Below are 57,671 nucleotides of genomic sequence, written 5' to 3' on the forward strand. Positions count from 1 at the left end.
CTTCGGTCTTGCGTTTCCGACTCTATCAGACCGTTTCCGGTTCCGATTTCCTCGGTGCTTTCCAGGTTCCCGCTCTCGCGTTTCCCTTTCCGGCGCTCCCAACATTATCAGAAGTTTCGGGCCGGACTGACCGGCCATCTGTTTCCGATTTATCGGGAAGTAGCTTCTTCGAAATCAGGATTTCCAGAAGCAGACAGACACTCACCGCTGCCGAGCGGGATGAACCCGGCTCCAGGCAACTGTTCGAATCTACCTCCCCGCAGCGTCCGTGTCAACGGCTCCTGTGGGGCGAAGGAGACAGTAGCAGCTCGGTACGGTCCCCCGCACATCACGCAGCAGTAGGGACCGTGGCGCTGCGTTCGGCTGCCTCGACGTCGCCCGTGTCACCCGCACGCGCCGCTCGTCCGCCCAGGACAAAGACGTAGGCGAGGAAGGTCAGCTCCGCGACGATCCCGATGGCTATGCGGGCCCAGGTGGGCAGGCCCGAGGGTGTGACGAAGCCTTCTATGGCGCCCGAGATGAACAGGACCAGGGCGAGGCCTATCGCCATGCCCACAGCGGCTCGGCCCTCCTCCGCCAGGGCGGTGCGTCGGGAGCGGGGGCCCGGATCGATCAGGGTCCAGCCGAGACGCAGACCTGTGCCAGCGGCGACGAACACTGCGGTGAGTTCGAGGAGTCCGTGCGGAAGTACGAGGCCGAGGAAGGTGTCGAGGCGGCCGGCCGAGGACATCAGGCCGACGCCCACACCGAGGTTGAGCATGTTCTGGAACAGGATCCAGAGGACCGGGAGGCCCAGGAAGATGCCCAGGACCAGGCATGTTGCAGCGGCCTGTGCGTTGTTCGTCCAGACCTGGGCGGCGAAGGACGCGGCGGGATGACTGGAGTAGTACGTCTCGTACTGGCCGCCGGGGCGTGTGAGCTCGCGTAGTTCGCTGGGGGCCGCGATGGAGGACTGCACCTCGGGATGGGTGCCGATCCACCAGCCGAGGAGGGCTGCGACGACCGTGGACAGCAGCGCGGTGGGCACCCACCAGTGCCGCGATCGGTAGACCGCGGCGGGGAAGCCGTATGCGAGGAAGCGGGTGACATCGCGCCAAGAGGCGCGGCGGGTTCCTGTGACGGCACTACGCGCGCGTGCCACGAGTTGGCTGAGCCGGCCGGTGAGCTGGGGGTCGGGGGCGCTGGACTGGATCAGGGAGAGGTGAGTGGCGGTGCGCTGGTAGAGGGCGACGAGTTCGTCCGTCTCGGCGCCGTTGAGGCGGCGCTGGCGCCGGAGCAGGGCGTCGAGGCGGTCCCACTCGGCTCGGTGGGCGGTGACGAAGACGTCGAGGTCCATCGGTTTGCCTGCTCCTCGGCTGATCGTCGGCGGTCCGTCGTGGATGTCAGCTTGTCGTACTGCGGCGCGATGCGCCCTCAGCTTGGCAGACTGGTCGTTCACGTGGCAGGTCAGGGAAGGACGGCGGGCGTGAGTGAGCTGGTGACGGGCGAGGCGGTGGCGCTTGAATTGCGCCCCGCGAGGCTGCCCAGCAGGGCGTTGGCCGTGCTGGTCGATCTGATCGTGGCCGTGGTCGTGTACATCGCCGTGACCGTCGCGGTGGTGGCCGCTTCCGCGTCTTTGGACGACGCGGCCCAGATGGCACTGTCCATCGCCGCGTTCCTGCTCGTCCTGGTGGGCGGGCCGATCGCGGTCGAGACGCTCAGCCATGGTCGGTCCTTGGGGAAGCTCGCTGTGGGGCTCCGTGTGGTGCGGGACGACGGCGGGCCCATCCGGTTCCGGCATGCGCTGGTGCGGGGTGCGATCGGTGTGGTCGAGATTCTGATGACGTTCGGAGTCGTGGCGTGTATCGCCTCGCTTGTCTCGGCGCGTGGGCGTCGGCTCGGTGATGTGTTCGCGGGGACGCTGGTCGTGCGGGAGCGGATTCCCGTGGCACCCAGCGGATTCGTGCCGCCGCCTCCGCCCTGGCTGGCCGGCCGGTTCACCCCACTCGATCTGTCGGCGGTTCCCGATGGCCTGTGGCTTGCCATCCGTCAGTACCTGACGCGGATGCACCAGCTCGATCCGCAGGTCGGCTGGGCCATGGCGGAGCGGCTGGCGTCCGATCTCGCCGCGCGTACCGGGACTCCGGCGCCGCGGGACGTACCGCCCGGCGCGTATCTGGCGGCGGTGGTGCAGGAGCGGCAGGCCCGCGAGTCCCGGCGGGCCTTCGGCGGCGTTACTGCGGGGGCCGGGGCGTCTCCTGGCGTGGTGCCCGGGCCTGCGTTCGGGATGCAGGCCGGCTACCCCTACCCGGGGGCGCGGCCCGCGGATCCGTCCTCTCCTCAGCCGCCTGTCTCGATCGGCGTCGAGGCGACTCCGGTCGTGGAACGTCCTGGGGTCCAGGTCGAGGAGTCCTCCGACGGACCCCCGTCGGCGGTGCCGTCGGAGGGCAGGCCCGCCTCCGGGTTCGTCCCGCCGGCGTGATCCTGCATGTGCCCGCGGCCCCAGTGGTGTCGGGTGCGGGAGCGGGCATCCGCTGAGGCCGGTTCAGTCGAGCGGTGTTTCGGGGAACGTCGACGGCGGTGACTCGAGGTCCTCCAGCTCGATTCCGGGGGCTGCCAGGACCACGTCCCCGGCGATGTGCACGGTGTGCTGCTCGCCTGTGTCCAGCGCTGTGACCTGGTATTCCTCCACGGTCAGCGGGCCGTTGTCAGTGGCGTGTGCTTCTCTTTTCAGCAAGGTCCAGGACTGGTCCACGGTGCGCGGGGCGAGGACGGGTTCCGTGAAGGCCACGAGGCGTACGCGAGTTGCTGATGCGGAGGGGGTGAGGCGCAGGAGACGGGTGGTGGCGACGAGGAACGCCGGGGATGTGCCGGTGAAGGCGTGGGCGGGGACATTGCCTTCCGTGGCGTGGGCCCCGGTGGGGTCCGTGCGGACCCAGGTGACGCCGTCGAGCGCGGCACCGCGCACCTGCCAGCTCTCGGCGTGCAGTTCGAGACGGATGGGGCGACCGAGCTCGTCGAGGGTGAGGTCGACCGAGCCGCTGTGACCTCCCGCGGGGGTGGTCAGTTGAGAGACGTAGCGCCAGCCGGACGGGCCGGGGGCGCATTGGAAGTGTTCTTCCGCGAGGGGGGTGTGATCGTGCGGATCGTGGAGCGAATAACGGCCGCGGGGCATGGGTGTCCTGGGTTCTGACGGGCTGTCCGGCCTGACGGTCACACGGCGAGGGAGAAGGGCCGAAGAAGGGTCCACAAGGCCAAAGGGGCAGGCCCCCGACACGGGGGTGCGGGGGCCTGCCTCGGAGGTACTACTGCTGTGCCGTACGGCTCAGTAGCGGTAGTGGTCCGACTTGTACGGGCCGTCGACCTCGACGCCGATGTACGCCGCCTGCTCCGGGCGCAGCTGGGTGAGCTTCACGCCGAGCGCGTCCAGGTGGAGGCGGGCGACCTTCTCGTCGAGGTGCTTGGGCAGCACGTAGACGTCGGTCGGGTACTCGTCGGGCTTGGTGAACAGCTCGATCTGGGCCAGGGTCTGGTCCGCGAAGGAGTTGGACATCACGAACGACGGGTGACCGGTGGCGTTGCCCAGGTTCAGCAGACGGCCCTCGGACAGCACGATCAGCACCTTGCCATCGGGGAACTTCCAGGTGTGGACCTGCGGCTTGACCTCGTCCTTGACGATGCCGGGGATCTGGGCGAGGCCGGCCATGTCGATCTCGTTGTCGAAGTGACCGATGTTGCCGACGATCGCCTGGTGCTTCATCTTGGCCATGTCCGAGGCCATGATGATGTCCTTGTTGCCCGTCGTGGTGATAAAGATGTCGGCCGTCTCGACGACCTCGTCCAGCGTCGTGACCTGGTAGCCGTCCATCGCCGCCTGCAGAGCGCAGATCGGGTCGATCTCGGTGACGATGACACGGGCGCCCTGGCCGCGCAGCGACTCCGCGCAGCCCTTGCCCACATCGCCGTAGCCCAGGACGACCGCGGTCTTGCCGCCGATGAGGACGTCGGTGGCGCGGTTGATGCCGTCGATCAGGGAGTGCCGGCAGCCGTACTTGTTGTCGAACTTCGACTTGGTGACGGCGTCGTTCACGTTGATCGCCGGGAACAGGAGGACCCCGTCGCGCTGCATCTCGTACAGGCGGTGGACGCCGGTCGTGGTCTCCTCGGTCACGCCGCGGATCTCGGAGGCCAGCTGGGTCCACTTCTGCGAGCCGTCCGTGATGGTGCGGTGCAGGAGTTCGAGGACGCAGCGGTGCTCGTCGGACTCGGCGGTGTCCACGGAGGGAACCTTGCCGGCCTTCTCGTACTCGACGCCCTTGTGGACGAGGAGGGTGGCGTCACCGCCGTCGTCCAGGATCATGTTCGGGCCGCCGGTGGGGGTGTTCGGCCAGGTCAGGGCCTGCTCCGTGCACCACCAGTACTCCTCCAGGGTCTCGCCCTTCCAGGCGAAGACCGGGATCCCCTGCGGGTTCTCGGGCGTGCCGTTCGGGCCGACGGCGATGGCGGCGGCCGCGTGGTCCTGGGTGGAGAAGATGTTGCAGGACGCCCAGCGGACCTCGGCGCCCAGGGCGACGAGGGTCTCGATGAGGACGGCGGTCTGCACGGTCATGTGCAGGGAGCCGGTGACGCGGGCGCCGGCGAGCGGCTGCGTCTCGGCGTACTCCTTGCGGATCGACATCAGGCCGGGCATCTCGTGCTCGGCGAGGGTGATCTCCTTGCGGCCGAACTCGGCCAGGGAGAGGTCGGCGACCTTGAAGTCCTGTCGGTTGTCGACAGTCGTCATGTGGTGCTGCTCCTCGGGTTTGGGGCGCGGAAGTACTGCTGGTCTGCGCGGCGGCGGACACAGGGGTGCCCGAAGAGGACACAGGCATGCCCGGTGCGCGCAGCGCAGTCCGTCGGAGGCCCTCTCTCCCTCGGCCGGTCCGCGTGCGGACCGCCCGACCGCCATCAGCAGCGACGTCTGGCTCCGTCCCAAGCTACACCGGTCGGCCGGGGCACCCCAGTCCGCCTCCGAACACATCAGGCCGATCACGGGCTGTGGTCCGTCACGCGGGCCGCGTGTCGTCAGCCGTCCTGACAGGGTGCCGTGACGGTGGTGACAACCGGCGTACGAACCGGGAAACGGGCGGCAACGTGCGGTAACCGACCAGGTCATCCGGGGGCTTTTGCTCCTTGGGTGACCTGGGCAGGTGAGGGGAGACGTGAAGCGATCGGTCAGCTGATCGATCTTGCGGGACGTCCGGGACGGCGTTTCCGTGTGGCAAAGGCGTGAGGAGATCGATGTGACCAGTCCGGCCGGACCTCCCCCCACGGGCGGCGGCAGAGAGCAACAGCGGGTGAAGCTGCTGGCGGTGACCGCGTGCCCGACCGGCATCGCGCACACGTACATGGCCGCGGAGAAGCTCGCGCAGGCCGCCGCGAGCCGTGGCATCGACATGAAGGTGGAGACCCAGGGATCGATCGGGGCTGAAAACGTCCTGAATGACAACGATGTCAGCACTGCGGACGGCATCATCGTCGCCGCGGACAAGGACGTGGACCTGAGCCGTTTCGTGGGCAAGCGGGTTCTGACCGTGGGGGTGGCGGAGGGGATTCATCATCCTGAGCGGTTGATCGAGCGGGTGCGGTCGGCGCCGGTGCACACGCCGGGCGGTACCCCGGCCGCCTCCGTCTCGGGCGGCGGCAAGGAGCGGAGCGTCGGCTACAAGGCGCTGATGAACGGGGTCAGCTACATGATTCCGTTCGTGGTGGTCGGCGGCCTGCTGATCGCGATCTCGCTCTCGCTCGGCGGGCACACCGACCCGTCAGGCGGGCTGGTCATCCCGAAGGACTCCTTCTGGATGGACGTCAACAACATCGGCGTCATCGGCTTCACGCTGATGGTGCCGATCCTTTCCGGATACATCGCCTATGCCATCGGGGACCGCCCGGCCCTCGTCCCCGGCATGATCGGCGGCTGGATCGCGAACACGGGGTCGCTCTACGACTCGAAGGCGGGCGCCGGGTTCATCGGGGCGATCGTGACCGGGTTCCTCGCCGGGTATCTCGTGCTGTGGATCAAGAAGGTCAGGGTCCCGAAGTTCATGCAGCCGAACATGCCGATCATCGTGATCCCGATCGTGGCGACCACGGCGCTCGGGTTGTTCTTCGTCTACGTCATCGGGAAGCCGATCTCCTGGGTGTTCGAGCACCTCACCGACTGGCTCGGCGGGATGACCGGCACCAGCGCGATCCTGCTGGGGGCGATTCTGGGGCTCATGATCGCGTTCGACATGGGCGGCCCGGTCAACAAGACGGCGTTCCTGTTCGGCACGGGGCTGATCGCGACCGGCAACCAGACGGTCATGGGCATGTGCGCGGCCGCGATCCCCGTCATGCCGCTGGGGCAGGGCCTGGCCACGCTGATACGGAAGCGGCTCTACACCGAGCAGGAGCGGGAGACCGGGCTGGCCGCGCTGTTCATGGGCTGCTTCGGCATCTCCGAGGGCGCGATCCCGTTCGCGGCGGCGCGTCCGGCGCAGGTCATCCCGGCCAACATGCTCGGTGGCGCGGTGGCCGGCGCGGTCGCCGGTGTCGCCGGGGTCGAGGACGCGGTGCCGCACGGCGGGCCGATCGTGGCGGTGCTGGGTGCGGTGAGCGGGGTACCGGTGTTCTTCGTGGCCGTGCTGATCGGCACGGTGGTCACCGCGCTGACGACGGTCATGCTGGTCGACATCGGTGAGCGGCGGCGCAAGAGCGCGGCGCCGGTGGCCGGGCCGGGTGTGACCGGACCGGGTGTGGGCGAACCGCTCGAGCCCGAGCTGGTCGGCGTGGGCGCCGGTGCGGCGGCCGGTGGAGCCGCCGGTGCCCTGGTGGCACAGCGAATCGTCACTCCGCTGAGCACGCCCACACCCGTCACGGAGACGACACCGGCCAAGTCCCCGAAAACCATGGAGCCCGACGCGAGCGCGGACGCTGAAGCTACGGCGACCCGAGAAGCCGCCAGCGCCGTCGCGACCAAGCCCCCGAAAGCCGCGGAACCCGACTCCAGTGCCGAGGTGGGTGCGGAAGTCGACGTCGATGTGGCCGCCAGGACAGGCGGCGCCGGGGCCGAAGCCGGCAGCGTCCACGCGGCAGCAGCCGACGGAGGCGTCACGGCCGAGGCCCCTCGCGAGGTCCTCTCCGGCTATCTCACCGAACAGGCCGTGAAAGTCGGCCTCGATGCCCGGGACAAGGCGGCGGCCGTACGGGAGATGGCGGAGTTGCTCGCGCGGACCGGCAAGGTGGTGGACGTGGACGAGCTGGTCGCGACCGCCTTGCGGCGGGAGGAGCAGGGAACCACCGGACTCGGGGAGGAGATAGCGATCCCGCATGCCAAGACGGACGCCGTGACCGCGCCCGTCGTCGGGTTCGCACGGTCCGCCGAAGGCATCGAGTGGGGCTCCCTGGACGGTACGAAGGCCAGGCTGGTCTTCATGATCTCCGTGCCGGAGGCGGCCGCGGGCGACGAACACCTGCGCATCCTGGCTCTGTTGTCGCGCAGGCTGATGGATGCCGGGTTCCGGGAGCGGCTTCTCGCGGCGCCGGACAAGAGGGCTGTGCTGGACGTGCTGAGCGAGATCAGGTGAGCGAAGGGCCCGCGCCCCGGTGCGGGGACGCGGGCCCGTACGGCCGCTGGGGACCGGTGATCAGTGCTCGGCGGGGTGCTGTGCCGGTCCCCCGGGGGTCGCCTCGCGGTCGGGGCCCTTGCGGGCCTCGGCCTCGCTGTAGATGTCCGGTTCGAGGTAGATGACACGGGCGATCGGGACGGCCTCGCGGATGCGGGACTCGGCCGCGTTGATCGCGGAGGCGACTTCGCCGGCCGTGTCGTCGTGCTGGACGGCGATCTTGGCGGCGACCAGCAGTTCCTCGGGGCCGAGGTGGAGTGTGCGCATGTGGATGATGCCGGTGACGGTGTGGCCGTCGACGATCGCGGCCTCGATCTTCTGGACCGCCTCGAGGCCGGCGGCCTCGCCGAGCAGCAGGGACTTGGTCTCCACCGCCAGGACCAGGGCGATCAGGATGAGCAGGATGCCGATGCACAGGGTGCCGATGCCGTCCCAGACGCCGTCCCCGGTGAGCAGGGCCAGGCCGACGCCGCCGAGGGCGAGGACCAGGCCGACGAGCGCACCGAAGTCCTCCAGGAGTACGACCGGGAGCTCGGGTGCCTTGGCACGGCGCACGAACTCCTTCCAGGAGAGGTTGCCGCGCAGCGGGTTGGACTCCTTGATGGCCGTACGGAAGGAGAAGCCCTCGGCGATGATCGCGAAGACGAGGACGCCGACCGGCCAGTACCAGTGCTCGATCTCGTGCGGGTGCTTGATCTTCTCGTAGCCCTCGTAGACGGCGAACATGCCGCCGACCGAGAAGAGGACGATGGAGACCAGGAAGGCGTAGATGTAGCGCTCGCGGCCGTAGCCGAAGGGGTGTTGCGGGGTGGCCTCGCGCTGGGCCTTCTTGCCGCCGACGAGCAGCAGGAACTGGTTTCCGGAGTCGGCGAGCGAGTGCACGCCCTCGGCGAGCATCGAGGACGAGCCGCTGAACGCGAACGCCACGAACTTCGATGCCGCGATCGCGAGGTTGGCGCCGAGTGCCGCCACGATCGCCCTGGTTCCGCCTGACGCGCTCATCTGGTCGCGTTGTCCCTTCGCCTCAAGTGCCTCTACGCCGTCCAGGCTCTTTGCCCGTCCTTTGCCGGTGGGCCATTCTTGCAGCCCGCCCGGCACGGACGTCTCAGCCGTCCACAGGGCCGGTCATACGATCACACGTCTCAGTGGTCCATGTCGGTCACACGATCACGGTCGCCCGGAAGACCGTGCCCGCGCCCGACACCTCGGCCTTCTCGCCCGCCGGTACGAACACCGACTGGCCGGGGCTCAGTTCGTCTGCCCCGACTCGCACGGAACCTGCCGTGCAGAGCACAATCTGCAGGGTCGGACGGGTCAGGTCGTGCGGGGCGACGCCCTCGGGAAGGACATACCGGGACAGTCGGAACTCGTCGATGGGGGTCTCGTAGACCTCCTCGCCGTCGGGGGACGCCTCGGGGCGCAGTACGCCCGGGTCGGCGGCCTCGAAGCGGACGATGCGCAGGAGCTCGGGGACGTCGACGTGCTTGGGGGTCAGGCCGCAGCGCAGGACGTTGTCGGAGTTGGCCATGATCTCGACGCCGAGGCCGCTGAGGTAGGCGTGCGGGATGCCGGCGCCGAGGAACAGTGCCTCGCCGGGCTGGAGCCGGACGTGGTGGAGGAGCATCGCGGCGATGACGCCCGGGTCGCCCGGGTAGTGGTGGGCGATGGCGGCGTAGGGGGCGTGGTCGCCGCCGAGGCGGGCGCAGGCGGCCGCGGCCTCGGTGACCGTGTGGGCCATCTCCTCGCGGTCGGCGGTCAGGACGGCCGTCAGGACCTCGCGCAGGGCCGCCTCCTCGGGGCGGGCGTGCAGGAGGTCGACGTACGGCTTGAGGGAGTCGACGCCGAGCGCGTCGAGCAGCTCGGCCGCGCGCGCGGGTTCGCGGAAGCCGCACAGGCCGTCGAACTCGGTGAGCGCGCAGATCAGTTCGGGCTTGTGGTTGGCGTCCTTGTAGTTGCGGTGGCCCGCGTCCACGGGGATGCCGCGGCGCTCCTCGTCGTCGTAACCCTCCTTCGCCTGGGCGAGGTCGGGGTGCACCTGGAGGGAGAGCGGGGCGCCCGCGGCGAGGATCTTGAGCAGGAAGGGCAGGCGGGGGCCGAACTTGGCGACCGCCTCGGCGCCGAGCTCCTTCTCCGGGTCCGCGTCGATGACCTCGGCGAGGGTGCCCCGGCCGGTGCGTGAGGGGGCTCCCGGGTGGGCGCCCATCCACATCTCCGCCTGCGGTTCACCGGTCGGCCGGATGCCGAGGAGTTCGGGGATGGCGGTGGTGGATCCCCAGGCGTAGGGGCGGACGGTGTTCTCGAGGCGGTCCATCAGGCTCTTTCTCCACGTACGGCTTTCAGGGCGTCCCGGCAAACGTCAGGCCCCCGAGGCGAGCGCCAGGTAAACGGCGGCGAAATCCGTGACGGCGATCAGTTCCGCGAGGGTCTCGATCTCGCCCCCGGACTCCGGTTCCAGCTCGCTGATCGGCGTGTCGTGGCTCAGGGCCAGGTCACGGGCGGCCGGGGCGGCGCTGAGTCCGCCGATCGGACGGTCGCGAAGGAGCACCACGCGTGCGCGTAGGGCGGGGGACTCCTCGACACGGTCGCGGAAGAAGTCGTCGGGGTCGGCGCTGGCGGCCAGCGGTCCGGCGAGCAGCGTGCTGTGCGCGGCGAGGGCCTCGGGCAGTTCGCAGACCACGGACGGGCGGCCGGAGAGCTCGGCGAGGGCCGCGGCGAAACGACGGCCCGCCGGGCCTGCGGAAATGCCCTCGGTCCAGATCACCGGGAGCGCGTCGGCGAGTTCGGAGGCGAGGGTCTTGGCCGGGTTGCTGTAGGTCGCGATGGCGGGGCCGCAGCGCTCGGCGATGTGGTCGAGGCGACCTGCGATCTTCTCGAGGGTGTCGGGCGGGGCGGTGAGCAGGCCGGTGCGGTCGAGGATCGCGAGGAGCGGGGTGAGCAGGGCCCACAGGACGCCGGGGGCGGATGCGGTGAGGGATGTGTCCTGCTCGTACGGGGCGGTCGCCATGGGCACGAACAGGCCGTGGGCGCCCTCGACCGCCTCGAAGAGCGGGGTGCGGGCGGGGGCCACGGCGACGACCGTGCAACCGCGGCGGTATGCCTGGTCGGCGAGCAGGGACAGGCCCGGCTCGGTGCCGTCGGGCGTGGCGATCAGAAGGAGGTCGACCGATCCCGCCCAGCCGGGGAGTTCCCAGCGCAGGGCGCCCGCGGCGGGGGCGACGCCGGTGGGGGCGAGGCGGGTGACGGGGCTGCCGGCTCCGGCGAGCGTGCCGAGGAGGTCGGCAACGTGGGTGGCGGCGGCGCCGGGGCCCGCGATGAGGATCGCGCGCGGGCGGCCGTCGGGCTTGAGGTCGTTCACCCCGGCCTCGACGGCGAGCCGGGCCGCTGTGCGGACGCGGGCGCCGGCCTCCGCGGCGCCGCGGAGCAGGCCTCGGCGGTCGGCCTCCGAGAGGGCCTCGGGGGTGTCCAGCAGCGATTCGTCGAGCATGGGCGGCAGCCTCCGATCGCCGGGTCTCCGGGACGCCGGCTTGTCGCTTCACCGGGTGTCGTCGGTCGCGCGGGTCCGGGACACCGGGGTCGCTGTGGGTCGCTGTGTCGTTGTCGCTCACGGCAGCGGGGACGCTGTCCCGCCTACGGCGACAGCGGGGCATTACGCGGGGCGGCGGGCCTCGTCGACGAGGAGAACGGGGATGCCGTCGCGGACGGGGTACGCCAGGCCGCAGTCCCGGCCGGTGCAGATCAGCTCGCTGTCCTGGTCCTTGAGGGGGGCGTGACAGGCCGGGCAGGCGAGGATCTCCAGGAGGCCGGCTTCGAGCGGCATGGGGGTTCCCTTCGGGGCGATACGGCTGCTTGTGCGGATGTGCCTGGTCAGGGTACCGCCGGGGAGAGTTGGGCGCGGGAGTTGGGGCGAGGTCGCCGGTCGGGGTCCCGCGGGGGCTGCGCCGCGTGGACAGCGACTGGGTCGAGGGGGCGTGTCCTGTGGACTGGCTGGACTGACGCGGATCTGCGACCGCTCGGGCCTGCCGGGCTCCGCTCCAGCCCCCTCCCGGGCCCCGCCCCGCGAGGGGTCTGCGGAACGGCCACAGATCTGCGGCCACTGGGGCCCTGGGCTCCACCCCTGCACCTCCGCCGAGGCCCGCCCCGGGCCTCGGGAGGAGCGGGGCGGGCCTCAAAATCCGGCCAGGCCCCGCCACCCGGCCCCGTCGGCCATCGAGGGGCGCCCCGCACTCACGGGCCGGACGAGCTGCGATGCTCGGGCCGACCGCCGTGTGCGCAGCAACCCTGCGGGGTCCGGGATGGGACATGCGTGCCGACGCCTCCCACCCAGCACCGCCCGGCGGTCCGCCCCCACGAACACGCCTCGATCCGGGAGTTCCGTCAGGCCCTGATGACCGCCAGTACCTCGTCCCTGACCTTCGTCATCGTCGCCTCGTCCCTGGCCTCGGCGTTCAGGCGCAGGAGGGGTTCGGTGTTGGAGGGGCGGACGTTGAACCACCAGTCGGGGGTGGTGATCGTGAGGCCGTCCAGTTCGTCGAGCCGTACGCCCTCCTGGCCCTCGTAGGCAGTCTTTATGGCCTCCAGGCGGCCTGCCTGGTCGGCGACCGTGGAGTTGATCTCGCCGGAGCCGACGTAGCGGTCGTACTGGGCCACCAGTGACGACAGCGGGCCCTCCTGGCCGCCCAGCGCGGCCAGGACGTGCAGGGCCGCCAGCATGCCCGTGTCGGCGTTCCAGAAGTCCTTGAAGTAGTAGTGCGCGGAGTGCTCGCCGCCGAAGATCGCGCCGGTCCTCGCCATCTCGGCCTTGATGAAGGAGTGGCCCACGCGTGTGCGTACCGGTGTGCCGCCGTTCTCCTCGACGACCTCCGGGACCGACCAGGACGTGATCAGGTTGTGGATGACCGTGCCCTTGCCGCCGTGCCTGGCGAGCTCTCGGGAGGCCACGAGGGCGGTGACGGCGGACGGGGAGACCGGGTCGCCGTGCTCGTCGACGACGAAGCAGCGGTCGGCGTCGCCGTCGAAGGCGATGCCGAGGTCGGCCCCCTCCTCGCGGACGCGCTTCTGGAGGTCGACGATGTTGGCCGGGTCCAGGGGGTTGGCCTCGTGGTTCGGGAAGGTGCCGTCCAGCTCGAAGTACATCGGGACGGTGTCCAGGGGCAGTCCGGCGAAGACGGTCGGGACGGTGTGGCCGCCCATACCGTTGCCCGCGTCGACGACGACCTTCAGGGGGCGGATGGAGGTCAGGTCGACGAGGGAGAGCAGGTGGGCCGCGTAGTCCTCCAGCGTGTCCCGATCGGTGATCGTCCCCGTCGAGGCCGCCGGCTCCGGGGCGCCCGTCTCGCTCCACCGTTCGACCAGTTCGCGGATCTCGGCGAGCCCGGTGTCCTGGCCGACCGGGGCGGCGCCCGCGCGGCACAGCTTGATGCCGTTGTACTGGGCGGGATTGTGGGAGGCCGTGAACATCGCGCCCGGCAGGTTCAGCGCGCCGGAGGCGTAGTACAGCTGGTCGGTCGAGCACAGCCCGATCTCGGTGACGTCGACGCCGAGGGCGGCCGCTCCACGCGCGAAGGCCCGCGACAGGCCGGGGGACGTGGGCCGCATGTCGTGACCCGTCACGATGGCGCTCGCCCCGGTCACCTGGACGAAGGCGGCACCGAAGAGCTCGGCGAGCGTCTCGTCCCACTGGTCGGGGACGACTCCGCGCACGTCGTACGCCTTCACGAGCTGTGACAGATCAGCCACGGCCAACCCTTCTGGAAGTCCTGTCGGTCACCACAAACTACCCGTAGCCAGTGACAGCGGGTGGTGCGGGAGCTGAGTGGACTCCGACGCCGGCAGGAGACGCCCGCAGGAGACAGGACAGGTCAGTTGTCGGGAGAGCGCAGCACCCGGAGATGACCTCGGCGAGCGACCTCCATCGGGTCGGCCCGCCGGGCCCCGCCCGCCTCGGCGGCGCGCTCCTGCGGACGGGCCGCCTCGCGCACGGCGTTGGCAAGCGCTTCCAGATCGTCCCCGCTGGGCCGGGCCGGAGCCGAGGCGTCGAGGAGCCGGACGACTTCCCAGCCGCGCGGGGCGGTGAGGCGCTCGGAATGCTCGGCGCACAGGTCGTAGCAGTGGGGTTCGGCGTAGGTGGCGAGCGGGCCGAGGACCGCGGTCGAGTCGGCGTAGACGTACGTCAGCGTCGCGACGGCGGGACGGCCGCAAGCGGTGCGCGAACAGCGACGTACAGGGCTCACGACGTTGGACGGTACCGCACTCTTGAGCGGGCCGCGACGACTCTCCCCCAGGTCACTCCACCGTGTCGTGCTGTGAAACGCCCCACACGCCACTCCGATCACACCACCATGACCTGCGCGGACACCCCTTTTCGAGGGACCGAACACTTCTGAACCCGGTCACCACTCGACACAAACCATGGCAATTGCCTTGAGATCGACGACTCGGAGGGATATGGAATCGAGCCGAACCTTGGCTGGAATGGTCAGCTGCCGACACGCCGTACGAGGTGGCCGTACGTGGTTTCGGACCGCGTCCGGGGGTACCGCGTGGGGGTCGGGCACCGGAGGGCGGCGAGGATTACCCTTCACCAGTGATGGACAACCCCGTACCGCCCCGCGCCACCAGCCCCGGGCCCCGCCGCCGTGATCGCCACGGACGGGGCATGCGCGGGCCGATCGCCCCGCCGCAGGTGCCGCTCGCCGCGAGCCGGGCGGAGGCGTTCGCGGACCTGGTGCAGGACTCCGTCGAGCGCCTTGAGCGGCGCTGGCCGCAGCTCGCCGACATCGACTTCCTGGTCCTGGAGGTACCCCGGCTGGACGGACAGTCCTGGAACGACGAGGCGGTACCGCTCGGCGGGACGATCGCCGCGCGTGAGGGGCGCCCCGCGCGCGTGGTCGTCTACCGGCGCCCGGTGGAGATCCGCACCAAGGGGCGCGACGAGCGGGCGGCGCTGGTGCACGAGATCGTCGTGGAGCAGGTCGCCGAGCTGCTGGGGCTCACTCCCGAGACGGTCGATCCGCGGTACGGCGAGGACTGAACCGCCCGCGGATCGTCACGTGGCTACTTCTGGAGCACCGACAGGTCCTGGTCGGCCTCCGGCACGGCCACCATGCCCCGGTCGTTCGGAAGGGTCTGGATGGTGAAGCCCGGGACGCCGTCCTCCGTGGCCGCCAGGGTGCGGGCGCCGTAGACCGGGCCGCCCGAGACGTGCTCCACCGTGAGGGCGTACGTGCCCTTGAGGCCGGTCGGGGTGGGGGCCTCCACGTTCTGGGTGGTGCCCGCCTTGAGGGTGAACGTCTTCGAGACGGCCTCGCCGCCCTCGCTGCCCGCCGAGGCCGTGACCTTGACGGTGGCCCCGCGCGTGGGGGCGGTCAGGGAGAGCGTGGTGCCCTTGGCGCTGTTGTCGGCGACCGTCGCGCGGGTGCCGACGGGACGCGTGGCCGGGATGAAGGCCGTCTCCTGGTCGTCGCCCTTGCCGCGGACGACCCGCAGCGCGGCGACCACCGGCACGGAGGTGTCGGTGGGGGTCAGGACCAGCGAACCGGCCTCCCCGCGCGTGACGTCACCGAGGTCGGCGGAGGCCGTCATGCCCGCCTTCACATGCAGCGTCTCGTTCCCGGCGGGGGTGATCAGGCCGGACGGGGACGCGAGCTGCACCTTCAGGTCGGCGTCGGAGTCGCCGGGCGCGAAGGCGACCAGGCGCACCGCGGTGGCGTCCTTCGGGATGCCGGGCAGCACCAGGCTGCCGGACGGGTCGGTGGACGCTGCCAGCCAGTCGCCGCCGAGTTTGTCGTCCAGCGCCTGCACGGCCGCGCCCACGCGCCCGCTGCGGACGTTCACATGGACGGTGAGGTTCTCCTGCTTCTCCTCGGTGAGCGTGGACAGCAGGATCGGGTCGCTGGAGTGCGGCGCGACCGTGATGCCCTCCCCCAGCGTGGAGTCCAGGGCGCCGTCCTTGCCGTAGAGCTCGATGTCGACGACGGCGGCGGAGTCGTCGGGGTTGGTCAGGTGCACGTAGTCGGTGCGGTCGGCGGCCGTGCTCGCGCCCGGGAACCAGAACTCGGTGTCGGGAGCGGAGCAGTTGACGCCCTGCAGCCCTCGTCCGGAGCCCGCGGCGACCTCGGTGGTCTCCTGGACGGTCCAGCCCGGCGCGAACTCCCCCTCGGCGGTGCCGACGAGCGCCGGTGCGTCACCGCCGGAGGTGTCACCGGTGGCGGGTTTGCCGGGCTCCCCGGGTTCGAGGACCGGCTTGCCGGCCTTCTTCCCCTTGCCCTTGTCCTCGCCCTTGCCCTTGCTCTTGCCGTCCGACTCCTCGGCCGCCGCCTGGAGTTCGGCCTTGCCGCCGCTCCCCGCGTCCTTGGTGACGGGCGTGAAGGACGTGTACGACGTCTCCGCTATGTCGGAGGTGCTCGGCGACGGGCACAGCAGGCTGGTGCGCTCCACGGGCAGCGCTACGGCCGTCCCGGCGGTGCCCGCGGCCTTCGGCGAGCTGAGCGTGGCGAACCCGGTGACGGCGGCGAGCGCGGCGGTGCCGGCGATGAGGGACACGGTGGTGCGGTTCACTGCTGACTCCCGTCGGGGCGCTCAGTGCCGGTGGGGTCCGGTTGCTGCTGCGCCGGGTCGTACGCGGGGTCGTAGCCCTGGTCGTACTGCTGCTGCTCGTACTGGCCGCCGTACGTCTGGTCGTACGGCGTCTGCTGGTTCTGCCCGCCGTAGGCGTACGGGTCGTACTGGCCGCCCTGGTAGGGGTCCGCCTGGTACGGCTGCTGGTCGTAACCGCCCGCCGGGTACTCCTGGGCGGTGCCCTGGTACTGGTCACCGGCGTAGGTGCCGTACTCGGCGTTCGCGTAGCTCGGGGCGTCCCAGTCGCCGTAGGACTGCTGCTGCGGGACTGCGGCGGGGGCCTCCTGCGGAGGTGCGGGGAAGTCCTCGGGCCCGGTGCTCTCCTCGGCCTCGGCCTGGGCGCGCAGCCGGCGGGCGCGGCGGCCCTCGCCGGCCACGGCCTGGGCGGGGACCGCCGGCTCCTCGGGCAGGTCGTCGTCGACGTCACGGCGGCGGCCGGGCAGGGCCATCACCACGAGGACGACGGCGAGGAAGCCCTGGATCCACAGCCAGAGGGTGTGGGTGAAGGGGTCGTCGAAGGTGACGTCCAGCTTGCCGCCGGAGGCGGGCAGTTCGAAGCCCTGGGCCCAGCCGTCGACGGTGGTGCGGGTGAGCGGGCTGCCGTCCAGGGTGGCCGTCCAGCCTTCGCCGGCGGTGTCGGCGAGGCGCAGGATGCGGCCGTCGGCGCCGGCCGGGATCGTGGTGTGGATGTCGACGGGGCCCGCGGCCACCGGCTGCGCGGTGCCCGCACCGGACTTCGCGACGATCGTCGCGCGCGCGACCTCCTGGTCGACCCGCCACAGTCCGCTGCCGTCCTGCTGGCTGAGCCGGGTCAGGCCGGGCGTGGCGTCCAGTACGCGCGTGACCTCGCGGGGCGCGCCCTTGTGGACGAGGACGTACCGCACGGCGAAACCGCCGAGCTGGTCCGCCTGGTCGGCGCCGGAGCCGGCGACGAGGTTGGCGACGACCTTGTCCAGCTTGCCGTTCTCACCGTCGGCCGCGGCGAGTTCGGCGTCGCCGAGGCGGGCGCCGGAGCCGCGCACCAGCATGTAGCCGACGTGGGCGGAGGAGTCGCTGTCGAGGACGAGGGTGCGGGCCTGGTCGCGGGTGCCGCTCTCCTCGGCGACGAACGCGGGCACCTGGACGGGGTCGCGGCGCTCCAGCGGTCCGTCGGCGCCGCCGATCATCCAGCCGGCGGCGACGAGCAGCGGGCCCGCGGCGGAGGCGAAGGCGATCAGGGCGGCGACGGGCTGGCGCCAGCCGAAGCTCTGCTCGGCCACGCGTGCGCGCGCTCCGTCGGCGCCGAGCACGGCGGCGGCGAGCAGGGCGAGCCCGTAGACGAGGGTGGCGGGACCGGCCCAGGTCGATTCGTTGGACAGGACCGCGAAGACGAGGCCGACCAGGGCCACCGCCCAGGCCGTCCAGATGCCGAACTGCCGCTCGGTGCGCAGCAGGGCGGCCAGGGCTGCCAGCACCACGCCGATGAGCATCAGCCCCTCGACGGTGCCGGGGCCGCCGGGGCTCGCGCCGAGCAGGTCGAGGGCGGAGGCGGCCGAGGAGCCGTATTCCAGGCCCGCCTGCTGGAAGAACCCGAACGGGAGCAGCGACAGCGACCAGGGCGCGAGGACCAGCAGGGGGGTGCCGAACTGGGCCAGGAAGCGCAGGCCGTAGGCGGTGATGTCGGTGCGGCGCACGGCGAGCAGGCCGATGCCGAGGATCAGCGTGATCGGCCAGATGATCGGCGTGAACGCGGTGGTGATGGTGAGCAGGAGGGCGAACGCCCAGGTGGCGCGCCAACTGCCACGCGCGCCCGTGCTGCTCGTCAGGCCGCCGGCCGCGACGCCCGCGCGCGCGATGAGCGGCAGCAGGACGGCGAGGACGGCGGTGCCGACACGGCCGCCGGCGAGGGCGCCGGTGGCGGCGGGCAGGAAGGCGTAGACGACGGCCGCCCACGCGCGCAGGAGGCGGGACTCGACGAGCGGGCGGGAGGCGAAGTAGGCCGTGAAGCCGGCCAGTGGCACCGAGCAGACCAGCAGGACCGTCAGGGCGAGACCGGTCGAGCCGAACAGCACGGAGGACAGCGCGGCGATGATCGCCAGGTAGGGCGGCGCGGACGGGGTGCCGCCGGCGCCCACCGCGTGCCACGCGTCCGCGTAGCGCGACCACAGCTCGCTCGCGTCGGCCGGCGCGGGCAGCAGGGCGCCGCCCGACAGCGCGCCGCCGCCCAGGAGGTTGCGGCAGGCGACCAGGGCGACCAGCAGCAACGCCAGGAAGAGCACCGGGCCCGGTTTACGGGCGATGCGCTTGAGGCGGGCGAACTGTTCGATCTGCAGGAATTCCGCGTCGTCGCCGCCGGGGCCGGACTCGATGCCGCCGCCGTGGCGTCCCGCCGTGGAGGCCTCGGCGTCGGAGCCGCCGAAGAGGTTGCCCGCGACCTGCTCCACGGTGGCCCGCACGGTCGCGCCGGGCGGCGGGAACAGCTGTCTGAGCTCGTCCTTGTCGACGACCGGCTTGCCGCGCCTGTTCCGCCCGGCGATGATCCGCTCGGGCCGCAACAGGGTGCCGAGGAGACCCCGGATCTCGTCGAGAGCCTGTCCGGGGACCTTGCCGACGAGGTAGGCCACGGTCCGCAGCAGAGTGCCGACGACCAGGCGCACCAGCACCCAGGGCAGCGCCGCCGTACGGGCGTTGACGAGCAGGGTGTAGGCGGCGCCGGCCTTGTCGACCTTGTGCGGGGAGGCGGTGGTGCGGCCCGCGCAGTCGACGGTACGGCGCTCGCGGGAGGCCGCCTCGGCATGGCGTACGACGGCCTCGGGGGCGATGAGGACGCGGTGGCCGGCGGCCTGGGCGCGCCAGCACAGGTCGACGTCGTCCCGCATGAGGGGCAGGCGCCGGTCGAAGCCGCCGAGCTGCTCGAAGAGGTCGCGGCGGATCAGCATGCCGGCGGTGGACACCGACAGGACGGACCGGACGTGGTCGTGCTGGCCCTGGTCCTGTTCGCGGCGGTCCAGGCCCGTCCAGCGGCGGCCGGAGTTGGCGATGGAGACGCCGACCTCCAGGAGCTGCCGCTTGTCGTACCAGCCGCGGAGCTTGGGGCCCACGACGGCGACGTCGTCGCGGCCGAGGTCCAGTTCGTTGTCCACGACGCGCAGCAGCTGGGCCAGGGCGTCGGGCTCGGGGGCGCAGTCGTCGTGCAGCAGCCACAGCCACTGGACCGGCTCGCCGTGCGGCAGCTCCGGCAGGTCGTAGGCGTCGTCGCGCCACGTGCGCGTGACCGGGTCCCAGCCGCTCGGTCGCTTGAGGTACGGCAGCTCGTCCGGGGTGAGGAGGGGGGCGCTGCGGTTCGCCTCCTCGACGGCCTGGCCGAAGCCGGTGCGCCGGGCGAGGTGCAGGACCCGGTCGGCGCCGAGGGCGTCGGTGACCAGCTGGGCCGAGTCGTCCGCGCTGCCGGTGTCGGCGGCCATGGCGAACTGGACGGGGCGCTCCTGGCCGAGCAGCCCGGCGAGCGCGTCGGGCAGCCAGCGGGCGCCGTCGTGGGAGACGAGCACCGCGGTCACCACATGGCGCGGGAACTCAGGAGTGGCAGCGAGGTCTTGGGCTGCCGTGTGGCTGTGCACGGACATCGAGGTACGGGCCCCGGTTCGGTGGACTGCGGTGGACGCCTGTGCCCTGAGGGGGCGGCGAGGCGTCTCGGACGAGCGCCCACACTATCGGCTGGGCAGGACGACGGCCCGCCGCCTGTGGATAACCCAGGTGCGACGGGCCGTTCGGTTGCGTACGGAAAGTGCGGTGGAGCCAGCCTCGCCTCAGACGGCGGCCTTCTTCAGCCGGCGGCGTTCGCGTTCCGACAGGCCGCCCCAGATACCGAAGCGCTCGTCGTTGGCGAGGGCGTATTCGAGGCACTCGGAGCGGACCTCGCAGGAGAGGCAGACCTTCTTGGCCTCGCGGGTGGAGCCGCCCTTCTCGGGAAAGAAGGACTCGGGGTCGGTCTGGGCGCACAGTGCGCGCTCCTGCCAGCCGAGTTCCTCGTCCGCGTCGTCGACCAGCAGTTGCTGCACCAGCTCGGTCATGTGCGCCCCTCGTCTGTCTTCGCGTCCCCGTGTGACGGCCGTTACCGATTTCGGCTGAACGACACGAGTGAAATTACAAGTGTGCTGCTCCGGGCGAGTCAAGCCGAGATCTGCTATTGGGCCCCTTATTCACTCTGCGGAACCAAGGCCTAGCTGAAAGTGTTCAAATCGGCATAAACCTTGACAGGCAGACGAGACCCGAGAGGGCTACCGAGCCGCGCCAGGCTTTTGGGACCTGTGCAGGGAAGGACGCCCGTCAGTTCGAACTCGTTCCGTACGCACCCGGGGAAGTCGCGGTGCACTCACGGCCCGTGCGCCCGGTTGTGCGCCATGTGTCCCGGTCGACGCCTGCACAAACCTTTCACCATGGCGATGGACCGGATGAGGTGAAACATGTCCCACTTCCAGGGTGTCGAGTTGACAGTGAAGGTGTGAGCCGCTGTCCTTGTGGGCATGCTCGCGAACTTGGCGCTCACCTCGACCCGCACGGCCGGGTCCCACGGTGCTGCCCGCGCTCGCTGTAGCTGTTGTTGCTGTTCCAGCTGTTGAGCCCATCGCGCTCCGGCTGCTCCTGAGTCCACCGTGACTCGGCTGCTTGTGCCCCGCCCGCACCAGGGCATTCCTGTCTTCCCGTGATCCGGGCGGACGGTACGCGACACCCAGCCAGCCCCCACTCTTCGCCGAGGACCACCGCGCCCCATGAACAGCGACAACGACCTCCAGATCGCCGGCGACCTCCTCGAGGTCCCGCACCTCCTCCAGGCCCCCAGTGAGCACCCGGCCACCGTCGCCGACTTCGTCGGACTCGCCCGCTCCCTCGCCGCCGACCGCTCGCAGTGGGCGCACCTCGTCCAGTACGACGCGACGAGCCGCTGGTACCACCGGCTGCGTACCGGGCCCGGCTACGAGGTGTGGCTGCTGTCCTGGGTCCCCGGTCAGGGCAGCGGGCTGCACGACCACGGCCGCTCCTCCGGGGTCCTCACCGTCCTGGAGGGCGCGCTGACCGAGCGGACCGGGCGGGGCACGCGCACGCTGGGGGCGGGAGGGCAGCGGGTGTTCGCGCCGGGGTACGTGCACGAGGTCGTCAACGACGCGCTGGAGCCGGCGGTGAGCCTGCACGTCTACTACCCGGGCCTGACGGAGATGCCGATGTACACGGCCTGCACCGCCCGTGAGTCCTACGACGAGGTGGACGCCGTAACCGCGTGACGCGATGCCGTACCCGCCTGCAAGACTGGCTTCCATGCGAATCGTGGTTCTGGCAGGCGGCATCGGTGGTGCCCGTTTCCTGCGTGGTCTGAAGCAGGCCGCGCCGGACGCGGACATCACGGTCATCGGCAACACCGGGGACGACATCCACCTCTTCGGGCTGAAGGTCTGCCCGGACCTCGACACGGTGATGTACACGCTCGGCGGCGGCATCAACGAGGAGCAGGGCTGGGGGCGGGCCGACGAGACCTTCCACCTCAAGGAGGAGCTCGCGGCGTACGGGGTGGGGCCCGAGTGGTTCGGGCTCGGGGACCGGGACTTCGCCACGCACATCGTGCGGACGCAGATGATCGGTGCCGGTTATCCGCTGAGCGCGGTGACCGAGGCGCTGTGCGACCGGTGGAAGCCGGGGGTGCGGCTGATCCCCATGACCGACGACCGGGTCGAGACGCATGTCGCGGTCGAGGTCGACGGTGAGCGCAAGGCCGTGCACTTCCAGGAGTACTGGGTGCGGCTGCGGGCGTCCGTGCCGGCCCACGCGGTCGTGCCGGTGGGCGCGGAGCAGTCCAAGCCGGCGCCGGGGGTCCTGGAGGCGATCGCGGAGGCGGACGTCGTGCTGTTCCCGCCGTCCAACCCCGTCGTGTCCGTCGGCACCATCCTCGCCGTGCCCGGGATCCGTGAGGCGATCGCCGAGGCCGGGGTGCCCGTGGTGGGCCTGTCCCCCATCGTCGGGGACGCGCCCGTGCGCGGCATGGCCGACAAGGTGCTGGCAGCGGTCGGCGTCGAGTCCACGGCCGCGGCGGTCGCCGAGCACTACGGCTCAGGGCTGTTGGACGGCTGGCTCGTCGACACCGTGGACGCCGGCGCGGTCGAGCGGATCGAGTCGGCCGGCATCCGCTGCCGGGCCGTACCGCTGATGATGACCGACCTCGACGCGACCGCGCGGATGGCCCAGGAGGCCCTGGAGCTGGCGGAGGAGGTGCGCGGAGCGTGAGCGGCGAGGCGTCGCAGGGGACGCGGGGCGCGGCGGAGACGCCGGAAGCGGTGGCCGGGGCCGGGCGTGGGTCGGGGGACGGCTCGGCGCAGGGGGCCGGCCGCGAGACCGACGGGGCCGGGTCCGACGCTGTCGGTGGCGCGGTGGGCGGGGGTTACCGCGTGTGGGCCGTTTCCGGGCTGCCTGAGGTCGCGCGGGGGGACGATCTCGCCAAGCTGATCGCCGCCGCCGAGCCGGGGCTTGTGGACGGGGACGTTCTGCTCGTCACCTCGAAGATCGTGTCCAAGGCGGAGGGGCGGGTCGTCGAGGCGGGTGACCGGGAGGCCGCGATCGACGCCGAGACCGTACGGGTCGTGGCGCGGCGCGGGCCGCTCAGGATCGTGGAGAACCGGCAGGGGCTCGTGATGGCCGCCGCCGGGGTGGACGCCTCCAACACCCCTTCGGGGACCGTGCTGTTGCTGCCCGAGGACCCGGACGCGTCCGCGCGGGCGATCCGGGACGGGCTGCGGGACGCCCTCGGGGTCGACGTCGGGGTCCTCGTCACCGACACCTTCGGGCGGCCCTGGCGCGCCGGGCTCACCGATGTCGCGATCGGCGCCGCCGGGGTGCGGGTGCTGGACGATCTGCGGGGCGGGACGGACGCGTACGGCAATCCGCTGAGCGCGACCGTCGTCGCGACGGCCGACGAACTGGCCGCCGCCGGTGATCTCGTCAAGGGCAAGGCCGCCGGACTGCCCGTCGCCGTCGTGCGCGGGCTGGCGCATGTCGTGGCCGAGAGGCACGGGGAGGGGGCGCGGGCCATGGTGCGCCACGCGCGTGACGACATGTTCCGGCTGGGCACCTCGGAGGCGGTCCGGGAGGCGGTCACCCAGCGCCGTACCGTACGGGCCTTCACGGACGAGCCCGTCGACCCCGGAGCCGTACGACGGGCTGTCGCCGCGGCCGTCACCGCGCCGGCGCCGCACCACACGACGCCGTGGCGGTTCGTGCTGCTGGAGTCCGAGTCCTCGCGGACCGGGCTGCTGGACGCCATGCGGGATGCCTGGATCGCCGATCTGCGGCGGGACGGGAAGTCCGAGGAGTCCATAGCCAAGCGGGTGCGGCGCGGGGACGTGCTGCGCAAGGCGCCGTATCTCGTCGTGCCCTGTCTGGTGATGGACGGCTCGCACACGTACGGCGATGTGCGCCGGGACGCGGCCGAGCGGGAGATGTTCGTCGTCGCCGCGGGGGCGGGGGTGCAGAACTTCCTCGTCGCGCTGGCCGGGGAGCGGCTGGGGTCGGCGTGGGTGTCGTCCACGATGTTCTGCCGCGATGTGGTGCGGGAGGTGCTGGGGCTGCCGGAGGACTGGGATCCGATGGGGGCCGTGGCGGTGGGGCATCCGGCGGAGGAGCCCCGGCCCCGGCCGGAGCGGGACGCGGGGAGCTTCATCGAGGTGCGGTAGTGGGCCTCTGCTTGCGCCTAGTCTCATAGGGCTGCTCCCCCGGTTCCTCTCGTATCCCAGGACTTCACTCGTGGCAGGACGTTTCGCTCCGCGACCCACGCGTACGACCACGCGCGGCGGGGAGGTCGTCGTGCCCGCCGCGCGGCGGGAAGCGGCGCCGGTGCAGGCCCCGCTGGTGCGGAGGTGGACGCCGGGGTGGCCCGTCGATCTCGGGCTGGTGCTCGGGGCGCTGCGGCGCGGGCCGGCGGATCCCACCTTCTGGGCTCTTCCGGACGGGTCCGTGTGGCGGGCCAGCCGTACGCCCGCCGGGCCCGGGACCCTGCGGGTGTGCGTGTACGGCGGTGAGGTGCGCGGCGAGGCGTGGGGGCCGGGGGGCGAGTGGCTGCTCTCGCGGCTGCCGGAGCTGCTCGGGGCCGCGGACGATCCTTCCGCCTTCGTGCCCCGGCATCGGGTCGTGGCGCATTCCTGGCATCGGCGGCCGGGGTTGCGGCTGACGCGGACCGGGCTGGTGCTGGAGTCGTTGATCCCTTCCGTGCTGGAGCAGAAGGTCACCACCGACGAGGCGTACCGGGCGTGGCGGATGCTGGTGCGGAAGTTCGGGGAACCGGCGCCCGGGCCCGCGGCGGGTGGGCGGCTGTGGGTGATGCCGGCGCCCCGGACCTGGGCGTTGATTCCGTCGTGGGAGTGGCACCGGGCCGGGGTGGACAACAAGCGGGCCTCGACGATCCTGCGGGCCGTGCGGGTGGCCGCGCGGCTGGAGGAGGCGGTGGGCATGTCTCCGGCCGCCGCGCAGGCCCGGTTGGAGGTCGTGCCGGGGGTGGGGCCGTGGACCTCCGCGGAGGTGGTGCAGCGCAGTCACGGCGCGGCGGACGCGGTGACCGTGGGGGATCTGCATCTGCCGGGGATCGTGGGGTTCGCGCTCGCCGGGGACCGGGACGCGGATGACGCGGCGATGCTGTCGCTGCTGGAGCCGTATGCGGGGCAGCGGCATCGGGCGGCTCGGTTGATCCTGCTGAGTGGGCGTACGCCTCCCAGGCGGGCGCCGAAGATGACCCGGGGAGACATCGGGCGGTTGTGACCGGTGTGGGGGCGCCGTCGGGGCTGGATGTCCGGATTCACTGGTCCGACGAGAAGCGGACCGCTCCCGCCGGGATCTGCGCGTCGCACCAGACCCGCGCGCCGTCCCTCAGCTCGTTGTCGGCGCCGATGATCGCGCCGTCGCCGATGACCGTGCCGGTGAGGACCGAGCGTTCGCCCACGCGGGCCCTGGTGCCGATCAGGGAGTCGGTGATGACGGCGCCCGGTTCGATCACCGCGCCCGGCAGGATCGTCGAGCCGGCGACCCTCGCGCCCTGCGCGATGTACGCGCCCTCGCCGACCACCGTGCCGCCCGTCAGCTTCGCGTCGGCGGCGACCCTCGCCGTGGGCAGTATCAGGCGGTCGCCGCAGCGACCGGGTACCGCCGGGGAGGGGGCCCGGCCGAGGACCAGGTCCGCCGAGCCGCGGACGAAGGCGGCGGGGGTGCCGAGGTCGAGCCAGTACGTCGAGTCCACCATGCCCTGGAGGTGGGCTCCGGCCGACAGGAGTTCGGGGAACGTCTCGCGTTCGACCGAGACCGGGCGGCCCTGCGGGATCGTGTCGATGACCGAGCGGCGGAAGACGTACGCCCCCGCGTTGATCTGGTCGGTGACGATCTCCTCGGGGCTCTGGGGCTTCTCCAGGAAGGCGAGGACCCGGCCCGTGTCGTCGGTGGGGACCAGTCCGTAGGCCCGGGGGTCCGTCACCTTCGTCAGGTGGAGGGAGACGTCGGCGCCCGTGGTCTCGTGCGTGCGCACCAGCGCCCTGATGTCCAGGCCCGTCAGGATGTCACCGTTGAAGATCAGGACCGGGTCGTCGGGGGCGGAGTGCAGCCGGGCGGCCACGTTGCGGATCGCGCCGCCCGTGCCGAGGGGCTCCTCCTCGGTGACGTACTCGAGGTGGAGCCCCAGGGACGAACCGTCGCCGAAGTAGGGCTCGAAGACCTCCGCGAGGTAGCTCGTCGCGAGGACGATGTGGTCGACGCCCGCCGCTCTGGCCCGGGCCAGCTGATGGGTGAGGAAGGGGACGCCTGCCGCGCGGACCATGGGCTTCGGGGTGTGCACCGTGAGGGGCCGCAGCCTCGTGCCCTTGCCGCCGACCAGGAGGATCGCTTCTGTCACCTGTCGTCTCCGCTTCCTGCCGGGACCGGCCCGAACTGCCTTTCGACCGGCCAGTGTATGCAGACCGTTGTGCTGCACCTTCGGCGGCCGTGCGGCATTCGCGCCTGCCCCCCGACGGCGGTGAAACGGGTGGGACGAACCGACCGTCAACGGCCCTGGAGACGGGCGGCTGTCGTGCGGGTGGATCCGAGTTTGCGATAGAGCTGCCGTCCGGGGCACTCCGTGGCGAAGCCGTCCCGGTGACCGGAGATCACGTTCAGTCGTACCTTCTTACCCTTCGGATAGCGGTTGCCACCGCCCGACTTCAGATACGTCTTGCCCTTGGGGTTGGCGCCGTGCAGGCCGAGCTTCCACGCGGCGAGTTGTGCGATGGCCCTCGTCGCGGCGGCGGGCGGCTTCTTGGAGCCGTAGCTGCCGAGGACGGCGATCCCCATGCTCTTGGAGTTGAAGCCGAGGGTGTGGGCGCCGAGGACCGGCTTCGCCACGCCGCCCGCCCGGCCCTCGTAGATGTTTCCGCACTTGTCGACGAGGAAGTTGTAGCCGATGTCCCGCCAGCCCATGCTCTTGACGTGGTAGCGGTAGATACCGCGAATGAGCGAGGCCGCCTGCGTACAGCGGTACCCGTTGCCGGACGCCGTGTGGTGCACGAAGGCCGCCTTGACCTTCTTCGTGTAGACGAACGTCCGCTCGCGCAGCCCCTCGTCGGCGCCCCAGCCGTGCCGGGTGACGATGCGCGGGCGCGGCCCGATGTACGGCTTCACCCGCTGCTGCCCCGTCAACTCCGCCGCACGCAGGGCGAACAGTTCCTGTTCGGTCTGCTGCCGGTCCAGCGCCGGGATCTCGGTGGCGCCGAGGCCGACGAGACCGGCGAGACCGGCGTTGGCTTCGGAAGCGTCCATGGCGGCGTCGGCATCGGCGGGGTCGGCGGTGGGCGCGGGGCGGGGTGCGACAGAGCGCTGGGGTGCGACAGTGCGCCGGGGCGCGCCGGCCGCGCTCTCCTCGCCGGTGGGCTCCGGTGCGCTCTCCCCCGGGTCCACGAGTTCCAGACGCAGACCGGCGGGAAGCGGGGCGGTCGTCGTCGCCGTACGGGACCCGCGGGCCGTGTCCTCGGTCCTGCGGTCGGCCTCGGCGCGGACCCGTACCTCCACTCCGTCGGAGTCGCCCACCCACAGCGGTGCCGTGGCGCCGTGGACGCGGCCGGAGGTGCGCTCGGCCGTGCCGGGGTCGGCGGCGTCGTCGTTGTGGATCTCCAGGTCCTGCCAGCCCGACCAGGTGTCGGCGCCGACCGCTCGGGTGCGGACCTGGACGCGGCCGTTCAGGACGGCGTCCGGGTCGTCCCAGATGACGCCCACGAGGGAGAAGTGCCGTACGTCCCGGCGTGGCAGGCCCTGTTCGGCAACCGGGGCGAGGGTGCGGTCCCCGGAGGCGAGGGGCGCGAGGGGCAGCGACTGGGTGCCCCCGAGGGCTTCCGCGCCCGACGCCGGTCTCACGGCAGCCGGGGACACCGGTCTCGCCGCGAGCGCGGGCGAGGTGAGGGGAAGGGCGAGGGCGACCGCGCAGGTGACGCCGACCGAGGAAGCAAGAAGTCCACGCATGCTCCCGATCCTGGACATAGTCATATAAATCTGTCCATCGGGGAACTGACGGGCCGTCGGGTGCCGTTGCGCCGAACCGGTGGCCCCGCGCGGAGGTGTCCGGCCGCGGGCCCGCGTACGCTTCTGCGGGTGAACGCCACCGATCGCACCCCTGCCGACCTGCTGCGTTCCGCGCTCGCCGCGGACCCCGGACGCCCCCTGGTGACCTTCTACGACGACGCCACGGGTGAACGTGTCGAATTGTCCGTGGCCACCTTCGCCAATTGGGTGGCCAAGACCTCGAACCTCCTCCAGGGCGACCTCGCCGCGGCACCCGGCGACCGGGTGGCGCTGCTGCTGCCCGCGCACTGGCAGACGGCGGTGTGGCTGCTGGCGTGCGCGTCGGTGGGGGTGGTCGCGGACGTGGGCGGCGACCCTTCGGCGGCGGACATCGTGGTGAGCGGGCCGGATTCGCTGGCGGTGGCGCGGGCGTGCTCCGGGGAACGGGTCGCTCTCGCACTGCGACCGCTGGGGGGCCGGTTCCCGCAGACGCCGGACGGGTTCGTGGACTACGCCGTGGAGGTACCGAGCCAGGGTGACCGGTTCGTTCCGTTCGCGCCGGTGGATCCGGACGAGCCCGCGCTGGTCGTGGCCGGCCGGGAGTTCAGCGCGGCGGAGGTCGTCGAGCGGGCCCGGGCCGAGGGGACGGGGGATCGCGTGCTGTCGGGGCTGCCGTACGACACGTGGGACGGGTTGAACGCCGGGCTGTACGGGGCGCTCGCCAACGGGGGGGCCGTGGTGCTGTGCCGTCATCTGGAGCAGTTGGGCGAGGAAGGGCTCACCAAGCGGATCGAGAGTGAGCGGGTCACGGCCGTTCGCCGGTGACCGGACGGCCGGACGTCGGGTGCGGTCACCCGAGTGGAGCAGTACCGGCCGCCCCCGGGAAGCGGTACGCGTCATGGTCGTACGGACAGACCCGTACGCCATGAGGGGTGGGCCGACTCGTGACCGACACTGCTCACGGCCTCGGGCCCGGCCTCGGGGCGTCGGCCGACGGTGAAGGGCTCATACGCCGGCGCCGGCGCCGGCGGCGGTGGCTGCGCGGTGCCGGGCTCGCCGGCGCCGTGGTCGCCACGGCGGCCGGCGGTACCGGATGGGCCGTCTACGCCAAGCTCGACGGGAACATCACCGCGGACGACGCCGCCGCCGCGGAGCTCGCCCGGTACGAGAAGGACCGGCCGACCTCGCTCGTCAAGGGCGCGCAGAACATCCTGCTGATCGGGTCCGACTCGCGGTCGGGCGACGGGAACGCGCGGTACGGGCGGGACTCCGGGACCGCGCGGTCGGACACCACGATCCTGTTGCATCTGGCCGCGGGGCGGCGGGCCGCGACCGCCGTGTCGCTGCCGCGGGACCTGATGGTGGACGTGCCGGCCTGTCTGGGGCGGGACGGGACCCGCAGTGAGCCCATGTTCGCGATGTTCAACCACGCCTTCCAGATGGGTGGTTCGGCCTGCACGATCCGGACCGTCGAGAAACTCACGAACATTCGCGTGGACCATCACATGGTCGTCGACTTCCATGGGTTCAAGGACATGGTGGACGCCGTCGACGGGGTCGATGTCTGCCTCGCCGAACCGATCGACGACAAGGCGGCCAAGCTGCGGCTTCCGGCGGGACGGGTGACGCTGAACGGTGAGGAGGCGCTCGGCTATGTGCGGGCCCGCAAGTCCCTCGGCAACGGCAGCGACACCGGCCGGATGGACCGTCAGCAGCGCTTTCTCGGGGCACTCGTCCACAAGGTGCAGAGCAATGACGTACTGCTGAATCCGGTGAAGCTCTATCCCGTGCTGGACGCGGCGACTTCCTCGCTCACCACCGATCCCGCACTGGCGAGTCTGCGCGGACTGTACGAACTCGTGCGCGGACTAAGGCACATCCCCACCGAGCGGGTGCAATTCCTTACCGTGCCGCGGGAGTCGTATGTCTACGACGCCAATCGTGATCAACTCGTCGAACCCGAGGCCCGGCGGCTTTTCGAACGGTTGCGCAAGGATGCGCCGGTGAAGGTGACGGAGAAAGCCCCGAAGGTTTCAGAACAGTCTCACGACGAAGAACCCTATGAAGAAACTGAGAACGGCGACGGGACCCCCGCCTTCCGTGGCAACACGGCCGCCCAGGACACCTGCGGGTAAAGCGTTTGCCAAGGCGATGAAGCCGTGTCCGGGCAAATGGGCGGATTGCCCGGTTGTAGGGACGTGGAATGCGTCACCGCCGTACCCTGTCGGCGAATCGGACGGCTAGTGTGAGCGATCCGGTGCATCCGGCCGACGGAGGATTCAGCAACCGTGGACGCACAAGGCCGTGGGCGGGCGGGCGAAATCGACCCCGCCGACCAGTGGGTACTCAACCCGCACACCGGTGAATACGAACTGCGACTGACCCCTTCCGCACCGCAGTCGGGTGTTCCCGGTCCCCGTAGATCCATGCCCTCCCCGAGCAGGGCGGGCGCGCCCGCCGGCCGTACGACCACTCCGGTGGTCCCCGGCCGGGACGTCCCGCCGCCGCGCAGGCGCCGGGGCGCACCGCCCGAGGAACCACTGCCGGGGCGGCGCGGACGCCGGCCCGTCAAGAAGAAGTCGACGGCGAAGAAGGCGGTGCTGTGGACCGGCGGCACGATGGCCTTCGTGCTGGTCGCGGCCGCGGGCGGCGGGTACCTCTACATCCGCCACCTCAACGGGAACATCACCTCCGTCTCCGACGACGGTGCGAGCACCGGTGGCTTCCAGGCCGACAAGGCGATCAACATCCTGCTGATCGGCACCGACAAGCGGACCGGCAAGGGCAACGGCAGCTACGGCGACAAGGACAGCGTCGGGCACGCGGACACCACGATCCTGCTGCACGTCTCCAAGGACCGGACGAACGCGACCGCGCTCAGCATCCCGCGCGACCTGATCGTGGACGTGCCGGACTGCCCGACCACGCAGGAGGACGGCACCACCAAGGTCATCCCGGGCACCGACAACGTCCGCTTCAACACCAGCCTCGGCCAGGACGAGCGCACCCCCAGCTGCACGGTACGGACCGTGACGGAGCTCACCGGCATCCAGGCCGACAACTTCATGGTGGCCGACTTCAACGCGGTCAAGACGCTGACCACGGCGGTCGGCGGGGTCGAGGTCTGTCTGGCCAAGGACATCGACGACGAGGACTCCAAGCTCAAGCTGTCCAAGGGCACGCACACCATCTCGGGCGAGCAGGCCCTCGCGTTCGTGCGCACCCGGCACTCGGTCGGCTTCGGCGGTGACCTGAGCCGGATCGGGCTGCAGCAGCAGTTCCTGAGCGCGCTGATGCGCAAGCTGAAGTCGAACGACACGCTCACCAACCCGGCGAAGATGCTGAAGCTGGCCGAGGCGGGCACGAAGGCGCTGACCGTCGACTCGCAGCTCGACAGCATCGGCAAGCTGAAGGACCTCGGCCTGGAGCTGGGCAAGCTGAACGTGAAGAACCTGACGTTCGCCACCGTGCCGGTCGTCGACAACCCGGCGGAGAAGGTGAAGGCGACGGTCGTCCTCAACAACGAGACGGCCCCCACGGTCTTCGACATGATCAAGAACGACGTGTCGTTCACCGAGGTCAAGAAGAAGGCGAGCGCCTCCAAGAGCGCGGAGGCCGCAGAGGCGGCGGCCCGTCTGAAGGGCACCAAGTCCGCCGCGTCCGAGGTGCGGGTGCGCATCCTCAACGGCGGTGCGGTGGCGGGCAGCGCGCAGGCCGAGCTGGAGTACCTCCAGAACGAGGAGGGCGTGCTGAAGTCGGAGAACGCGGGCAACGCGGACGCGGCGCTGGCGAAGACGACCCTGGAGTACGCCCCCGACCAGGCCGACCAGGCGCGGCGCCTCGCGGCCATCATGGGCCTGTCCGGTTCGGCGCTGAAGCCCGGCAAGAGCGTCACCAACTCCCAGGGCCTGCCCACCATGACCCTGACCCTCGGCAAGGACTTCAAGGGCGCCGGGGTCTCCTTCACCACGGCGACGAAGGCACCCGAGGGGGTGCAGCAGTCCACGGCCGACAAGGTCGAGTGCGCCAAGTGAGAGCCGGCTCCGCGGTGACCTAAGAGGCCTGTCGTGCGTCTAACCAGTCGTACGGCAGGTCTTTTCGTTCGTTCGGCGTGTGAGGGTGGGGAGACAGGGGATGGGGCACAGCAGTGTGCACGAGGAGGGGGCGCGGGCGGATGTACGGCCCGCCCAGGGGCCCGGTCCGGAGAAACCCGGGCGGCACGGGCGGCGGCGGGCCAGGGCCCAGCGCAAGCACCGGGTGCTGAGATGGTCGGCGACCACGCTCGCCGTGCTGATACTCGGCACGGCCGGCGCCGGATACCTCTACTTCCAGCACCTCAACGACAACATCCGCAAGGGTGAGCGCAGCAGCGGTGACTCCAAGGCGCGCAAGTCCGGGGCCAACGCGGCCGGGCAGACGCCGCTGAACATCCTGCTGATCGGCTCGGACAGCCGTGCCTCCGACGAGAACGTGAAGCTCGGCGGCAGCAGGGACAACCGCGGCAACCCGCCGCTGGGCGATGTGCAGATGCTCATCCACCTGTCCGCGGACCGCAAGAGCGCGGCGATGGTGAGCATCCCGCGCGACACCCGCGTCGACATCCCCAAGTGCACCGACCCGGACACCGGCGAGACGTACCCGGCGACCACCGACATCATCAACACCTCCCTGGGCCGCGGCGGCGCCGGCTGCACGCTCGCCACCTGGCAGAACCTCACCGGCGTCTACATCGACCACTGGATGACGATCGACTTCTCCGGCGTGGTGCGGATGGCGGACGCCGTCGGCGGGGTCTCCGTCTGCGTGAAGCAGAACGTGTGGGACCGCCCGACGCGCGACGTGTCCGGCGGCTCCGGGCTGAAGATGAAGGCGGGCACGCACAAGGTCAAGGGCAAGCAGGCCCTGCAGTGGCTGCGCACCCGGCACGCCTGGGGCAGCGACCTGATGCGGGCCAGGGCCCAGCACATGTACCTGAACTCGATGATGCGCACGCTCAAGGGGCAGAACGTCTTCACCGACACCCCGCGGCTGATGGGCCTGGCCGAGGCGGCCACCAAGTCCCTGAAGGTGTCCGAGGAGATCGGCTCGGTCAAGGACCTCTACGACCTGGGCATGCAGCTCAAGTCGGTGCCGACGGACCGCATCACCTCGGTGACGATGCCGAACCTCCAGGACCCGAAGAACAAGGACCACGTCGTACCCGACGGCGCGAACGCCGACAAGCTCTGGGAGATGCTCCGCGACGACGTGCCCCTCGACAAGAACGGCAAGAACGCCAAGAGCTCCGCCGGGAAGAAGACCGCGCAGGCCACCAAGGCCCCTTCCGCGCCCGACGGCGAGATCGGCGTCCTCGTGCAGAACGCGACGGCCACCTCCACGCTCGGCCCGGTGGGCGGACGGGCCGGCACGATCGCCGAGGCGCTCGTGCGGAAAGGTTTCTCGCAGGCGTCCAAGGACGCGACGGCGGGCCTCTCCGAGGACCGGACCGTGGTGCGCTACCCGAGCGCAGACCTGGAGGGTGACGCCCAGCGCGTCGCCAAGTCCCTGGGAATTCCCTTGAGTTCGGTGAAGAAGTCGACCGATGTCTCCGGGGTCACCCTCGTCGTGGGCTCCGACTGGCGTACCGGGACGGCGTATCCGAAGCAGTCCGAGGCCAGGGCCGGTGACCTCCCGGGCAACGCGGACGCCATCAACGGCTCGGACACCGGGCAGTGCATGGACGTGTACGGGGTGTACCAGTGGTAGTCGAACGCTGGGGTCCTGGCGTACGTACCTGTTTGCAGAATCGGCACGGGAACAACTCACGTCGCTCAAGGCCCGGCCGGGCGGATAGGGTGAGCGATCCAGCGATCGCCGCGTGGCCCTGACGGAGGATTCGGACAACCGTGGACGCACAAGGCCGTGGGCGGGCGGACGACGTCGACCCCGCCGACCAGTGGGTGATCAATCCGAACACCGGTGAATACGAACTGCGACTGGGCCCTTCCGCACCGCAGTCGGCCGTCCCCGGTCAGCGTGGATCCGCGCCCTCTTCGAGCCGGCCGGGAGCACCGCGTGGTCGTACGACCACGCCCGTGGCCCCCGGCCGGGACGTACCGCCGCCGCGCAGGCGCCGGGGCGCGCCGCCCGAGGAACCGCTGCCGGGGCGGCGCGGACACCGGCCGGTCAAGCAGAAGTCGAAGGCGAAGAAGGCGCTGCTGTGGACCGGCGGCACCATGGCCTTCGTCCTGGTCGCCGGCGCCACGACGGGCTACGTCTACCTCAAGCACCTTGAGGGCAACGTCGGCACGGCCGATGTCGGCGACGCGGCCGCGAGCAACTTCAGCAAGGACGAGGCCTTCGACATCCTCATCATCGGCACCGACAAGCGCACCGGTGAGGGCAACGAGGGCTACGGCGACGCGGGCAGCGTGGGCCACGCCGACACCAACATCCTGCTGCACGTGGCCAAGGACCGGACGAACGCGACCGCGCTCAGCATCCCGCGCGACCTGATCATCGACATACCCGACTGCCCGACCACGCAGGAGGACGGCTCCCAGACGGTCGTCGCGGGGCAGGAGGACGTCCGCTTCAACCGGAGCCTCGGTGAGAGCGGCCGCGACCCGGGCTGCACGATGCGCACGGTCGAGGCGGCCACCGGCATCAAGCCCCAGCACTTCGTGATGGCCGACTTCAACGCCGTGAAGACCCTGACCACCGCGGTCGACGGCGTCGAGGTCTGCGTGGAGAAGGCCGTCAACGACAAGAAGTCGAAGCTCGTCCTGCCCGCGGGAACGTCGAAGGTGGAGGGCGAGCAGGCCCTCGCCTTCGTGCGTACCCGGCACGCCTTCGGCAACGAGGGCGACCTGGACCGGATCAAGGTGCAGCAGCAGTTCCTGGGCTCGCTGATGCGCAAGATGACCTCCGGTGACACCCTCACCAGCCCCGCCAAGCTGCTGAAGCTGGCGGAGGCCGCGACCAGCGCGCTGACCGTGGACAAGGCGATCGGCAAGGTCGGCACGCTCAAGGACATCGCCCTGGAGCTGAAGAAGGTGCCGACGAAGAACATCAGCTTCATGACGATCCCGGTCAAGGACAACCCCGCCGAGCCGAAGCCGGTGACGGTGGTCATCGACGAGTCGAGGGCTCCCCAGGTCTTCGACGCGATCAACAACGACGTCTCCTTCACTGAGGTCAAGGCGCAGCAGAAGAAGGAGAAGGCGGAGGTCGCGGCCCGGCTCAAGGGCGCCAAGTCCGCCGCCTCCGACGTACGGGTGCGCATTCTCAACGGCGGTGCGGTCGCGGGCAGCGCGCAGCAGCAGCTGTCCTACCTCCAGACCGAGGCGGGCGTGACCAAGTCCGAGAACGCGGGCAACGCCGACGCGGCGCTCGCGAAGACGACCCTGGAGTACGCCCCCGACCAGGCCGACCAGGCCCGCCGCCTCGCGGACATCATGGGCCTGTCCGGTTCCGCGCTGAAGCCCGGCAAGAGCGTCACCAACTCCCAGGGCCTGCCCGCCATGACCCTCACCCTGGGCAAGGACTTCAAGGGCGCGGGCGTGAAGCTCAGCTCCGCCACGGCCGCCACGCCGGGCGTGGAGAAGTCCACCGCCGACAAGGTGCAGTGCGCGAGCTGAGGCCCCCGGAGGCGGGTCCCAGGTCTCGCACAGGTTCATGGGGCAACCTCACGGCCCCGTCGTATGTCTAAGACGTGCGGCGGGCCCGTGGCATGACCGCGGGTCCGGTGGGGTGGGTGGGAGGACGGGAACGTTGACAACGCAATACAGCGTGCAGGAAGCCGCGCCGGCGACCGAGGGGGACAGCGGGTACGGCAGCCGCAGGGCGCCGCGCAAGCACCAGATGCTCAGATGGTCCGCGGCGACGCTCGCGGTGCTGATACTCGCGGTGGCCGGAACCGGCTACCTCTACTACCGGCACCTGAACTCCAACATCGAGCAGGACGACCTGAACCTGGGCGACAACAAGGTCGCCGAGCCGACGCCGAACGCGGCGGGCCAGACCCCGCTGAACATCCTGCTGATCGGCTCCGACGCCCGGGACAGCAAGGAGAACCAGGAACTCGGCGGCGCCAAGGAGACCTTCGGCTCCACGCCGCTCGCCGACGTGCAGATGCTGCTGCACCTGTCCGCCGACCGCAGCAACCTCTCGGTCGTCAGCATGCCCCGCGACACCCTCGTCAAGGTCCCCAAGTGCACCGACCCGGACGACGGCAAGGTGTACGCGGCGAGCGACGGGCGGGTGATGGCCAACCAGAGCCTCGGCCACGGCGGTCCGGGCTGCACGGTGGCCACCTGGCAGGAACTCACCGGCATCCACATCGACCACTTCATGATGGTCGACTTCTCCGGCGTGGTGTCCATGGCCGACGCCATCGGCGGCGTGCCGGTCTGCGTGGACGCCAACATCCTCTCGCGGGACAGCCAGGGCCACGGCTCCGGTCTGAAGCTGGAGAAGGGCACGCACCCGGTCAAGGGCGAACAGGCCCTGCAGTGGCTGCGCACCCGTTACGGCTTCGAGGACGGCAGCGACCTCGCCCGCGCCAAGGCCCAGCACATGTACATGAACTCGATGGTGCGCGAGCTGCGCGACAACGCCACCCTCAGCAGCCCGAACAAGCTGCGCAAGCTCGCCGAGCAGGCCACGAAGGCTGTCACCGTCGACTCGGGGCTCGGCACCGTGAAGAAGCTCTACGACCTCAGCAACGAGCTGCGCAAGGTGGAGCCGGCGCGCATCACCATGACGACCATGCCCAACCGCTACGTCGGCGCGCGCGTGGAGCCCACCGAGGACGCCGAGCAGCTCTTCCGGCTGGTGCGCGAGGATATCGCGCTGGACGGCAAGGACGCGAAGAAGGCGACCGCCGGCAAGACCGAGGCGGCCTCCGACGACCCGGCCGCCGCGAAGGACGAGATCGGGGTCCTGGTCCAGAACGGCACCCGCACCGACAGCCTGGCCGCGGCGCGCGGACGCGCGAGCACGGTGGCCGGGCTGCTGGTGGACAAGGGCTTCGAGAAGGCCGTCTCCGACCGTTCCGCGTCACTGAGCGAGGCGACGACGCTCGTGCGCTACCCGAGCGCGGAACTGCGGGGCGACGCCGAGGCGGTCGCCAAGTCCCTGGGGATCCCGGTGAGTTCGGTAAAAAAGTCGACCGATGTCTCCGGGGTCACGCTCGTCGTGGGCGCCGACTGGCGCGAGGGTACGACGTACAAGGCGCCCAAGGAGGACGACACGACCCCGAAGACCGCGGAGGCCCTCAACGGCGCGGACGACACGGCCTGCATGCACGTCAACCCGGGCTTCACCTGGTGACGGGGGCGCCCCTCGGTCGTGAGGGGCGCCGTCCTGAGGTCACACCTTGTCGAGCACGGCCGGTCGCCGCGAGGCGATGACCCGCCTGGCCAGGGAGCGCGGGCTGGTCAGAAAGCCGTAGCCCCACGACATGTGCATGGTGGCGAGGGCGACGGGGATCTGGAGCCGTGCCTTCAGCGGCAGCCCCTTGCCCGCGGGCAGCGAGCCGAGGACGATCGCCGCGAGATAGCCGCCGGGGATCACGAAGCCGAGCGGGGTCAGCGCGGCGCCGACCACGATCCCGGCCGCGATCGCGCACACCGCGGCGGGCGGGGCGAGGTAGCGCAGGTTGATGGAGCCCTCGTGGTAGCGGGCGACGACGTGCCGCCAGCGGCCGTAGTCCTTGTACTGCTTGGCGAGGGCCTTCACGCTCGGCCGCGGGCGGTACGACACCCTCAGCTCCGGCGAGAACCAGATGAGCCCGCCCGCCTCACGGATCCGGAAGTTCAGCTCCCAGTCCTGGGCGCGGATGAACTCCTCGTTGTAGCCGCCCTGTTGCTCGAGGGCCTCACGGCGGAACACCCCTAGGTACACGGTCTCGGCGGCCTGCGCCGCACCACCCGTGTGGAAGGCCGCGTTGCCCACACCGATCTTCGAGGTCATCGCGGCGGCGACCGCGTGCTCCCAGTCGTTCTCGCCCTCGGCGTGCATGATGCCGCCGACGTTCTGCGCGCCGGTCTCCTCCAGGAGCCGTACGGCGGTCGTGATGTAGTTCGGCGAGAGCATGCCGTGCCCGTCGACGCGGACGACGATCGGATGGCGGGAGGCCTTGATCGCGGCGTTGAGGGCGGCGGGGGTGCGGCCGGTGGGGTTCGGGACGGTGTGGACGCGCTTGCTTTTGAAAGATGCAGTCTCGGCCACGAGCTGGGCCGCGATCTCGTCCGTGCGGTCCGTGGAGGGACCGAGGGCGATCACGACCTCCATCTCGCCGGCGTACTCCTGCGCGAGGATCGCTTCGACGGCTCCGCGCAGATGCCGCTCCTCGTTGAGGACGGGCATGATCACAGACACAGCGGGGGGCCGCACGTCGGGCTTGGCGTTCATAGGGTGCTCACGTTACCGCGAACGGGGGACACCATCGCGCCCCGCCCGGGGCGGTGCCGGTCGTCGCAGATCGTATGGGCCTACGGTGCTCAAGATCCCTCGTTCGGCTGTTCCTCGCGGAGGTGTCCCCGCATGCCCACCACACCCCCCCGGCCCTCCGCCACCCGCCCTCGCCCCCCGCAGCGCAGGCCCCCGCGGCCCCCCGCACCACGCAAGCGGCCCCGCTGGGCCATGCGGGCGGCGACCACCCTGTCCGTCGTCGTGCTCGCCTCCGCCGGGATCGGGCACGCGGTGATGACCAGCCTCGACGCGGACATCACGCGCGTGGACCCCTTCAAGGACATGAAGAACCGGCCGCGCGCCGGACACGGCATGAACGTGCTGCTCGTCGGCACCGACGGCCGCGACAGGATCACCGAGGCGGAACGTCAGAAGTACCGGCTGGGCGGAGCACCCTGCCACTGCACCGACACGATCATGATCGTGCACATCTCGGAGGACCGGGAGCGGGCGAGCGTGGTGAGCCTGCCGCGCGACTCGTACGCGGCGACCCCGGCGCACGTCGACGCGACCACGGGGGAACGCCATCACGGACACCCCATCAAGATCAACGCGGCGTACGCGGAGGGCGGTCCGCAGCTGACGGTCCGGACCGTGGAGTCCATGACCCATGTGAAGATCGACCACTATCTGGAGGTCGACTTCACCAGCTTCATGAGGACGGTGGACGTGCTCGGCGGCGTCGAGATCTGCAACGCCGACCCGCTGAAGGACGCGTACACCGGCCTCGACCTCGCGGCGGGCCGGCACCGGCTGATGGGCGGACAGGCACTCCAGTACGTCCGCTCCCGGCACGCCGACGGCTCCTCCGACCTCGGCCGGATGAAGCGGCAGCAGCGCTTCCTGGCGGCGCTGATCGGGCGGGCCACCTCGTCGGGCGTCCTCCTGAACCCGATGAAGTTCCGCGATGTGGCCCGGGCCGTCCTCGGCTCCGTACGGGCCGACAAGGGCTTCGGCACGGACGAACTGCTCGACCTGGGCCGGGCGATGCGGAACTTCTCCCCCTCCTCCTCGGAGTTCACGACCGTGCCGATCGGACAGATGGGATACGCCGTCAAGGGCGTGGGTTCGACCCTGAAGTGGGACCCCGTGAAGTCGGAGCGGCTCTTCAAGGCCCTGCGCGAGGACCAGCCGCTGGCCGCGCACCAGCCGAAGAGCAAGGCCATGCTGGTCCCGGTCTCCCCGCAGCAGATCCGCGTCCAGGTCGAGAACGGCACGGCGACGGACGGACTCGGCAAGCGGGTCGACGCGGCACTGGCGTCGACGGGATTCCGTACGACGGGCAACCCGGTCGACTCGGCCGACCGCACCCTGAGGCGCACGGTCATCGCCTACGACCCCCGCTGGGACCGCTCGGCCCGCTCCCTGGCGGCGGCCCTGCCCGGAAGCGAACTGCGGGCGGTGAAGGGCCAGGGGGCGGTGCTGAAGGTGCTCACGGGCACGGACTTCGACCGGGTACGGAAGGTGCGGGCCGAGGACGAGCTGCAAGGGGAGTTCGGGGTGGTCACGGGGGACGAGGTGGGGTGCGTGTAGGAGCCACGACCCCGGTCGGGGTCGATGCGGCAGCCGCACCCCGGGGCCCGGACCCGTGCCCGATTGCGTCCGTCGCGTGGCGGTCGGGGCCCGACGGGCGTAGGACGGAAGGGCACAGGGGCCCGCCCCGGGCTCCCGCGTCCCCGAGGAGGAGCCATGACCCAGGCCGAGAGCATGTCCGCGATGAGCAAGGAGATGCAGGACTGCGTGGCGGCGTGCATGGAGTGCCACAGCGTCTGCGAGGAGACCATGAGCTCCTGCATGCAGATGGGCGGCCAGGCGCAGATGCAGATCATGCGCGCGCTCATCGACTGTGCCGAGATGACCCGCATGTGCGCGGACATGATGATGCGCCGCTCGCCCATGTCCGCCGAGATGTGCGCGCTGTGCGCCAAGGCGTGCGAGATGTGCGCCGAGGCGTGTATGTCCATGCCGGACGATCCCCAGATGATGCGCTGCGCACAGGCGTGTCGTCGCTGTATGGAGACCTGTCGCGCGATGTCGGGGATGGCGATGTGACGCCTGCCGGCTGACAGCGGTCCAGGGGCCGGGGGCATCCGCCGGGATGCCCCCGGCCCTGGGTACGACAGGCTGGGGCCCATGACACACGCGAACGCGACCGACGCATTCGACGCCGCCGAGCGCGAGATGTGGAAGGACCGCACCGAGGCCTACGCCGGCAGCTTCGCGCGCCTGTGCGCCCATCCCGTGGAGGCCCTTCTGGACGCCGCCGGGGTCGAGGCGGGCACGCGCGTCCTCGACGTCGGCACCGGCACCGGTACGGCGGCCGTGGCGGCGCGGGCGCGCGGCGCCCTGGTGAGTGCCGTGGACGCCGATGCCGGGATGGTGGCGGCGGCGCGGGCCCGCGGGCTCGACGCACGCACCGGTGTACTTCCTGAACTCCCTTACCGTGACGGTGAGTTCGACGCCGTCGTCGGCAACTTCGTCCTCAACCACGTGGGCCGCCCCCGCGCCGCCCTCGCCGAGCTCCACCGCCTCCTGCGCCCCGGCGGCCGGATCGCCCTCACGACGTGGAGCGCGCGGCGCGGCGCGGGACAGGACCTGCTGGGCCGGGCCTGCGAGGCGGGCGGGGCCGTACCGCCGCCGTATCTTCCGCGGCTGGACCCGGCGCAGGACTGGACCCGTACGGCGGACGGCCTCGCCGAACTGCTCGGCGAGGCCGGATTCATCGAGGCGGAGGCGGCCGAACTCGCCTGGGACCACCGGGCCGGTGTCGAGGAGTGGTGGAGCGGTGCCGCGGGCGGTGTCGCCACGATCGGACTGGTCGTCACCTCGCAGGACCCGGGGACCGTCGTACGGATCCGGCGGGAGTACGACCGGTTGTGTGCCGAACACACGGTGGCGGAAGGGCAGTTGGCCCTTCCGCACATCGCGCTGCTCGGCTCGGGACGGCGGGCTTGAGGGCCTGGCCCTCAGTTGCCCGAGACGGTGAACCTCAGTTGCCCGAGACCGTGACCTTCTCGTCGTTCTTCAGCTCGTCGACCAGCGTCTTCACCTTGGCCTTGTCCCAGACCAGGTTGCCGCCCGTGGAGCCGGAGATCGGCATGTTCATGGACGTGCCGTCACCGCCGTTGACGCCCTTCATCGCCCAGAACATCTTGCCCAGGTCGTACAGGCCCATGTCCTTGTCGACGATCAGCGAGTCCAGGCCCGCACCCATCGTCGGGTAGAGCTTGAACGGGTTCAGGATGGTGCTCGGGGTGGCGACCTGGTTGGCGAGCGCGTTGAGGAACTTCTGCTGGTTCTTCGTGCGGTCGAGGTCGGAGCCCGCGAGGGCGTACCGGGTGCGGACGAAGGCGAGGGCCTGGTCGCCGTTCAGGGTCTGCTTGCCCGCGGTGAAGTCGGCACCGGACTTGGTGTCCTTCATGCCGCCCTTCGGGATGTCGATCTCGACCCCGCCGACCGCGTCGACGATGTTCGCGAAGCCGGCGAAGCCGATCTCGACGTAGTGGTCGATCTTCAGGCCGGTGTTGTACTCGACCGTGCGCACCAGCAGCTCGGGGCCGTCCTCGGCGTAGGCGGCGTTCAGCTTCACGTGCCTGCCCGTGCCCTTGTACGTCTTGCCGGACTCGGAGCCGACGAAGCTCGGGATCTCCACGTCCGAGTCACGCGGCAGCGAGATCAGGGTGTCGCCGTTGCTGCCGGTGTGCAGGATCATCATCGAGTCGGTGCGCTTGCCCGCGGCGGAGCCGGTGTGCAGCTGCTTCTTCTGCTCGGAGGAGAGCCCGGCGCGGCTGTCGGAGCCGACGATGAGGTAGTTGGTGCCGTCGCCCTGGTCCGGCCGGTCGATGACCTTGGACAGGTCGACCTCGCGGTTGAGCTTGGAGTCGGCCCAGAAGTAGGTGGAGACGGTCGTCACGACCAGTCCGGTGATCACGACGATCGCGGTCCACTTGATCCGCTTGCGCCAGTTCGGCGCGGGCCGCGGACCACGGCCGCCGCCCGGATCGCCGGGGTCGCCGTAGCCACCGCCCCCGGAGCCGCCGTAGACCTGGCCCGTGTTGTAGCCGCTGTCGTACGCGTCGTAGTCACCGCCGCCGTGACCCTGGCCGTTGACGTACGACGGCTGCTGGGGCACGCCGTTTCCGTACGGCGGCGCGGACGGGCTCCGGCGGCCGTACGCGCCCTGCCCGGGCGCCCCCTGATCGCGGCGGACCTGCCGCATCACACGGGCGCTCTCGGGCTGTGCGCTCGCGCTGCCGCGTCCGTACCGGTCGCGGTCGTCGCCGGACCATCCCTCGGGCCAATCGTTCATGGGGCCCAGTGTGCAGGTACCCGCTGGGGCCTATACAAGGGTCGTCGGAAAATCAGGTCAGCGCTGTTGCCAAGCTGACACAAATTCCCGAATTGTCATCAGGCATAGGGTGGGGGACATGACAGACCAGGCCACCGCCGCCGCACCAGGCACACCGGAGATCCCGGAGATCCCCGGCAAGCCCACCTCGGCGTCCCGCACCACGCTGAGCCACATCATGACCCAGGCCGACACCAACCTTCTCGGTACCGTGCACGGTGGCGTGATCATGAAGCTGGTGGACGACGCGGCGGGCGCGGTGGCCGGCCGGCACAGTGGCGGGCCCGCGGTCACCGCGTCCATGGACGAGATGGCGTTCCTGGAGCCGGTCAGGGTGGGTGACCTCGTCCATGTGAAGGCCCAGGTCAACTGGACCGGCCGGACCTCGATGGAGGTCGGTGTGCGGGTCCTGGCCGAGCGCTGGAACGAGTCCACGCCCGCCACCCAGGTCGGCTCCGCCTACCTCGTCTTCGCGGCGGTCGACGCCGACGGCAGGCCGCGCCGGGTCCCTCCAGTGCTCCCGGAGACGGAACGCGACCAGCGCCGCTACCAGGAGGCCCAGATCCGCCGGACACATCGATTGGCGAGGCGCCGGGCGATCATGGAGTTGCGGGAGAAGCGGGCGGCGGAGGGCTTCGAGGACTGAGGACAGCGAGGGCGGGGGCTCATCCCCCCGTCTCGAACCAGAGCAGCTTTCCGGCACGGCGGTCGAACGTCCCGTCCGCGAACGACCAGCCACCCCAGCGGTCGGCGTACGCCCGCAAGTCTTCGGGAGACCGGGTCCGGCGGGCTCAGCCGGCGCGGCGGGGGCGGCCGACCGGGGTGGGCGCCACGCCGAGGTGTTCGAGCAGAAGCCCTTCCCTGGTGGACCAGGGGCAGATCTCGACGCTCGTGGCTCCGCAGGCTTCCATGAGCGCCTGGGCGATCAGGGCTCCGGCCAGGGACTGCTCGGCACGGTGCCGGGAAATACCCGGCAGCTTGGCCCGGCGGGACGGTGCTGCGTCGGCCAGCAAGGAGACTGCCGTGTGCAGTCGGGGCAGGGTCAGCCGCCGTCGCGTGCGGGGTGTCCTGCTCTGGGCTGCGGCGAGCCGGGCAAGCTGCTCGAAGGTCTTGGAGCAGGCCAGCACCCGCACTCCCGGCTCCGCTTGCGGCAGGCCGGGGACGGCTTCCAGGGACCGGCGGAGGTGCTGACGGATCTCTGCCAGGGATCGTCGGGACGGCACTGTGCCGCCTGGAAGCCAGTCCCGGGTGATCCTGCGGGCGCCCAGCGGCAGCGAGTGGACGACGCGGGGCTGGTCCCTGGTGCCGGAGGCGATCTCCACGGTGCCGCCGCCGATGTCCAGGACCAACAACTGCCCGGCCGTCGGGCCTGCCCATTGGCGGGCGGCCACATAGGCCAGCCGCGCCTCCTCTTCGCCGGGCAGCACGCGCAGGCGTGTGCCGGTGGCGCGGGCCACCCGCGCGATGACCTCGTCGCGGTTGGGCGCGTCCCGGATGACGGAGGTCGCGAACGCGAACACCTCCAGTCCGCGCGGACGCGGGTCGGCGGCGACGGCCTCGGCAACCGCCCGCTCGACACTCTTCATGCCGGCATTGTCCAGACGGCCCTTGCGGTCGAGGGTCTCATGCAGGCTCAGCCGCACCTTGCGGGAGAACACCGGCTCCAGCACCGCACCCGGACGCCGCTGCACCACCGTCAGCAGAGCACTGTGGCACCCGACATCGAGAACCCCTGCCTGCCGCATCCCATCGCCTCCCCTGGTACCGCACTCGACCCAGCCGGTTCCTCCCCGACCTCCGGCACCCCTCGACGACCGCTCGCCTGGATTCCGGGCCAGCGCGCAAGCATATCGTCACCGCGCGTGCACCCTCCGCACCGGCCCGCGGTCCTGGAGACGCCGGGGTGGGTGGCGGCGGGTCGGGTGCCTTCCGCTGTGAGCGCCGATGCGGCGCGTTCGACCTCGGTGAGCACCTCGCCTCACGTCAGGCGGCGACCAGATTGATACGGGACGCGTCCTCTCCGGCCGCAAAGAAAGCCCCGGCCCATCGGACCGGGGCTTCTTCCGCAGCTCGCTACGGCAGGTTGCGCGCCATCACGATCCGCTGGACCTGGTTCGTGCCCTCGTAGATCTGCGTGATCTTCGCGTCGCGCATCATCCGCTCCACCGGGTAGTCCCGGGTGTACCCGTACCCGCCGAGGAGCTGGACCGCGTCCGTGGTGACCTCCATGGCCACGTCCGAGGCGAAGCACTTGGCCGCCGCGCCCTGGAAGGTGAGGTTCTTGTCGAGGCGCTCCGAGGCGGCCGCGGCCTGGTAGGTCAGGGCGCGGGCCGCCTCGATCTTCATGGCCATGTCGGCGAGCATGAACTGGATGCCCTGGAAGTCGGCGATGGCCTTGCCGAACTGCTTGCGCTCCTGGACGTAGCCCTTGGCGTAGTCGAAGGCGCCCTGGGCGACACCGAGGGCCTGGGCGGCGATGGTGATGCGGGTGTGGTCCAAGGTCTTCATCGCGGTCGCGAAGCCGGTGCCCTCCTCGCCGATCATGCGGTCGGCGGGGATGCGGACGTTGTCGAAGTAGACCTCGCGGGTCGGGGAGCCCTTGATGCCGAGCTTCTTCTCCGGGGCGCCGAAGGAGACGCCCTCGTCGGACTTCTCGACCACGAACGCCGAGATGCCCTTCGAGCGCTTGGTCGGGTCCGTCACGGCCATCACCGTGTAGTACTCGGACTCGCCCGCGTTGGTGATCCAGCGCTTGACGCCGTTGAGGATCCAGTGGTCGCCGTCGCGGACCGCCTTGGTCTTCATGCCGGCCGCGTCGGAGCCGGCGTCCGGCTCGGAGAGGGCGTAGGAGAACATCGCGTCGCCCTTGGCGAGCGGCGACAGGTACTTCTTCTTCAGGTCCTCGGAACCGGAGAGGATCACGGGGAGCGAGCCCAGCTTGTTCACGGCGGGGATGAGGGAGGAGCTCACGCAGGCGCGTGCGACCTCCTCGATGACGATCACCGTGGCCAGCGCGTCGGCGCCCGCGCCGCCGTACTCCTCGGGGACGTGCACGGCGTGCAGGTCGTTGGCCACCAGCGCGTCCAGCGCCTCGCGCGGGAAGCGGGCCTCCTCGTCGACCGCGGCGGCGTAGGGCGCGATCTTCGCCTCCGCCAGCGAGCGGATGGCGTCCCGGAGCATGTCGTGCTCCTCGGACGGGCGGTACAGGTCGAAGTCAGCCGATCCGGCCAAGGTCTCTCACGCTCCAAGGACGCTGCAATGCCTGCGCTAATTACCGTTAAGTAACTCAAATTTTAGGGGTCCGCCCACGGGAGTGACGACGTGAGCTTGGCGACAGCGGGAAAGCTGCCCGTCAGGCGCTCCGACTATGCTCGGGCGCGCATCGGACCGTCCCCCTTTCTGGAGTCTCCATGGCCCTCAAGATCACCGTGATCGGCACCGGCTACCTCGGCGCCACCCACGCCGCGGCCTTGGCCGAGCTCGGTTTCGAGGTCCTGGGGCTCGACGTGGTGCCCGAGAAGATCGAGATGCTCCAGCGGGGCGAGGTCCCGATGTACGAGCCCGGCCTGGAGGACCTGCTGCGCAAGCATGTCGCCGGGATCGAGGGCTCCACCGGCCGGCTCCGCTTCACCATGGACTTCGCCGAGGCCGGCGCCTTCGGTGACGTGCACTTCGTCTGCGTGAACACCCCGCAGCGGCACGGCGAGTACGCCTGCGACATGTCGTACGTCGACTCGGCGATCGCCTCCCTGGCCCCGCACCTGACCCGTCCGGCCCTCGTCGTCGGTAAGTCGACGGTGCCGGTGGGTTCCGCCGACCGGCTGGCCCGCTACCTGGCCGACCACTCCCCCGCCGGCGCGGACGCCGAGCTGGCCTGGAACCCGGAGTTCCTGCGCGAGGGCTTCGCGGTGGACGACACGCTGCACCCGGACCGGATCGTCGTCGGCGTGCGCAGCGAGCGCGCGGAGAAGCTGCTGCGCGAGGTGTACGCGACGCCGCTCGGCGAGGGCACGCCGTTCGTGGTGACGGACTTCCCGACGGCCGAGCTGGTGAAGACCTCCGCGAACTCCTTCCTGGCCACGAAGATCTCCTTCATCAACGCGATGGCGGAGGTGTGCGAGGCCGCGGACGGCGATGTGGCGAAGCTGGCGGAGGCCATCGGCTACGACGACCGGATCGGGAAGAAGTTCCTGCGGGCCGGGATCGGCTTCGGCGGCGGCTGTCTGCCGAAGGACATCCGCGCCTTCATGGCCCGGGCGGGTGAGCTCGGCGCCGACCAGGCGCTGACCTTCCTGCGCGAGATCGACTCGATCAACATGCGTCAGCGCGGCCAGATGGTGGAGCTGGCCCGGCAGATCCTGGGCGGCGGACCGTTCCTCGGCAAGCGGGTCGCGGTGCTCGGCGCCACCTTCAAGCCCGACTCGGACGACGTCCGCGACTCCCCCGCGCTGAACGTCGCCGGGCAGATCCACCTCCAGGGCGGCCAGGTCACGGTCTACGACCCGAAGGGCATGGACAACGCCCGCCGCCTGTTCCCGACCCTCGGCTACGCCGACACCGCCGTGGACGCGGTCCGGGGCGCCGACGTCGTCCTCCACCTCACGGAGTGGCGGGAGTTCCGCGAACTGGACCCGGCGGCCCTCGGCGAGGTCGCGTCGGCAAAGGTCGTCCTGGACGGCCGCAACGCCCTGGACCCGGTGCTGTGGCGGAAGGCCGGGTGGACGTACCGGGCGATGGGGCGGCCGACCGCCTGATCCCGAAAGCAGGCCGCACAGGGCCCCGGCGCACTCCAGCGCCGGGGCCCTGTCCTGTCGTGGTGGCCGGAAGCATCTCCAAACCAGGCATATGCCAGCCCTCCCCGGAATCCTCAACACGAGTTCGATTTGCAATCGAGCACAGTGCGGAATCGACCGTTCTCACAGACCACACCCCCGCAATGGAGAGGTAGGCAACCATCGGTTAACCGGTGCGTAGTGATGCGGAATCCACGCTCCACTCCACTGTTCGTCATCGGCCGCGTTCTTCGGCCGGAATGACCTGAGCATGTCAGGAGTGAGTCATGCCCTTGTTCCGCAGGGCGACCGCAGTCTCCGCCCGCGACCACCGCGACGAACTGGTCGCCGGGGCGCTCGTCGGCACCGTGGTGATCGTGCTGGGGTACGCGTCGGGCATCGGCGCCCCCGCCTCCGGCGCGGCCGAGGCCGCACCGGCGGTCGCCCCGCCGGCCGCCATGGCACCGGCGACGACCTCCCCGGGGGCCGGTCAAGCCCCGGTGGGATCCGGGGAGTTGCCGTCGTACGGCGGAGTCGGTGGAATCGGCGGGGGCCTCGGATACGGCGGCGGGTACGGCACCAGCGGCGGGAGTGTGGTGACCGGTACCGTCCCCGTCGGCTCCGGTGGCGGCCAGGGCGGCGGGCACGCCGGCCACGGGACCACGCCGGTCCCGGGCACCGGGTCCACCACGCCCGCGCCCACCACCCCCGCCCCCTCCCCCTCGGGCACCTGCGCGGACGGCGAGGTCACCCTCGTACAGCCGCTGCTCGTCGGGGTCACCGACTCCGCGCTCGGCCTCCTGGACGGCCCGGCGGCGATCCCCTCCCCCTCACCGATCCCCTCCCCCTGCGTCGGGCTCGCCCCCGCCTCGGGCCTCCTGGGCGGCATCCTCGTCCCCGCCTCCGCCTCCCCGCAGCCGGAGGCGACCCCGTGAGGACCCTGCGCCGGACCCTGTTGCTCCTCGCCGCCCTGCTCTGCGCCCTGTTCGGCGCGGTCCAGCCCGCCTTCGCCCACACCGGGTTGGTGAGCTCCTCCCCCAAGGACGGGGCCGACCTGAAGAAGGCGCCCGGCAGCCTCGTCCTCACCTTCGACGAGGCCGTCGACCTGGCCGACGTACGGGTGCTGACGGTGGACGGCGACCGGCTGCCGGTGTCGCACACGGCGAAGAAGAGTGTCGTGCGGGTCGCCCTCAACAGCCCGGCGGACGGGAAGTTCGCCGTCGTCTGGTCCGTCGTGGACGAGAAGGACGGGCACGCCTCCTCCGGCCGGATCGCCTTCACCGCCGGCAGGGCCGCCACCCGGGCCGGCGGCGACGAGACCCCTGCCGCCGCTCCCGGACCGTCCCCCTCGGTCCGCAAGGGTCTCGTCGCCGCCCGCTGGGCCGGATATCTCGCGCTGGCCCTGTTCGTCGGCGGACTGGCGTTCGTCGCGCTCCTGTGGCCGGGCGGCACCCACGAACCGCGAGCCCGGGTGCTGCTGGGACTCGCCTGGACGGTCGGGCTGCTGGCGACCGTGGCGGCCGTCGGACTCCAGGGCGCCTACACCTCCCTCGGCGGCCTGCGGGACGCCCTGCGCCCGGCGACCTACGCGGACGTCCTGGCCACCGAACCCGGCATCGTGCTCGCCGCGCGCGGGCTGATGTGGGTACTCGGGGCCGTGGTGCTCAGCGCCCTGCTCCAGGGCGGCCCGGCCACCTCCCGCTCGCCGGGCTGGCGGGTGGGCGCCCTCGCCGTGACCTTCGGGCTGCTGCGCACGACCGGGATGACGGGCCACAACTCCGAGGGCAGCGAGCCCACTTGGGGCGCCGTCGCCGACTTCGTGCACCTGCTCGGGGCCGTGCTGTGGATCGGCGGGCTCGCCATGCTCGCGCTGGCCGTACTGCCGCGCCGCCGGGCCGGGGAGCTGGCGCGGGTCGTGCCGGGCTACTCGAAGCTCGCGGCCGTGAGCGTGACCGGCATCGTCGGCGCCGGGCTGGTGCTCGCCTGGCAGGTGGTGGGGTCGTACGGCGCCCTGCTGCACACCTCGTACGGGCATCTGCTGCTCGTCAAGACGGCCGTCCTCGGGGGCGTCCTGGTGGCCGCGTACGCGAGCCGCCAGTGGGTGCGCACCCGTCTCGATCTCGCCGTGCTGCTGCGCGGCGACGCCGCCACCGTGCGGCCCTTCGGTTACTCGGTCGCGGTCGAGACGGGGCTGGTCCTCGTCGTCCTCGCCGTGACGAGTCTGCTGGTCACGGCCGATCCTGGCCGCTGAACTCCATGGGAAACAACTCCCTGGGAAACAATAGGAGTTGAAGTGAAAAGAAGCGATGAGACCGGCGAGCGGCGGCTCCAGCCGCCGACGGCCGAGGCCGGTAGGTCCGGGGGCCGGTCCCTGCTGTTCGTGGGGCTCGGCGCGGCACTAGCGGCCGTGCTCAGTCTCGGACTGCTGAACGTGGCCTCGAGCGCCACGAGTTCCTCGCAGCAGAGCGCGGGCGCGGCTCAGGCGCCCGCTGCCGCCGCTGCCGAGGTCCAGCCTGCCGAGGCCGCCAAGCCGGACTACCAGGTCGACATCATGAGCTACAAGTTCGGCGACGGTAAGCAGCTCGTCGTCGAGGCCGGCCAGACCGTCCAGTGGACCAACCACGACAGCGCCCCGCACACGGTGACCACGACCAAGGCCCCGGTGGCCTTCGACTCGGGGACTCTCAAGCAGGGCCAGTCGTGGTCGTACACCTTCACCAAGGTGGGGACGTACGAGTACTACTGCGCGGTGCACCCGGACATGGTGTCGTCCGTGAAGGTCGTCGCCGCGTCCGGCGGTGGCGGCGGTGGCGGCGGTGGCGGTACGACGCCCACGCCCTCCCCGACCGTGAAGCCGACCGGCACCCCCACGGCCACTCCGACGGCCACCCCCACCGCGACGCCGCCCACCGGCACGCCCACCGCGACCCCGACGGCCACACCGACCTCCGGCGGTGGCTCCGGCTCCGGCTCCGAGCAGTGCGCCAGCATCGACAACGAGCTGCTGCCGATCCTGCAGCACCTCTACGCGGCGCACCTGTCGGAGTCCCCGGGCCAGCAGGTGCAGGACGCGCTTGCGCTCGACTCGTACCTCAAGATGCACACCGTGTGGATCGAGTCCATCCTCAAGCCGGCCGTCAGTGACGGTGGCTCGGTGGCCGACGACACCCTCACCGTGCTGCTCCAGCACATCTACTCGGCACACCTGGAGGAATCGCTCGGACAGCAGGTCACCGACCTGCTCGACGTCGACAGCTACGTGAAGATGCACACCGTCTGGGCCGGGCACATGCTCACGCCCACCACGGACTTCCTCACCGCCAACTGCTGACACATGGGTGGACGCCGTTCCGGCCGGGGCTCAGCCGGCCGGAACGGCGTCCATGACCATTCTCCACACCCTCACCACATTTCGGGAACCGCTTTCCAAGGAGTTCGGGATGACAACCGTCACCCTGCCCACCGTTCCTCCGCCCCGGCACCTCACCGTGGCCCCGGGCCGCTCGCTCGCCGAACTCACCGCCTGGTACGGGCCTTTGCCGGTACGGCGCCGGCGGGTACCGCTCGCCGGAGCGTCCATGGAGCTGCCCCTGGACGCCGAACAGCCGTCGTTCCGCTTCGATTTCGACGACCGTGAACTGCGGGCCGTCCTGACCTCCGAGCAGGTCGACGCCGTGCCCGGCGACCGGCTCCAGCTCACCGGCGACCTCCACCTGAACGACGTCGCCTTCCCCGTGCTGCTGTGGCTGCGGGTGATCGAGCGGGCCGAGGACCGGCTGCTCGTCGTGGGCACGGCCAAGCTGCCGTACCGGCTGCTGCGCCGGGCCACCGGATTCCGGCTGCCGTGGCGGCTGCCGGCCACGCGTCTCAGGCTGCTCGTCGCGGTGGAGTTCGCGTGAGGGGGGTGCTGCGGGCCGCGGCGGTGCTCGCCCTGCTTGCCGTGGGGATGCTGCCGTACGGCCACGAGGCGTCGGCGGCGGGCTACTCCGTGGCCATGAAGGGCTACGCCTTCTCGCCGGCGTCCTTGAGCGTGCCCGCGGGGTCCACGGTCACCTGGACCAACTACGACACGGCCCCGCACGACGTGAAGACCACCTCCGGTCCGCTCTCGATCCACTCCCCCATGCTGAACAAGGGCCAGAGCTGGAGCTTCACCTTCACCACGACCGGCTCCTACGGCTACGTCTGCACGGTCCACCCGGACATGACGGCGGGCATCACGGTCCGGGCGGCGGCCCCGGCTCCGAAACCCACCCCGGCGGCACCGACGCAGCACGAGCACACACAGCCGGCCACGAGCCAGGAACAGCACTCCACGATGCCGGGCATGACGACGAGCCGTAGCGCCGCGGCGCCCCGTGCCGGCTCGTCGCCCTCCCCCACGGGGTCCCCGGCCGCCGTACCGCAGACGGCACCGTCTCCGCAGTCCTCGCAGGCGGCGCAGCCGGCCGTGACCCAGACGGCCGCGTCCACGGTCCGGCCGCTGGACCCGCTGCTGGTGCTGGCCGGTCTGGTCGCCGGGGTCTCGGTGCTGTGCCTGCTCCTGGTGGGGTCGCGGGCCGCCGCGAGCGCTCCGCGTGGAGGCGAGGAGGGCGCGTAGGCGGGTGCGGCGGCCGTCGTGGCCGCACCCGCCCCACGACTTCGCCCGGCGCCCCTAGGCCGTGCTCTTCCCCCGGTACCGCCGCATCTTCGCGCGCGCCCCGCACACCTGCATGGAGCACCACCGCCCCCGCCCCGCCGGGCTCCGGTCGTAGTACGCCCAGTGACAGTCCACGGCCTCACAGGCCTTCAGGCGGATCCAGGTGCCCGCGACCAGCGACTCGGCGACGGCAGCGGCGACGCGGGAGAGCAGGGGCCGGGCGTCGGTGGGGGAGAGGGCGGCCGAGCCGTCCGAGGCGGCCACCGTCAGGACCAGGGGCGCCGCCGCGAGCAACTCCCCGAGCGGCATCACCGCGCGATGCGGCGGATGCCCGGCGTGGGCCAGCAGCGCAACCCGCAGAGACTCCCGGAGTTCACGCGCCTGCGCCACCTCGCCCTCGGCGATCCGGAACCGCTCCCGCCCCTCCGCGGTGTCCAGCGAATCGGCGCCCGACTCCAGGTCCACCGTGTTGACCAGGGACTCGACCAAGGCCAGTCCCCCGGGCGCGGGCGATCGCTCACTCATGGCTGCACGCTACCTAGCTAGGCAATTCCCTTGCGACGTTACCCCTGATGCGGGAGCGTGCGGTAACCGTTACTGGTTACCCGCCTCTACAGGTAACCGCGCTTCAAGGAGGAAGCCATGGCCATCGCCGAACTCGGAACCGTCGTACTGGAGTGTCCCGACCCCCGCGCACTCGCCGGTTTCTACGCCGCTGTCCTCGGCGGCACCGTCGAGGGCGAGGGCGAGTGGGTGGACCTCAGGACTCCCGGCGGACCGTCGCTGGCCTTCCAGGCCGCCCCCGGTTTCGTACCGCCGAAGTGGCCTGCCCCCGACGCCTCGCAGCAGTTCCACCTGGACCTGACCGTCCAGGACCTGGACGCGGCCGAGAAGGAGGTGTTGGCGCTCGGCGCGAAGCCGCTGGACACCGAGGACCGCTCCCGCACCTTCCGTGTGTACGCGGACCCGGCTGGGCACCCGTTCTGCCTCTGCGCCTGCTGAACAAACTGTCCTGACCAGGAGGATCTCTCGTGACCGTCGCACGTTTCCGTTCCGTCGTGATCGACTGCCCCGACCCCCGCGCGCTCGCCCGTTTCTACGCCGGGATCGTGGGCGGCACCCCGGAGGACGACGACCCCGACTGGGTGGTCCTGCGTGTCCCCGGCGGCCCCCGGCTGGCCTTCCAGAGCGCACCGGGACTCACCCCGCCCGAGTGGCCGCGGGCGGACCGCAACTCCCAGCAGTTCCACCTGGACTTCGACGGCGGGACCACGTGGGAGGAGATCGACGCGGCCGAGGCCAAGGTGCTGGCGCTGGGCGCACGGCTGCTGCACGCCGAGGACAAGGAGGACTTCCGGGTGTACGCGGATCCGGCGGGGCATCCGTTCTGCCTGTGCCGGATCGACCCGCTGTAGGTCCGGTCAGCCGTCGAGGTCCGCGATCTTCGCCGTGGACGGCTCGCGCCGCATCTGGGCCGCCTGCGCGGTGAAGTCGGACTCGCGCAACAGCCGCTGGGCGTTGCCCCAGGTCAGCAGGGCGAGCTCGGCCTCGTCCCAGCCGCGGCGCAGCAGCTCGGCGACGAGGTGCGGGTAGCAGGAGGCGTCGCCGAGCTCCTGCGGGTGGGCGGTGCCGGCGTCGTAGGTGCCGGACAGGCCCACGGACTCGGCACCCGCGACCGCGCGCACATGGTCGAGGTGGTCGGCGACGTCCCGGACCGTCGGGCCGGTCTGCTCGGCGGTCAGCGGCACCATGCACAGGCCCTTGACGGCGCCGAGCCGGGCGAGCAGGTCGTCGGGGAGGTTGGCCGGGTGGGGGCGCAGGGCGCGGGCGGCGGAGCGGGTGAAGAGCACGGGCGCCTTGGCCACCGTCAGGGTCCGCCGGACGGTGGCGTCGGAGGCGCCGGAGAGGTCGGCGAGGACTCCGAGCCGGTTCATCTCGCGCAGCACCTCCTCGCCGAACCGGGTCAGCCCCCCTTCGCTCGCCCAGGACACTCCGGTCAGGGTGAGGGCGCGCAGGCCGAGGGCGTGCAGGGAGCGCAGGATCCCGAGTGAATCGCCGAGTGCGGCGGCACCGGCGGGGCCGAGCAGGACGGCGACGCGGCCGCAGTTGTGGGCGTCGGTGGCCTGTCCCGCGGTGTGGGCCAGGCGCAGGCCCTCGGGATGGTTGCGTACGACGGTCTTCACCAGGTCGAGCTGTTCCAGGGTGGCGCCGACGGCCCGGTCCCCGTCGAGCCCCTCGGGCAGGTGCAGCGACCACATCAGGGCGCCCACGTGTCCCTCCCTGAGCCTCGGTACGTCCGTGTCCACGGCGCTCTCGCCGACCTCCAGGTCGAACCAGGGCAGGTGCCGCAGCGCCCAGGGCAGTCCGCTGTAGCCGTCGGCGACGGGGTGTGCGGCCAGGAGGGCACGGGCCCGCTCCAGGAGCTCGCCGGCCTGGCCGGAGGCCGGGGTGTACAGCTCCGGCACGGCCCCGAAGACCCGGGGCAGCTCTTCCACGTCGGCCGCGGGCTGCAGTTCGTCCTGGAGGTCTGCCATGACGGGCTCCGTACGTCGTGATCTTCCTGATCGCCGTACGGTCACCGTCGCACGGAGCGCGGGGGCCTTCCTGGTGGGCGGGGCGTTCGGGGGTACGCCGGATCGGGTACCGCGCACCGCCCGGCCACCGGGCCCGCCGTCGTCCTCGGCCGTCGTGGCGCCGCTGACGTACGCGGGCCCCGGGCCCTCAGCCGTCGAGCTCGGAGAGCGTCGCGTTGGACGGGCCCCGGTTCGCCTGCAGCTCCCGTGCCACGTCCTCCGCCGCGCCCAGCACCCGGACCGCGTTCTGCCAGGTGAGCTTGGCGAGGTCGGCGCGGGACCAGCCGCGGTCCAGGAGTTCGGCGATGAGGTTGGGGTAGCCGGATACGTCGTCGAGGCCGTCCGGGGTGAACGCCGTGCCGTCGTAGTCGCCGCCGATGCCGATGTGGTCCACGCCGGCCACCTCGCGCATGTGGTCCAGGTGGTCGGCGACCGTCGAGACCGTGGCGACCGGGCGCGGGTTGCGCTCCTCGAAGGCGCGGTGCACCTTCATCGCCTCGGGCGTGGTCGCGAGGTGGTGGTAGCCGTGCTCGCGCATGTTCTCGTCGGCCGCGGCCGTCCAGTCCACGGCGGCCTGCAGGACGAACTTCGGGACGAACGTCACCATCGCCATGCCGCCGTTGGACGGGAGGCGTTCCAGGACGTCGTCGGGGACGTTGCGCGGGTGGTCGCACACGGCCCGCGCGGAGGAGTGCGAGAAGATCACCGGTGCCTCGCTCGCGTCCAGCGCGTCCCGCATGGTTGTCGCCGCCACGTGCGAGAGGTCCACGAGCATGCCCTCGCGGTTCATCTCCCGGACCACCGCACGGCCGAAGGCCGAGAGCCCCCCGACGCCGGGTTCGTCCGTCGCCGAGTCCGCCCAGTCCACGTTGTCGTTGTGGGTGAGGGTCATGTAGCGCACGCCGAGCGCGTACAACGCGCGTAGCGTCGCGAGGGAGTTGGCGATGGAGTGGCCGCCCTCGGCGCCCATGAGCGAGGCGATACGGCCTTCCGCGCGCGCCGCCTCCATGTCCGCGGCGGTGAGCGCGGCCCGCAACCGCGAGGGGTACCGTGCGATCAACTGCCGTACGCAGTCGATCTGTTCCAGTGTCGCCGGTACCGCGCCGGGCAGGTCCGAGCGCACGTACACCGACCAGTACTGCGCGCCCACCCCGCCGGCCCTGAGCCGCGCGAGGTCGGTGTGCAGATGGGCCGACTGGTCGGCGGCGATGTCCCGGGCGTCGAGGTCGTAGCGGACCTGTTCGCGCAGCGCCCACGGGAGGTCGTTGTGGCCGTCGACGACCGGGAACTCGGCGAGGAGTTCCCGGGCCGTCGCCGCCGAACCGGTGGCCGTCACTTGCCGAAGCCGAAGCCGTTGGAGCCCTCGACCTTGGACCGCAGGCGCTTGCCCTTCTCGGTGGCCTGGTCGTTGAGCTCCTGCTGGAACTCCCGCATCCGGCCGAGGAGTTCCTCGTCGTGCGCGGCGAGGATGCGGGCCGCGAGCAGCCCGGCGTTGCGGGCGCCGCCGACGGAGACGGTCGCGACGGGGACGCCGGCCGGCATCTGCACGATGGAGAGCAGCGAGTCCATGCCGTCGAGGTACTTCAGGGGGACCGGGACCCCGATGACCGGGAGGGGGGTGACGGAGGCGAGCATGCCCGGGAGGTGGGCTGCTCCCCCTGCCCCCGCGATGATCACCTTCAGACCGCGCTCGGCCGCCTGCTCGCCGTACGCGATCATCTCGCGCGGCATGCGGTGCGCGGAGACGACGTCCACCTCGTACGCGATCTCGAACTCGTCGAGGGCCTGGGCGGCGGCCTCCATGACGGGCCAGTCGGAGTCCGACCCCATGACGATGCCAACAACGGGGCTCATTCGGTGATCGTGCCTCTCAGGTAGCCGGCAGCGTGACGTGCGCGTTCGAGAACGTCGTCCAGGTCGTCGCCGTAGGTGTTGACGTGGCCCACCTTGCGGCCGGGCTTCACGTCCTTGCCGTACATGTGGATCTTCAACTTGGGGTCGCGGGCCATGCAGTGCAGGTACGCGGAGTACATGTCGGGGTAGTCGCCGCCGAGGACGTTGACCATGACGGTCCACTTCGCGCGGGGGCGCGGGTCGCCGAGCGGGAGATCGAGGACGGCCCGGACGTGGTTGGCGAACTGGGAGGTGATCGCGCCGTCCATCGACCAGTGGCCGGAGTTGTGCGGGCGCATCGCGAGTTCGTTGACGAGGATGCGGCCGTCGCGGGTCTGGAACAACTCGACGGCGAGGTGGCCGACGACGTCCAGTTCCTTGGCGATGTTGAGGGCCAGCTCCTCGGCCTTGAGGGCGAGAGCCCGGTCCAGGTCAGGGGCCGGCGCGATCACGGTGTCGCAGACGCCGTTCACCTGCTGGGATTCGACGACCGGGTAGGCGACGGCCTGGCCGTGCGGCGACCGTACGACGTTGGCGGCCAGCTCGCGGACGTAGTCGACCTTCTCCTCGGCGAGGACGGGGACGCCGGCCCGGAAGGGGTCTGCGGCCTCCTCGGCGGAGTCGACCACCCACACGCCCTTGCCGTCGTAGCCGCCGCGGACGGTCTTGAGGACGACGGGGAAGCCGTCGCCCTCCGCCGCGAAGGCCGCCACGTCCTCGGGATCGCTGACGATCCGGTGCCGTGGGCACGGCACGCCGATCGCGTCGAGTCTCGCGCGCATCACGCCCTTGTCCTGGGCGTGCACGAGCGCGTCGGGGCCGGGGCGCACGGGGATGCCGTCCGCCTCCAGGGCCCTGAGGTGCTCGGTGGGCACGTGTTCGTGATCGAAGGTGATCACATCGCACCCGCGCGCGAACTCGCGCAGCGTGTCGAGGTCGCGATAGTCGCCGATGACGACGTCGCTCACCACCTGCGCCGCGGAATCCTGAGGAGTGTCACTGAGGAGCTTGAACCTGATGCCGAGCGGGATGCCTGCCTCGTGTGTCATACGCGCGAGCTGGCCCCCGCCGACCATGCCGACTACCGGGAACGTCACGACCCCAGGGTATCGGTCGCGCCACGGCGGCCGGATCCCGCGCCTCTCACCGGTCCTCTTACCAGCTTGTTTGCCTGTGTGTGAGTTCATCCACAGGCAAACGGGCAAGACGGGTGGTTAGCATGGG

48 protein-coding genes are annotated in these 57,671 nt (G+C 71.2%); 25 read left to right on the top strand and 23 right to left on the bottom strand.

Going from position 1 to position 57,671, the window contains the following annotated elements; all coding sequences use genetic code 11:
* Positions 1-328 precede the first annotated feature (328 nt).
* Positions 329-1,336, bottom strand: coding sequence for a stage II sporulation protein M (locus ACZ39I_RS23535; RefSeq protein ID WP_403654200.1), 1,008 nt, complete (start codon positions 1,334-1,336; stop codon positions 329-331).
* A gap of 129 nt (positions 1,337-1,465) precedes the next feature.
* Between ACZ39I_RS23535 and ACZ39I_RS23540 the strand changes: the two genes are divergently transcribed.
* Positions 1,466-2,461 (top strand): RDD family protein, encoded by a 996-nt coding sequence (locus ACZ39I_RS23540; RefSeq protein ID WP_467246273.1) that lies wholly within the window; start codon positions 1,466-1,468, stop codon positions 2,459-2,461.
* A gap of 63 nt (positions 2,462-2,524) precedes the next feature.
* Here ACZ39I_RS23540 and ACZ39I_RS23545 read toward each other — a convergent pair whose 3' ends face one another.
* The gene (locus tag ACZ39I_RS23545) at positions 2,525-3,154 is read right to left on the bottom strand and encodes a hypothetical protein (RefSeq protein ID WP_467246274.1); all 630 of its coding nucleotides are present in this window, start codon (positions 3,152-3,154) and stop codon (positions 2,525-2,527) included.
* A 150-nt stretch (positions 3,155-3,304) separates the two neighbouring features.
* Positions 3,305-4,762, bottom strand: coding sequence for an adenosylhomocysteinase (gene ahcY / locus ACZ39I_RS23550; RefSeq protein ID WP_467246275.1), 1,458 nt, complete (start codon positions 4,760-4,762; stop codon positions 3,305-3,307).
* Between the two features lie 499 nt (positions 4,763-5,261).
* Between ahcY and ACZ39I_RS23555 the strand changes: the two genes are divergently transcribed.
* A complete protein-coding gene (locus ACZ39I_RS23555; protein ID WP_467246276.1) occupies positions 5,262-7,586 on the top strand; it encodes a fructose-specific PTS transporter subunit EIIC in 2,325 nt (774 codons plus the stop codon).
* Positions 7,587-7,646: 60 nt separating this feature from the next.
* Here ACZ39I_RS23555 and ACZ39I_RS23560 read toward each other — a convergent pair whose 3' ends face one another.
* The 6 genes from ACZ39I_RS23560 to ACZ39I_RS23585 all read right to left on the bottom strand — a co-directional run bounded on the left by ACZ39I_RS23560 (position 7,647) and on the right by ACZ39I_RS23585 (position 13,906).
* Complete coding sequence (locus tag ACZ39I_RS23560) at positions 7,647-8,627, bottom strand: cation diffusion facilitator family transporter (protein ID WP_467246277.1); 981 nt, start codon at positions 8,625-8,627, stop codon at positions 7,647-7,649.
* Between the two features lie 157 nt (positions 8,628-8,784).
* Entirely contained in the window at positions 8,785-9,936 is a 1,152-nt protein-coding gene (gene manA, locus ACZ39I_RS23565) for a mannose-6-phosphate isomerase, class I (RefSeq protein ID WP_467246278.1), read from the bottom strand.
* A 45-nt stretch (positions 9,937-9,981) separates the two neighbouring features.
* A complete protein-coding gene (locus ACZ39I_RS23570) occupies positions 9,982-11,109 on the bottom strand; it encodes an SIS domain-containing protein (RefSeq protein ID WP_467246279.1) in 1,128 nt (375 codons plus the stop codon).
* 162 nt (positions 11,110-11,271) lie between these two features.
* Entirely contained in the window at positions 11,272-11,442 is a 171-nt protein-coding gene (locus tag ACZ39I_RS23575; RefSeq protein ID WP_352388109.1) for a Trm112 family protein, read from the bottom strand.
* Positions 11,443-11,999: 557 nt separating this feature from the next.
* Positions 12,000-13,367 (bottom strand): phosphomannomutase/phosphoglucomutase, encoded by a 1,368-nt coding sequence (locus ACZ39I_RS23580; protein ID WP_467246280.1) that lies wholly within the window; start codon positions 13,365-13,367, stop codon positions 12,000-12,002.
* A 116-nt stretch (positions 13,368-13,483) separates the two neighbouring features.
* Positions 13,484-13,906 (bottom strand): DUF3499 domain-containing protein, encoded by a 423-nt coding sequence (locus ACZ39I_RS23585; RefSeq protein WP_352388874.1) that lies wholly within the window; start codon positions 13,904-13,906, stop codon positions 13,484-13,486.
* A 305-nt stretch (positions 13,907-14,211) separates the two neighbouring features.
* Between ACZ39I_RS23585 and ACZ39I_RS23590 the strand changes: the two genes are divergently transcribed.
* Positions 14,212-14,655: a metallopeptidase family protein gene (locus ACZ39I_RS23590; RefSeq protein ID WP_352388875.1), complete on the top strand. Its 444-nt coding sequence runs from the start codon at positions 14,212-14,214 to the stop codon at positions 14,653-14,655.
* A gap of 23 nt (positions 14,656-14,678) precedes the next feature.
* Here ACZ39I_RS23590 and ACZ39I_RS23595 read toward each other — a convergent pair whose 3' ends face one another.
* From ACZ39I_RS23595 to ACZ39I_RS23605, 3 genes are all read right to left on the bottom strand, one after another.
* Positions 14,679-16,181, bottom strand: a complete 1,503-nt coding sequence (locus tag ACZ39I_RS23595) for a DUF5719 family protein (RefSeq protein WP_467246281.1) — start codon at positions 16,179-16,181, stop codon at positions 14,679-14,681.
* A complete protein-coding gene (locus ACZ39I_RS23600) occupies positions 16,178-19,843 on the bottom strand; it encodes a glycosyltransferase family 2 protein (RefSeq protein WP_467246282.1) in 3,666 nt (1,221 codons plus the stop codon). The genes ACZ39I_RS23595 and ACZ39I_RS23600 overlap by 4 nt, the downstream gene beginning before the upstream one ends.
* A 183-nt stretch (positions 19,844-20,026) precedes the next feature.
* Positions 20,027-20,290, bottom strand: coding sequence for a WhiB family transcriptional regulator (locus ACZ39I_RS23605; RefSeq protein ID WP_003990679.1), 264 nt, complete (start codon positions 20,288-20,290; stop codon positions 20,027-20,029).
* Positions 20,291-20,989: 699 nt separating this feature from the next.
* Here ACZ39I_RS23605 and ACZ39I_RS23610 point away from each other — a divergent pair.
* The 4 genes from ACZ39I_RS23610 (at position 20,990) to ACZ39I_RS23625 (ending at position 25,013) form a co-directional block, all read left to right on the top strand.
* Positions 20,990-21,499, top strand: a complete 510-nt coding sequence (locus tag ACZ39I_RS23610) for a cysteine dioxygenase (RefSeq protein WP_467246283.1) — start codon at positions 20,990-20,992, stop codon at positions 21,497-21,499.
* A gap of 34 nt (positions 21,500-21,533) precedes the next feature.
* A complete protein-coding gene (gene cofD / locus ACZ39I_RS23615) occupies positions 21,534-22,493 on the top strand; it encodes a 2-phospho-L-lactate transferase (protein ID WP_451476586.1) in 960 nt (319 codons plus the stop codon).
* Between the two features lie 143 nt (positions 22,494-22,636).
* Complete coding sequence (locus ACZ39I_RS23620) at positions 22,637-23,935, top strand: coenzyme F420-0:L-glutamate ligase (protein WP_467246932.1); 1,299 nt, start codon at positions 22,637-22,639, stop codon at positions 23,933-23,935.
* 70 nt (positions 23,936-24,005) lie between these two features.
* Positions 24,006-25,013 (top strand): DNA-3-methyladenine glycosylase family protein, encoded by a 1,008-nt coding sequence (locus ACZ39I_RS23625; protein WP_467246284.1) that lies wholly within the window; start codon positions 24,006-24,008, stop codon positions 25,011-25,013.
* Between the two features lie 37 nt (positions 25,014-25,050).
* Here the strand turns inward: ACZ39I_RS23625 and manB are convergent, their stop codons facing one another.
* Both manB and ACZ39I_RS23635 read right to left on the bottom strand, forming a co-directional pair.
* Entirely contained in the window at positions 25,051-26,133 is a 1,083-nt protein-coding gene (gene manB / locus ACZ39I_RS23630) for a mannose-1-phosphate guanylyltransferase (RefSeq protein ID WP_352388124.1), read from the bottom strand.
* A 146-nt stretch (positions 26,134-26,279) separates the two neighbouring features.
* Complete coding sequence (locus ACZ39I_RS23635; protein WP_467246285.1) at positions 26,280-27,728, bottom strand: peptidoglycan recognition protein family protein; 1,449 nt, start codon at positions 27,726-27,728, stop codon at positions 26,280-26,282.
* Positions 27,729-27,857: 129 nt separating this feature from the next.
* Here ACZ39I_RS23635 and ACZ39I_RS23640 point away from each other — a divergent pair, with 129 nt between their 5' ends.
* The 6 genes from ACZ39I_RS23640 (at position 27,858) to ACZ39I_RS23665 (ending at position 37,079) form a co-directional block, all read left to right on the top strand.
* Positions 27,858-28,592, top strand: a complete 735-nt coding sequence (locus ACZ39I_RS23640; protein WP_467246286.1) for a TIGR03089 family protein — start codon at positions 27,858-27,860, stop codon at positions 28,590-28,592.
* 119 nt (positions 28,593-28,711) lie between these two features.
* On the top strand, positions 28,712-29,902 hold the full coding sequence (locus ACZ39I_RS23645; protein ID WP_467246287.1) for an LCP family protein: 1,191 nt from the start codon (positions 28,712-28,714) through the stop codon (positions 29,900-29,902).
* A gap of 153 nt (positions 29,903-30,055) precedes the next feature.
* Positions 30,056-31,801, top strand: a complete 1,746-nt coding sequence (locus ACZ39I_RS23650; RefSeq protein WP_467246288.1) for an LCP family protein — start codon at positions 30,056-30,058, stop codon at positions 31,799-31,801.
* 100 nt (positions 31,802-31,901) lie between these two features.
* Positions 31,902-33,512 (top strand): LCP family protein, encoded by a 1,611-nt coding sequence (locus ACZ39I_RS23655; protein ID WP_467246289.1) that lies wholly within the window; start codon positions 31,902-31,904, stop codon positions 33,510-33,512.
* Between the two features lie 140 nt (positions 33,513-33,652).
* Positions 33,653-35,386, top strand: coding sequence for an LCP family protein (locus ACZ39I_RS23660; RefSeq protein WP_467246290.1), 1,734 nt, complete (start codon positions 33,653-33,655; stop codon positions 35,384-35,386).
* Positions 35,387-35,537: 151 nt separating this feature from the next.
* The gene (locus tag ACZ39I_RS23665; RefSeq protein ID WP_467246934.1) at positions 35,538-37,079 is read left to right on the top strand and encodes an LCP family protein; all 1,542 of its coding nucleotides are present in this window, start codon (positions 35,538-35,540) and stop codon (positions 37,077-37,079) included.
* 39 nt (positions 37,080-37,118) lie between these two features.
* Here the strand turns inward: ACZ39I_RS23665 and ACZ39I_RS23670 are convergent, their stop codons facing one another.
* On the bottom strand, positions 37,119-38,162 hold the full coding sequence (locus ACZ39I_RS23670; RefSeq protein WP_467246291.1) for a glycosyltransferase family 2 protein: 1,044 nt from the start codon (positions 38,160-38,162) through the stop codon (positions 37,119-37,121).
* Between the two features lie 132 nt (positions 38,163-38,294).
* Here ACZ39I_RS23670 and ACZ39I_RS23675 point away from each other — a divergent pair, with 132 nt between their 5' ends.
* The 3 genes from ACZ39I_RS23675 to ACZ39I_RS23685 all read left to right on the top strand — a co-directional run bounded on the left by ACZ39I_RS23675 (position 38,295) and on the right by ACZ39I_RS23685 (position 41,177).
* The gene (locus ACZ39I_RS23675; protein WP_467246292.1) at positions 38,295-39,755 is read left to right on the top strand and encodes an LCP family protein; all 1,461 of its coding nucleotides are present in this window, start codon (positions 38,295-38,297) and stop codon (positions 39,753-39,755) included.
* 156 nt (positions 39,756-39,911) lie between these two features.
* Positions 39,912-40,274: a four-helix bundle copper-binding protein gene (locus tag ACZ39I_RS23680; protein WP_390000462.1), complete on the top strand. Its 363-nt coding sequence runs from the start codon at positions 39,912-39,914 to the stop codon at positions 40,272-40,274.
* An 81-nt stretch (positions 40,275-40,355) separates the two neighbouring features.
* A complete protein-coding gene (locus ACZ39I_RS23685) occupies positions 40,356-41,177 on the top strand; it encodes a class I SAM-dependent methyltransferase (protein WP_467246293.1) in 822 nt (273 codons plus the stop codon).
* A gap of 34 nt (positions 41,178-41,211) precedes the next feature.
* Here ACZ39I_RS23685 and ACZ39I_RS23690 read toward each other — a convergent pair whose 3' ends face one another.
* On the bottom strand, positions 41,212-42,531 hold the full coding sequence (locus tag ACZ39I_RS23690; RefSeq protein WP_467246294.1) for an LCP family protein: 1,320 nt from the start codon (positions 42,529-42,531) through the stop codon (positions 41,212-41,214).
* Positions 42,532-42,649: 118 nt separating this feature from the next.
* Between ACZ39I_RS23690 and ACZ39I_RS23695 the strand changes: the two genes are divergently transcribed.
* Positions 42,650-43,216 (top strand): acyl-CoA thioesterase, encoded by a 567-nt coding sequence (locus ACZ39I_RS23695; RefSeq protein ID WP_467246295.1) that lies wholly within the window; start codon positions 42,650-42,652, stop codon positions 43,214-43,216.
* A 145-nt stretch (positions 43,217-43,361) separates the two neighbouring features.
* On the opposite strand, the gene ACZ39I_RS23700 is transcribed toward ACZ39I_RS23695, so the two are convergent.
* Both ACZ39I_RS23700 and ACZ39I_RS23705 read right to left on the bottom strand, forming a co-directional pair.
* A complete protein-coding gene (locus ACZ39I_RS23700) occupies positions 43,362-44,315 on the bottom strand; it encodes a Ppx/GppA phosphatase family protein (RefSeq protein ID WP_467246296.1) in 954 nt (317 codons plus the stop codon).
* Between the two features lie 328 nt (positions 44,316-44,643).
* On the bottom strand, positions 44,644-45,801 hold the full coding sequence (locus ACZ39I_RS23705) for an acyl-CoA dehydrogenase (protein WP_403654118.1): 1,158 nt from the start codon (positions 45,799-45,801) through the stop codon (positions 44,644-44,646).
* A gap of 179 nt (positions 45,802-45,980) precedes the next feature.
* Here ACZ39I_RS23705 and ACZ39I_RS23710 point away from each other — a divergent pair, with 179 nt between their 5' ends.
* The 6 genes from ACZ39I_RS23710 (at position 45,981) to ACZ39I_RS23735 (ending at position 51,942) form a co-directional block, all read left to right on the top strand.
* Positions 45,981-47,324 carry a UDP-glucose dehydrogenase family protein gene (locus ACZ39I_RS23710; protein WP_467246297.1) on the top strand — a complete coding sequence of 448 codons (1,344 nt, stop codon included), beginning with the start codon at positions 45,981-45,983 and terminating at the stop codon, positions 47,322-47,324.
* Positions 47,325-47,629: 305 nt separating this feature from the next.
* Positions 47,630-48,277, top strand: a complete 648-nt coding sequence (locus tag ACZ39I_RS23715) for a hypothetical protein (protein WP_467246298.1) — start codon at positions 47,630-47,632, stop codon at positions 48,275-48,277.
* Positions 48,274-49,593, top strand: coding sequence for a copper resistance CopC/CopD family protein (locus tag ACZ39I_RS23720; protein ID WP_467246299.1), 1,320 nt, complete (start codon positions 48,274-48,276; stop codon positions 49,591-49,593). The genes ACZ39I_RS23715 and ACZ39I_RS23720 overlap by 4 nt, the downstream gene beginning before the upstream one ends.
* Before the next feature lie 42 nt (positions 49,594-49,635).
* Positions 49,636-50,673 (top strand): cupredoxin domain-containing protein, encoded by a 1,038-nt coding sequence (locus tag ACZ39I_RS23725; protein WP_467246300.1) that lies wholly within the window; start codon positions 49,636-49,638, stop codon positions 50,671-50,673.
* Positions 50,674-50,782: 109 nt separating this feature from the next.
* Complete coding sequence (locus ACZ39I_RS23730; protein ID WP_467246301.1) at positions 50,783-51,241, top strand: hypothetical protein; 459 nt, start codon at positions 50,783-50,785, stop codon at positions 51,239-51,241.
* Positions 51,238-51,942, top strand: coding sequence for a cupredoxin domain-containing protein (locus ACZ39I_RS23735; protein ID WP_467246302.1), 705 nt, complete (start codon positions 51,238-51,240; stop codon positions 51,940-51,942). The genes ACZ39I_RS23730 and ACZ39I_RS23735 overlap by 4 nt, the downstream gene beginning before the upstream one ends.
* Positions 51,943-51,996: 54 nt before the next feature.
* Here ACZ39I_RS23735 and ACZ39I_RS23740 read toward each other — a convergent pair whose 3' ends face one another.
* Positions 51,997-52,506, bottom strand: a complete 510-nt coding sequence (locus tag ACZ39I_RS23740) for a CGNR zinc finger domain-containing protein (RefSeq protein ID WP_467246303.1) — start codon at positions 52,504-52,506, stop codon at positions 51,997-51,999.
* A 117-nt stretch (positions 52,507-52,623) separates the two neighbouring features.
* Here ACZ39I_RS23740 and ACZ39I_RS23745 point away from each other — a divergent pair, with 117 nt between their 5' ends.
* Together ACZ39I_RS23745 and ACZ39I_RS23750 are read left to right on the top strand one after the other, a co-directional pair.
* Positions 52,624-52,983 (top strand): VOC family protein, encoded by a 360-nt coding sequence (locus tag ACZ39I_RS23745; protein ID WP_467246304.1) that lies wholly within the window; start codon positions 52,624-52,626, stop codon positions 52,981-52,983.
* Between the two features lie 29 nt (positions 52,984-53,012).
* Positions 53,013-53,396 carry a VOC family protein gene (locus tag ACZ39I_RS23750; RefSeq protein ID WP_352388168.1) on the top strand — a complete coding sequence of 128 codons (384 nt, stop codon included), beginning with the start codon at positions 53,013-53,015 and terminating at the stop codon, positions 53,394-53,396.
* A 6-nt stretch (positions 53,397-53,402) separates the two neighbouring features.
* On the opposite strand, the gene ACZ39I_RS23755 is transcribed toward ACZ39I_RS23750, so the two are convergent.
* From ACZ39I_RS23755 to ACZ39I_RS23770, 4 genes are all read right to left on the bottom strand, one after another.
* Entirely contained in the window at positions 53,403-54,515 is a 1,113-nt protein-coding gene (locus ACZ39I_RS23755; protein WP_467246305.1) for a dipeptidase, read from the bottom strand.
* 187 nt (positions 54,516-54,702) lie between these two features.
* On the bottom strand, positions 54,703-55,890 hold the full coding sequence (locus ACZ39I_RS23760) for a dipeptidase (protein WP_467246306.1): 1,188 nt from the start codon (positions 55,888-55,890) through the stop codon (positions 54,703-54,705).
* The gene (gene purE, locus ACZ39I_RS23765) at positions 55,887-56,384 is read right to left on the bottom strand and encodes a 5-(carboxyamino)imidazole ribonucleotide mutase (protein WP_057611575.1); all 498 of its coding nucleotides are present in this window, start codon (positions 56,382-56,384) and stop codon (positions 55,887-55,889) included. The genes ACZ39I_RS23760 and purE overlap by 4 nt, the downstream gene beginning before the upstream one ends.
* 20 nt (positions 56,385-56,404) lie before the next feature.
* A complete protein-coding gene (locus ACZ39I_RS23770; RefSeq protein WP_467246307.1) occupies positions 56,405-57,544 on the bottom strand; it encodes a 5-(carboxyamino)imidazole ribonucleotide synthase in 1,140 nt (379 codons plus the stop codon).
* Positions 57,545-57,671: the final 127 nt, after the last annotated feature.

The organism is Streptomyces sp. NPDC024687 (assembly GCF_055559055.1).

Excerpts from the sequence above, each read along its gene's own strand:
- ACZ39I_RS23635 (WP_467246285.1), bottom strand. The coding sequence starts at position 27,728 with ATGCGTGGACTTCTTGCTTCCTCGGTCGGCGTCACCTGCGCGGTCGCC.
- ACZ39I_RS23575 (WP_352388109.1), bottom strand. The coding sequence starts at position 11,442 with ATGCCGCTCGAAGCCGGCCTCCTGGAGATCCTCGCCTGCCCGGCCTGT.
- ACZ39I_RS23685 (WP_467246293.1), top strand. The coding sequence starts at position 40,356 with ATGACACACGCGAACGCGACCGACGCATTCGACGCCGCCGAGCGCGAG.
- ACZ39I_RS23610 (WP_467246283.1), top strand. The coding sequence starts at position 20,990 with ATGAACAGCGACAACGACCTCCAGATCGCCGGCGACCTCCTCGAGGTC.
- ACZ39I_RS23600 (WP_467246282.1), bottom strand. The coding sequence starts at position 19,843 with ATGTCCGTGCACAGCCACACGGCAGCCCAAGACCTCGCTGCCACTCCT.
- ACZ39I_RS23710 (WP_467246297.1), top strand. The coding sequence starts at position 45,981 with ATGGCCCTCAAGATCACCGTGATCGGCACCGGCTACCTCGGCGCCACC.
- ACZ39I_RS23680 (WP_390000462.1), top strand. The coding sequence starts at position 39,912 with ATGACCCAGGCCGAGAGCATGTCCGCGATGAGCAAGGAGATGCAGGAC.
- ACZ39I_RS23745 (WP_467246304.1), top strand. The coding sequence starts at position 52,624 with ATGGCCATCGCCGAACTCGGAACCGTCGTACTGGAGTGTCCCGACCCC.
- ACZ39I_RS23730 (WP_467246301.1), top strand. The coding sequence starts at position 50,783 with ATGACAACCGTCACCCTGCCCACCGTTCCTCCGCCCCGGCACCTCACC.
- ACZ39I_RS23755 (WP_467246305.1), bottom strand. The coding sequence starts at position 54,515 with ATGGCAGACCTCCAGGACGAACTGCAGCCCGCGGCCGACGTGGAAGAG.
- ACZ39I_RS23695 (WP_467246295.1), top strand. The coding sequence starts at position 42,650 with ATGACAGACCAGGCCACCGCCGCCGCACCAGGCACACCGGAGATCCCG.
- ACZ39I_RS23700 (WP_467246296.1), bottom strand. The coding sequence starts at position 44,315 with ATGCGGCAGGCAGGGGTTCTCGATGTCGGGTGCCACAGTGCTCTGCTG.
- ACZ39I_RS23655 (WP_467246289.1), top strand. The coding sequence starts at position 31,902 with ATGGGGCACAGCAGTGTGCACGAGGAGGGGGCGCGGGCGGATGTACGG.
- ACZ39I_RS23605 (WP_003990679.1), bottom strand. The coding sequence starts at position 20,290 with ATGACCGAGCTGGTGCAGCAACTGCTGGTCGACGACGCGGACGAGGAA.
- ACZ39I_RS23670 (WP_467246291.1), bottom strand. The coding sequence starts at position 38,162 with ATGAACGCCAAGCCCGACGTGCGGCCCCCCGCTGTGTCTGTGATCATG.
- cofD (WP_451476586.1), top strand. The coding sequence starts at position 21,534 with ATGCGAATCGTGGTTCTGGCAGGCGGCATCGGTGGTGCCCGTTTCCTG.
- manA (WP_467246278.1), bottom strand. The coding sequence starts at position 9,936 with ATGGACCGCCTCGAGAACACCGTCCGCCCCTACGCCTGGGGATCCACC.
- ACZ39I_RS23715 (WP_467246298.1), top strand. The coding sequence starts at position 47,630 with ATGCCCTTGTTCCGCAGGGCGACCGCAGTCTCCGCCCGCGACCACCGC.
- ACZ39I_RS23740 (WP_467246303.1), bottom strand. The coding sequence starts at position 52,506 with ATGAGTGAGCGATCGCCCGCGCCCGGGGGACTGGCCTTGGTCGAGTCC.
- ACZ39I_RS23690 (WP_467246294.1), bottom strand. The coding sequence starts at position 42,531 with ATGAACGATTGGCCCGAGGGATGGTCCGGCGACGACCGCGACCGGTAC.
- ahcY (WP_467246275.1), bottom strand. The coding sequence starts at position 4,762 with ATGACGACTGTCGACAACCGACAGGACTTCAAGGTCGCCGACCTCTCC.
- ACZ39I_RS23535 (WP_403654200.1), bottom strand. The coding sequence starts at position 1,336 with ATGGACCTCGACGTCTTCGTCACCGCCCACCGAGCCGAGTGGGACCGC.
- ACZ39I_RS23675 (WP_467246292.1), top strand. The coding sequence starts at position 38,295 with ATGCCCACCACACCCCCCCGGCCCTCCGCCACCCGCCCTCGCCCCCCG.
- ACZ39I_RS23560 (WP_467246277.1), bottom strand. The coding sequence starts at position 8,627 with ATGAGCGCGTCAGGCGGAACCAGGGCGATCGTGGCGGCACTCGGCGCC.
- ACZ39I_RS23545 (WP_467246274.1), bottom strand. The coding sequence starts at position 3,154 with ATGCCCCGCGGCCGTTATTCGCTCCACGATCCGCACGATCACACCCCC.
- purE (WP_057611575.1), bottom strand. The coding sequence starts at position 56,384 with ATGGGGTCGGACTCCGACTGGCCCGTCATGGAGGCCGCCGCCCAGGCC.
- ACZ39I_RS23590 (WP_352388875.1), top strand. The coding sequence starts at position 14,212 with ATGGACAACCCCGTACCGCCCCGCGCCACCAGCCCCGGGCCCCGCCGC.
- ACZ39I_RS23570 (WP_467246279.1), bottom strand. The coding sequence starts at position 11,109 with ATGCTCGACGAATCGCTGCTGGACACCCCCGAGGCCCTCTCGGAGGCC.